The organism is Enterobacter sp. RHBSTW-00593, from assembly GCF_013784105.1.
In the GTDB taxonomy this organism is placed as follows: Bacteria; Pseudomonadota; Gammaproteobacteria; order Enterobacterales; family Enterobacteriaceae; genus Enterobacter; species Enterobacter ludwigii.
Genome location: NZ_CP056393.1, coordinates 4,131,221 through 4,187,880, shown reverse-complemented (window position 1 = coordinate 4,187,880; position 56,660 = coordinate 4,131,221). Strand labels below are relative to the sequence as shown.

Below are 56,660 nucleotides of genomic sequence, written 5' to 3'. Positions count from 1 at the left end.
ACTCAGATAGCAGCTTTTATCTTGAAGACACTATTCAGGTTTACGAAGCTCAAGGTATTGCTGTTCCTCCAGATTTGAAGGAGATCTCAGAACAGGAATACGAATCTTTCATGGTATCACCTGACAGGATGACTCCTCATTACAATGTTAATAAAAGTTGCATGGAATGGGTTGAAATTGCCCCGCCATCACATGAAGAGTATATTTATAATGCCCAGTCAATGAAGTCGAGGTTATTGTCTCTGGCGACACAAGCTATCTCACCTCTTCAGGATGCCGTTGATTTATCTATGGCGACTGAAGCGGAAATTCTCTCTTTACAGCAGTGGAAGAAATACCGGGTATTGCTTAATCGTGTTGATACCAACAACGCACCGGATATTATCTGGCCTGACGCTCCGTCTAACAATTAACACAAAGCCCGCGTATGTCGCGGGCTTCATTTTTTATTTCTTCTAAACACTAACCCATCATTACACTCTATCCTTCCCCGACAGCAACCGGCATTGTCATACCTACATTTTTCGCGAGATAAGATAAAAAACCTTCATGATTGCTTTGAGTAAGCATTTCGCCTTTTTTTAATCGCTACCGTCAATATTTTTTTCTGGCAAACCTACGTCCTGCCATTATGCGTTGTGCTGTAACTTCACCAACGGCATTTCATTTCTAATATTTCGAACTCACCACAAAATGATGACTCCACTACACCACGGAGTTAAACGGATGGGCGACTATCATCACGGCGTGGAAGTCATCGAAATCAACGATGGCACCCGCACCATTTCCACCGTCTCGACGGCAATCATCGGCATGGTCTGTACGGCCAGCGATGCGGACGACAAGACATTTCCTTTAAACGAGCCTGTGCTCATTACCAACGTGCAAACTGCGATTGCGAAAGCCGGGAAAATGGGGACGTTGTCCGCTTCCCTGCAGGCGATTGCCGATCAGTGTAAACCGGTTGTTGTTGTCGTGCGTGTCGCTGAAGGCACCGCTGATACCGCTGAGGAAGCACAGAAAGAGACTATCTCTAATATCATCGGTACAACCGATGAAAACGGTAAATATACCGGTCTGAAAGCGCTCCTTACCGCGAAAACGGTCACTGGCGTTAAGCCACGTATTCTCGGTGTTCCGGGGCTGGATTCTCAGGAAGTGGCGACCGCGCTGGCCGCCATGTGCCAGAGCCTGCGCGCGTTTGGCTATGTCAGTGCATGGGGTTGTAAAACCATTTCAGCCGCTATCGATTACCGCAAAAACTTCAGTCAGCGCGAGTTGATGGTGATTCACCCTGATTTTCTGGCGTGGGATACCACCACCAACACGACGACCCACGCCTGGGCCACTGCACGTGCTCTCGGCCTGCGCGCCAAAATCGACCAGACGATTGGCTGGCACAAAACCCTGTCCAACATCGGCGTTAACGGTGTCACAGGTGTAAGCGCCTCCGTGTCCTGGGATCTGCAGGAACAAGCGACCGATGCGAACCTGCTTAACCAGGCCGGCGTCACCACGCTTATTCGTAACGACGGCTTCAAATTCTGGGGCAACCGTACCTGTTCAGACGATCCGCTCTTCGTCTTTGAAAACTACACCCGTACCGCGCAGGTGTTGGCCGATACCATGGCCGAAGCACACGCATGGGCAATGGATAAACCCATTACGCCAACGCTCATCCGCGACATCGTTTCCGGTATCAATGCCAAATTCCGTGAGCTGAAAACCAACGGCTATATCGTTGATGGCACTTGCTGGTATGACCCGGAATCAAATGATGCATCGACCCTGAAAGCGGGGAAATTGTACATCGATTACGACTACACCCCTGTCCCGCCGCTGGAGAACCTGACCCTGCGCCAGCGCATCACCGATACCTATCTGGCAGACCTGTCCGATTCGGTTAACAGCTAAGGAGCTGAAGTATGGCGTTACCACGCAAACTTAAATATCTGAACATGTTCAACGATGGCCTGAGCTATATGGGCGTTGTTGAGTCTGTCACCTTACCGAAGCTCACCCGCAAACTGGAGAAGTATCGCGGCGGCGGTATGCCGGGCTCGGTCTCCGTCGACCTCGGCCTGGACGATGATGCCCTGGCGCTTGAGTGGACCATTGGCGGTCTGCCGGACGTCGCGCTGTGGGCACAGTATGCCTCTCCGGGCGCGGACAGCGTGCCTCTGCGATTTACCGGCTCCTTCCAGCGTGACGACACGGGCGAAATCTCCGCCGTCGAAATCGTCATGCGAGGCCGTCATAAAGAGTTTGATGGTGGTGAAAACAAGCAGGGCGAGAGCGGCACCACCAAGATGTCCACCGAGTGCGCTTACTACCAGCTGACCATCGATGGCAAAGAGATCATCGAAATTGACATCATCAACATGGTGCTGAAAGTCGACGGCGTCGATCGTCTGGCGGAACACCGTAAGGCGATTGGCCTGTAAACCTTTAACCGGCCGGGACTGCCGGCCGGTAAGTTAACTTTCTGAAGAGTAACGAAATGGAAAATATCAACGAGACCGTCATTAACGAAAGCGAAAACCCGAACACCATTACGCTCGACACCCCCGTTCTGCGCGGCGAGCAAAAAATCGAAAAGGTGACCGTCGCAAAACCTAACGCGGGGACCCTGCGTGGGGTATCGCTGGCGTCGCTGGCACAATCTGACGTCGATGCGCTGATTAAAGTGCTGCCGCGAATGACCTCGCCGGCCCTGACCGAGCATGAGATTGCGCGTCTGGATGCTTCCGATCTGCTCTCTTTTGCGGGCAAGGTGATCGGTTTTTTGTCACCGGCTTCGGCTCGCTAAAATTTCCCGAAAACCTGTCGGTCGATGATCTGATGGCGGATATCGCGGTGATCTTTCACTGGCCGCCGTCAGAGCTGTACTCGCTGAGCATGACCGAACTCCTTATATGGCGCGAAAAGGCGCTGCAGCGAAGCGGAAACTACCATGAGTAATAATGTCAGACTTCAGGAGTTGCTTAAGGCAGTCGACCGGGCAAGCCGACCGCTTAACGCTATCCAGAACGCCAGTCTCTCTCTCGCGGCCAGTATCCGCGATTCTGAGGCGGCGTTGCGCGCGCTTGATGAACAGGCGGGCCGCATTAACGGCTTCAGAAAAGCCAACGAACAACTCGCCGTGACGGGGCAGTCTCTTGCCCGGGCGAAACAGCAGACCGCGGAGCTGGCGCTCCAGCTCAAAAACACCCAGAACCCAACCCGTGACCAGGCGGATGCGCTGGCGGCAGCCCGCCAATCTGCCGCCGCGCTTAAGCTTGAGTACAACAATTTACGCCAGTCGGTGCAGCGCCAGCGCGGTGAGCTGGCGCAGGCAGGGATTAATACGCGCACGCTGTCGTCAGATGAGCGTCGTTTAAGACAGGGTATCAGCGAAAAAACGCTACAACTAAATCGACATAAAGAGGCGCTTGCCAGGGTCAATCAGCAACAGGAGCGGCTTAATACCGTTCAGAACCGCTATGAGTCTGGCAAACGTGTTGCCGCGGGTGTGCAGCAGTTTGCTAATGTGAGCGCAGGAATGGCAAAGGCGGGCTTTAATCAGACGTCCCGCTTTATTGCCCCAGGCATCCGTTTTGAAAAGCAGATGTCTGCCATACAGGCAAGCCTGGGTCTGCAGAAGGGGGATACCAGGCTGGAGGCCATTCGCCAGCAGGCACGGGATGTCAGCGTCAGTACAGGAACCTCTACAGATGTGGTCACCCGGGCGCAGGGCGAGCTGGCCCGATCAGGCTATGACGCCGACGGGGTGGTGGCCGCCACTGTGCCGACGGTTAACCTCAGCCTCGCAGGGAATATTGATGCCGCAAAAGCGGTCGACATCATCCGCAGCACGCAGGCCTCGTTTAACCTGGCGAATACGGATGTTGAACGCGTTGCAGATGTCCTTACCCGCGGTTTCACTGCGTCCAATACCAGTCTCACCGAACTGAGTACCGCCGTTGCATCCGCCGCACCTGCCGCCGGAGAAGCCGGCGCCAGCCTTGAGGAGACCACCGCGCTGCTTGGTATTCTGATGGAAAAGGGGATGAAAGGTGCCGATGCCGGCGCAGAGGTTAGCGCCATGTTGAGCCGCCTGCAGACGCCGGATGGGCAGCGTTCTGCAGCGCTGAATGAACTGAAGGTGCAAACCCGGGATGGCGAGGGTAATCCACTGCCGACAGAGAATATCCTCAAGGCGATCTCTGCCTCATTCGAAAACAGCAAAATCGGTGCGGCTCAACAAACGGAATACCTGAAGGCCATTTTCGGTGCGGATGCGATGCAAGGCGCAGGCGTACTGGTTTCAGCGGCTGGGAATGGAACGCTGGATAACAAGCGCCAGACACTCCAGGGCGCGAGGGGGAGCACCGCGCTGACAGCCTCGGTTCAGGGCGATAACCTCGAGGGTGATATCAGCAAGTTCCAGGCTGCATTAAACGGCCTGAGGATTGATGTCTTTGATAAGGCCGATGGTGCCCTGCGCACGCTGATCTCAACCGCGACCGGATGGCTTAGTACGCTCTCTCTCTGGGTCAATGCTAACCCTGCACTGACGCAAGCCCTGGTCAGCGTGGTTATGGGCGCACAAGCCTTTGCCGGTGTCCTGGGCACGCTAGGTATGGTGGTCGCCCCCATTGTGTCAGGCCTGAATCTGGTGATAACCGCTGCCGGGATGCTGGGCACGGTATTCAGCGTAGTGGGGGGGAGCATCATGACGGTGCTGGGCGCCCTGAGCTGGCCCGTTATTGCTCTCGGAGCGGCAATTGCCGCCGGCGCTTTACTGATTCTTAAATACTGGGAGCCCATTAGCGCCTTCTTTGGCGGGGTGATTGAGGGGCTTTCTGCGGCCTTCGCGCCGCTGGGCGAGCTGTTCTCTCCGCTGTTACAGGCCTTTGGTTTCATTTCAGAAAAACTGGGCGGGATCTGGCAGTGGTTCATCGATCTGATTGCGCCGATTAAGGCGACGCAGGAAACGCTCGACAGCTGCAAAAATGTCGGCGTGGCGTTCGGTCAGGCGCTGGGAGATGCGCTAATGGCGCCGCTAAATCTCTTTAACAGCCTGCGCGGCAAGGCCAGCTGGCTGCTGGAGAAACTCGGCGTCATAAAAAAAGAGTCGGGCAATATCGACTCGGCTGTACCGAAAGAAGGCACCTCCTCTGCTGACGCCGGCAGTGCCTGGGACCCGGCGTCACCTGTTTACAGCGGCTTCATGGGATACCAGCCGATGGCAGCAGCGGGAGGGCGTTCTTACATCGATCAGAGTAAAAGTGAATACAACTTCACGCTGCAGGGAAGCGCAGCCTCCGGAACGGATCTGACTCGTCAAATCCGGGAGGCTATAGAGAGCAGTGAGCAGGAAAAAGCGAGACGGCAGCAATCCAGCTTTATGTATGGTTAAGGAGAGAGAAAATGTTAATGGTGCTGGGTCTGTTTGTCTTTGAACGACGAACCTTACCGTATCAGTCAATGGTATTTACAAAAGACTACCGCTGGGCATCCAACGAACGCATCGGGAAACCCAAAGCCTGGCAGTACCTTGGCGAAGGTGAGACATCCTTTAACCTTTCCGGATTACTTTACCCGGAACTCACGGGAGGGCGGCTTTCTCTCAAGGCGGTTGAGCTGATGGCGAATGAAGGGCGGGCATGGCCGTTGATAGACGGTACCGGCATCATTCACGGCATGTTTATCATTGAGAAAGTCACGCATACGCATTCGGATTTTTACAGCGATGGCACTGCCCGGAAAATTGATTTTACCCTGGTACTGAAACGCGTGGACGAATCGCTGATGACGACGTTTGGCGACCTGAGAACGCAAGCCTCAGAGCTGGTGGAAAGCGCACGTAATAGCATTGGAGGGCTGGTGGGATGATCACCGAAATGAATATCCGGGCGGGTGGGAAAATCGCCCCTGATTTTATGCTTAAGCTTGACGAGCGCGATATCACGCAAAATTTCAGCCATCGTCTTATCAGTTTGACCATGACCGACAAACGTGGGCTGGAAGCCGATCAGCTGGATATTCTACTGGATGATTCCGACGGGTTGTTAGACCTGCCTGCCCGGGGGGCAAGACTGTCCTTATGGCTGGGATGGGAAGGAACACCGCTCCAGCCGAAAGGGGACTTTACGATAGATGCGATTGAATTCCGGGGCACGCCGGACACGCTGACCATCCGAGGATGCAGCGCCGATTTTCGTGGGAAGCTCAACGTGCGGCGCGAACAGTCGTGGCATGACACGACGATCGGCGCGATAGTCAACACCATTGCTCAGCGTAACCGGTTTACCGCCAGCGTCGGGGCGGGACTTGCATCCATCGCCATTTCTCATATCGATCAGTCTCAGGAGACTGACGCGGCGTTTCTCTCCCGCCTGGCCGAACGTAATGGTGCATTTGTTTCAATCAAAGCCGGGAAGGTTATTTTTATGAAAGCGGGCCATGCCGTGACGGCCAGTGGCACACCGCTTCCCTTAATGATGATTGAACGTGGAGATGGCGATCGGCACCTTTTTTCCGTCGCTGACCGTGAAAATTATTCCGGCGTGACGGCCAAATGGCTGCAAACGCGTGACCCAAAACAACAAAATACTCAATTGAGTATTAATCGTCAGCCCGGGGGGCAGCCGACAGAAGGACTACAGCACCCGGATGCCGCTACACCGGTAGCGGGAGCAGGAGGCAAGGCAGAGAAGCCGCAAGAGAGGCTGGTGGGATCGGCGGAAAACGTTTTTGAGCTCACCACGGTTTATGCCTCTGAAGAGCAGGCGCTCAGGGCTGCGGAGGCGAAGTGGCGCGCGCTTCAGCGGGGTACCGTGAATTTTTCCATCCAGCTGGCGCTGGGACGCGCCGATCTGTATCCCGAAACGCCGGTGCTGGTCAACGGCTTTAAACGGGTCATTGACGAGCAGGCGTGGATTATCAACGAGGTGGTTCATACTCTCAGCGAGAGTGGATTTACCACGCAACTTAAGCTTGAGCTGAACGTCGTCGATGAAAAATTTTCTATCGGAAATGAGTAATGTATTTGGCTATTGATTTCTTTTTGGGTATTATTAATTCACAAATTGTGAATTATGTGGAGGGGTACATGTTTCATTGTCCTAAGTGCAAGCATTCCGCGCATGCGCGTACCAGTCGCTATTTAAGTGAAAATACCAAAGAGCGCTATCACCAGTGCACCAATGTGGACTGCAGCTGTACGTTCGTGACGATGGAGTCCGTGGAGCGTCTGATTGCGACACCTGGCGCCGCTGAGCGTGTCCGAACGGCTTCGCAGACCCACGGTTAGAGACTGCGCCACCGGCTCAAAAAAACCAATAAAAAAGCCACTCAATCGAGTGGCTTAATCATTTGATTCTACAGCTAAATTTGGTGGCCCCTGCTGGACTTGAACCAGCGACCAAGCGATTATGAGTCGCCTGCTCTAACCACTGAGCTAAGGGGCCGTGGCGGTGAATTATAGAGGAACTCCCTTCAGCAATCCAGCCATTCACACCTGCCTGCTGTTTTTATAAACAATGCATAATCAATCCTTTATACTTCCATAAGGATGTATCAATGGGAGTAGAGATGATCAACGATATTCTGGCCCCGGGCTTGCGGGTGGTGTTTTGCGGGATTAACCCTGGGAAGTCCTCGGCGCACACCGGTTTTCACTTTGCCCATCCGGGGAATCGCTTCTGGAAGGTTATCTACCAGGCCGGGTTTACCGACAGGCTACTGAAGCCTGAAGAGGAGCAACACCTGCTGGATACGCGCTGCGGGATTACCATGCTGGTCGAGCGGCCCACGGTACAGGCGAGTGAGGTGAACCTGCATGAACTGCGCAGCGGTGGGCGGGAGCTGATTAAGAAGATTGAAGATTATCAGCCGGCAGCGCTGGCCATCCTGGGCAAGCAGGCTTACGAACAGGCGTTCAGTCAGCGCGGTGCGCAGTGGGGCAAACAGGCCATCACCATTGGCGTCACGCAGGTGTGGGTGCTGCCAAACCCGAGCGGGCTTAACAGGGCAACGCTGGATAAGCTGGTGGAGGCGTATCGGGAGCTGGATGAGGCCCTGGTTGTGCGTGGGCTGTAGGGCGGTGTTTCCTTGTTCCTGAGGGGCGGAGAAAATGCAAAAAAAAGCTCCCCAAAGGGAGCTTTTTCACTGACAGGATCGATTAATCGTCCAGGAAGCTACGCAGTACTTCAGAGCGGCTTGGATGGCGCAGTTTACGCAGCGCCTTCGCTTCGATCTGACGGATACGTTCGCGGGTAACGTCGAACTGTTTACCCACTTCTTCCAGCGTGTGGTCGGTGTTCATATCGATACCGAAACGCATACGCAGCACTTTTGCTTCACGGGCGGTCAGGCCAGCCAGAACGTCGTGCGTTGCAGCACGCAGGCTCTCGGTCGTCGCAGAGTCCAGCGGCAGCTCGAGGGTGGTATCCTCGATGAAATCACCCAGATGCGAATCTTCATCATCACCGATTGGTGTTTCCATGGAGATTGGCTCTTTGGCGATCTTCAGCACTTTACGGATCTTGTCTTCCGGCATCAGCATGCGCTCAGCCAGCTCTTCCGGCGTTGGCTCGCGGCCCATCTCCTGCAGCATCTGGCGGGAGATACGGTTGAGCTTGTTGATGGTCTCAATCATATGCACCGGAATACGGATGGTGCGCGCCTGATCCGCGATAGAGCGGGTGATAGCCTGACGGATCCACCAGGTAGCATAGGTGGAGAACTTATAACCACGACGGTATTCAAACTTATCAACCGCTTTCATCAGACCGATGTTGCCTTCCTGAATCAGATCCAGGAACTGCAGGCCACGGTTGGTGTACTTCTTGGCGATAGAGATAACCAGACGCAGGTTCGCTTCAACCATCTCTTTCTTCGCACGGCGGGCTTTCGCTTCACCGATGGACATACGACGGTTGATGTCTTTAACCTGCTCAATGGTCAGGCCGGTCTCTTCTTCAATCTGATGCAGTTTCTGCAGGCCGCGGAACACGTCTTCTTTCACGTCATGCAGTTTTTCAGACCACGGCTTGTTCATCGCGATAGCCGCGTTGAACCAGGTTTCGCTGGTTTCGTTGCCGGTGAAGAGGGTGATGAAGTTCTTCTTCGGCATTTTGCACTGCTCAACGCACAGTTTCATGATGATGCGTTCCTGGGTACGTACGCGATCCATCATCACGCGCATGCTGTTAACCAGGTAGTCGAACTGTTTAGGCACCAGACGGAACTGTTTGAAGACTTCAGACAGTTTCAGGATCTCTTCCTGTGCGGCTGCGTGGCTGCGACCTTTTGCTTTGATGGTGTCACGCGTGACTTCGTACTGGGTACGCAGCTCGGCAAACTTCTCGCGCGCCAGCTCCGGGTCGATGCTGTTGTCATCATCGGCGGTGTCGTCGTCGGCATCTTCCTCATCTTCGTCTTCGTCATCATCCATCTCTTCCTGAGACAGTTCAGAACCCACGTGAGTGGCGGTCGGTGCCATATCTTCTTCAGCGTTCGGGTCGACAAAACCGGTGATCAGGTCAGACAGGCGCGCTTCTTCCGCTTCAACACGATCGTACTGCTCCAGCAGATAGGTGATCGCTTCAGGGTATTCGGCAACAGAGCACTGAACCTGGTTGATCCCGTCTTCGATGCGTTTCGCGATGTCAATTTCGCCTTCGCGGGTCAACAGTTCAACGGTACCCATTTCGCGCATGTACATGCGGACCGGGTCAGTGGTACGCCCGATTTCAGATTCCACGCTGGACAGGACCTGTGCAGCAGCTTCTTCCGCATCTTCGTCAGTGTTGTTGGAGGTTTCAGCCAGCAACAGATCATCGGCATCAGGTGCTTCTTCCATCACCTGAATACCCATGTCATTGATCATTTGGATGATGTCTTCGATTTGATCTGAATCGACGATATCTTCCGGCAGATGGTCATTGACCTCGGCATAGGTCAGATAGCCTTGCTCCTTACCGCGTTGGACAAGAAGTTTCAGCTGTGACTGCGGGTTTTGCTCCATAAGACGGTATCCACACTTAATTCGTTTGATTGGTGTCGGCGATGGGGCTGCCAACCTTTAAAGCGAGGGCGTACTTATATTTGTGCCGCTGCCTCTCAGTGCGGCTGCCGGGGGCTTCCCGATCGATATTCGGCACTTAAGCCGTTGAATTCATTTTTTTGCCAGCTCCTGGTTCAGCATCCAGAGTTCCCGGCGTTCTTCGCTGCTTAAGCCGTGTGTGCGCTCGCGAGCTATCAACTCTTCCTGGCGCAGCTCAAGCATCGAGTCAAACATATGGTTGAGTGAGTCGGTGAACGTTTTTTCTGCAATGTCCTTATCTGCTATATCGTCCCACATCGACAGTTTTTCAAGGGTAGCAGCCTCTTTTGTGCCGCGATAATGTTCTAAAAGTTGTCCGGTGGTCAGACCTGGCTGAGACAAACAAGTGTTGACCAATTCTGAAAATAAGCCAAGCCCGGGCAATTTTTCGTGGTTCAAACCCGCCAGTGATGGCACTTGCGGAGCAAGTTCGGGGTTTTGAACCAGTAACCCTATCAGTATACGCATGGTTGTGCGTTTTAGCTGAGGCGCGGGACGAACCGCACCGTTTTCAGACTGTTTAGGCATTAAACGTTCAAGCTGGCTGTCATCCAGAATGCCGAGCTTGTTGCCTAGCTCCTGACGCAGATAGATGCGCAGCGTTTCGCCGGGCACCTGACTGATTAACGGCAGCGCCAGCGTGCTGAGCTGCGCGCGCCCGTCAGGGGTACTCAAATCGACCTGCGGCATCAGGCTGTTAAACAAAAACGTGGAGAGCGGCTGAGCCTGCTCCATCCGCGCTTCAAACGCCGCTTTGCCCTCTTTACGCACCAGCGTATCCGGGTCTTCACCGTCGGGCAGGAACATAAAGCGTAACTGACGCCCGTCGGTCATATAAGGCAGTGCGGTTTCCAGCGCACGCCAGGCGGCGTCGCGCCCTGCACGGTCACCGTCGTAACAGCAGATGACATTGTTAGTCACCCTGTACAGCAGCTGAATGTGATCGGCTGTGGTCGAGGTGCCCAGAGATGCAACCGCATAGTTAATGTCGTACTGCGCCAGCGCGACGACATCCATATAGCCTTCGACGACCAGAAGGCGCGGAGGTTCCGCGTTATCCTTCAGCGCCTCATAAAGACCGTAAAGCTGGCGGCCTTTATGAAAAATATCGGTCTCCGGGGAGTTGAGGTACTTCGGCAGGGCATCACCCAGCACGCGACCACCAAAACCAATCACCCGGCCACGCTTGTCGCGGATCGGGAACATCACCCGTTCGCGGAAGCGGTCATAGCTTCGTCCCTGGTCATTGGTGACCAGCATGCCGGCATCGATAAGAGACTTACGATCTTCGCTATTGCCGCCAAAACGCTTTAACACGTTGTCCCAGCCGGGCGGGGCGTAACCAATAGCGAAACGCGCAATCACATCGTCACTCAGTCCGCGCGCTGTCAGGTACTGACGCGCAGGCTCAGCAGCAGCGTGCTTAAGAGACTGTTGATAAAACGAGTTCAGACCATCCATCAGTTGGTACAGCGTCTGCCGTTGATGGCGCTCGATCTGGCTTGGCCCACTGCCTGCTTCATACGGCACTTCAAGGTTGTGCATCGCCGCCAGCTCTTCGACGGTTTCAACGAACTCGAGCTTGTCGTAGTTCATTAAAAAATCGACAGCATTACCGTGAGCACCACAGCCGAAGCAATGGTAAAACTGCTTTTCACCGTTAACGGTGAAGGAGGGGGTTTTTTCGTTATGGAAAGGACAGCACGCATGGTAGTTCTTGCCCTGCTTTTTCAGCTTTACCCGCGCGTCGATGAGATCGACGATGTCGGTTCTGGCTAGCAGGTCATTGATGAATACGCGTGGGATTCGTCCGGCCATATGCCCCAAAAATTTTAGTAACTCATAAACGAAAACAAGCCGCGCATTCCTTCCGGAAGCACGGCCTTACGACTACAACTCTGTCTGTCATTGAGGGCTGAGGCCCTCAACTGATTAGTACAGACGAGTACGGCGTGCGTTTTCGCGAGCCAGTTTCTTCGCGTGACGTTTCACAGCAGAAGCTTTAGCGCGCTTACGTTCGGTCGTTGGTTTTTCATAGAACTCACGACGACGAACTTCAGCCAGAACACCTGCTTTCTCGCATGAACGTTTGAAGCGACGCAGTGCAACGTCGAACGGCTCGTTTTCACGTACTTTAATTACCGGCATGTAACTCTCACCTTTGATAAATTCGGTTTGCCGCTGGCATCAACGCCAGCTTATTTCAAAATGGTGCGGAATTTTACTGCAAATGCTGCTGCTTTGTAAAGCACCGACGCGTTTTTGAAAGGGACTTTAATAAGGGTGAGGAGTATACACGAGGCTTCTTCCTGGGGCGAACAAAGTTTTACATCAATCCGCATTGGCCCTACACTGCGCGGTATTGAAACGAGGTAAAACAAGTCATGCGTGTACTGGGTATTGAAACATCCTGCGATGAGACCGGCATCGCCATTTACGACGACGAAAAAGGGCTTCTTGCCAACCAACTGTATAGTCAGGTGAAATTACACGCTGACTACGGCGGCGTCGTGCCTGAACTGGCTTCTCGTGACCACGTGCGTAAAACGGTTCCCCTGATTCAGGCGGCGCTGAAAGAAGCCGGGTTGAGCTCTACTGATATTGATGCTGTAGCGTATACCGCAGGCCCGGGCCTGGTGGGTGCGCTGCTGGTCGGCGCAACGGTGGGCCGTTCGCTGGCATTCGCGTGGGATGTGCCGGCCATTCCGGTTCACCATATGGAAGGGCATCTTCTGGCGCCGATGCTGGAAGATAATCCGCCTGCGTTTCCTTTTGTGGCGTTGCTGGTTTCAGGTGGCCATACCCAGCTGATTAGCGTAACGGGGATTGGCAAGTATGAGCTGCTCGGCGAGTCCATTGACGACGCAGCCGGTGAGGCCTTCGACAAAACGGCCAAACTGCTGGGTCTGGATTATCCTGGCGGTCCGATGCTCTCGAAAATGGCATCGCAGGGCACGGAAGGGCGTTTCGTCTTCCCGCGTCCGATGACTGACCGTCCAGGGCTGGATTTCAGCTTTTCCGGTCTGAAAACCTTCGCGGCCAATACCATTCGCAATAATGACGATAGCGAGCAGACCCGTGCTGATATCGCCCGTGCGTTCGAAGACGCGGTGGTCGATACCCTGATGATCAAATGCAAACGCGCACTGGAAAAGACCGGCTTTAAGCGTCTGGTGATGGCCGGGGGCGTCAGCGCCAACCGCACGCTGCGTGCAAAACTCGCGCAGATGATGCAAAAGCGTGGTGGGGAAGTATTTTATGCCCGTCCGGAATTCTGTACCGATAACGGGGCGATGATCGCCTACGCGGGTATGGTACGTCTGAACGCTGGCGCGACCGCCGATCTGAGCGTCTCTGTACGTCCACGCTGGCCGCTGGCGGAGTTGCCGGAGGCGTAATGTCTGACCCTCTCCCGCCAGGGAGAGGGGAGTTATACGGTTACACCCGCAACATCCCTTTCTCTTCCAGAAATGTCACGATCGTCGCCAGTCCGTCGCCCGCCTTCAGATTGGTGAAGGTCCACGGGCGCTCGCCGCGCATGCGGTTGGTGTCACGCTCCATCACCTCCAGTGAGGCCCCCACATAGGGTGCCAGGTCGGTTTTGTTGATCACCAGAAAATCGGATTTGGTTATCCCTGGGCCGCCCTTACGCGGGATCTTCTCCCCTTCAGCGACGTCAATCACATAGATTGTCAGGTCAGCCAGCTCCGGGCTGAAGGTGGCGCTCAGGTTGTCACCGCCGCTTTCAACGAAGATCAGGTCCAGATTGCCGAACTTTTCGCTTAACGCTTCCACTGCCGCCAGGTTCATTGAGGCATCTTCGCGGATTGCGGTATGCGGGCAACCGCCCGTCTCCACGCCCACGATGCGCTCTGGCTCAAGGGCCCCCGCTTCGGTGAGAATGCGCTGATCCTCTTTGGTGTAGATATCGTTGGTCACCACTGCCAGGTGATAGGTGTCGCGCATTGCTTTGCAGAGTGCTTCCAGTAACGCGGTTTTGCCCGACCCCACCGGGCCGCCCACGCCCACGCGCAGGGGATGTTTGTAATCAGCCATGTTGTCTCCTCAGGAACGGAATAATCGTGAATATTGTGTTTCGTGGCGCGCAGAGGCGATGGCCGACAGCGGCGTTGCCGCACCCAGCGCGTCGTCGCCACGCAAAAAAGCCGGTTCAAGCCCGGCGGCAAAGTGGTCGCTCAGGTCGATAATCAGCTGCTGCGCCGTCTGTTGCCCGAACGGCACCAGCTTGACGCCCGCCATGACCGCGCTCTCAATCCAGCTGTAGCCCAGGCTCAGGGCCAGCTCATGGGCGCTAATGCCCCAGCGTACTCCCAGCCACGCCATCCCGCTGAGCTGGCTTTGCATAAACAGCGTCCGCCACTCTGCCGGACAGTCCGGCTCCCAGCTTTTGAGCAGGCGCGTAAAGGCCGCCCCGCGGTTGCGTTCCTCATCACGCAGTTCACGCGTTTCCCGGCAGGCGAGAAGGTAGGCCGTCCAGCGTGTTGCCGTCGCCAAATCGTTTTGCTCGCACGCCTGATAAAGTCGGGAAAACAGCGGCAGATCGACACAGAACAAGCTCTGCTCCATCTGCAGGATCTGCCAGTTTTTGAACGCCTCAGCATCGGGGACCCAGCCTGCTTCTACGGCCCACTCCAGCCCCTGCGACCAGGTGAATGACCCGACCGGAAGGCTGCTGCTGGAGAGCTGCATCAGGCGCAGCCGCTGGCGGACGTGCTCCATCAGCTCATCAGCGCCAGCAGCGCAGAGACAATCAGCCCGCCACCAAAGGTTTTACGCAACCCGTCGTGACGGCGCAGCAGTAACCCGGCGGCGAAGCTGGCGCACAGCACCGTGGCACTGGCAAACATAAAGCCGCTGGTGAAGAGCCAGAAGTTGTGGCCAGACATCTCTACCCCGTGCGCCCAGCCGTGGAACATTGCCAGCGCCGGCACGGCCAACAGCAGGCGATTTTCGGTTTTAAACATCATCGCGCCGCAGACCGCCAGCGAGGCGATAATCAGCATTTCCATGCCGCTAAAGCCGCCAAGCAGGCTGCCTGCAACGGCCCCGGCCAGCATCATGCCGAGAGTGGCGAGAGGCAGCAGTAGCTTGCGCCCGCTCAGGGCCGAAAGTACGCCCGCACCGGTTAGCATCAGCAGATGATCAAGACCCGTCAGCGGATGGAAAAAACCGGCCTGAAAGCTGTCTGTGCCGTGTCCGGGATGCGCCAGGGCAGGAAGAGAAAAGGCCAGCAGTAGCAGAGGTAAAAACGTACGCATGATGAATCCTTAATGTGAATGAGCGTGAGAGTGACTATGACTATGGCTGTGGGCATCGCTGGTATACGCCCCCGCTTCCGGTTCAAACGGGAGGGTGGCAAATGTCACCTCGAGCCCGAACTGGCGCAGCATGTCATCGAGCACATGATCGTGGTGGTAGCGCAGCTCGCCGGGCATGATCTGCAGCGGCACGTGGCGGTTGCCGAGGTGGTAGCAGGCGCGGGCGAGCAGGAACGGATCGTCGCAGCGCACCACGGAGACCGATTCCGGCGCGGCGATCACCTCGATCACCTCGCTGCCGTCGTCAGTGGTCAGCAGATCTCCCCCGCGCAGCAGCAGGCCGCGCGGCAGCATCAGCCCGGCTTCGCGGCCGTCATTCAGCGCCACGCGGGCACGGCTTTTTACCCGGACATCAATCGGCAGCGTGACGCTGGCGGTTATCGGATGGGCATGGTCAAGGCGTTGGGTCAGGTAGATCATCGTCACTCCTTAAAACAGGAAATAGCGTTGGGCCATCGGCAGAACGTCTGCCGGCTCGCTGGTAATGAGCTCGCCATCAACGCGAACCTCGTAAGTTTGTGCGTCAACGGTGATGTTGGGCTGCAGACTGTTGTGGATCATGTCGGCCTTTTTTACCGTGCGGCAGCCTTTTACGACGGCTATGCCGCTCTGCAGACTGAGCTGGTGCGAAATGCCCTTCGCATCGGCAGCCTGGGAGACAAACGTCAGCCGTGTTGCATGGCGTGCGGCACCCAGCGAGCCAAACATCGGACGGTAATGGACCGGTTGCGGCGTTGGGATAGAGGCGTTGATATCCCCCATCGGGGCGCAGGCGATCATCCCGCCTTTCACAATGGTGGCGGGTTTGACGCCAAAGAACGCGGGGGACCAGACCACTAAATCCGCCAGTTTCCCGGTCTCAATCGAGCCCACTTCATGAGCAATCCCGTGGGTTAGCGCCGGGTTAATGGTGTATTTGGCGATATAGCGTTTCACGCGGTAGTTATCGTTGTTCCCGGTCTCTTCCGGCAGTGCGCCGCGCTGAACCTTCATACGGTGCGCCACCTGCCAGGTACGAATAATCACTTCGCCGACGCGACCCATTGCCTGGGAGTCGGACGAGGTCAGCGAGAAGGCACCGATATCGTGAAGGACATCTTCCGCGGCGATGGTCTCCCGGCGAATGCGTGATTCAGCAAAGGCGACGTCCTCGGCGATATCCGGGTCGAGGTGGTGACATACCATCAGCATGTCGAGATGCTCGTCGATGGTATTCACCGTGTAGGGCAGCGTCGGGTTAGTGGAGGAGGGCAGAATATTCGGGTGCGCGCAGGCAGTAATAATATCCGGTGCATGTCCGCCGCCCGCCCCTTCCGTATGGAAGGTGTGAATGGTCCGTCCGCCGATAGCCGCCAGCGTGTCCTCAACAAACCCGGATTCGTTCAGCGTGTCGCTGTGCAGCGCCACCTGAATATCCATCTCCTCCGCCACCGCCAGTGAGCAGTTGATGGCTGCAGGCGTCGCGCCCCAGTCTTCGTGGATCTTCAGCCCGATGGCACCCGCTGCGATCTGCTCGCGCAGGGCATCAGGGTTGGAACCATTACCTTTGCCAAGCAGGCCGATATTCACCGGGAGTGTATCGGCCGCCTGCAACATTCGCGCGATATACCAGGGCCCCGGCGTACAGGTCGTGGCGTTGGTGCCTGCCGCAGGGCCCGTGCCCCCGCCAATCATGGTGGTGACGCCAGAGACCAGCGCCTCTTCCGCCTGCTGCGGGCAGATCCAGTGGATGTGCGTGTCGATCCCGCCGGCGGTGACAATTTTCCCTTCGGCGGCTATCACTTCTGTCGCTGCGCCAATTGGGATCGTGACCCCGGGCTGTATATCCGGGTTGCCGGCTTTACCCACGGCAAAGATCCGCCCGTTTTTTACGCCAATATCGGCTTTAACGATCCCCCAGTGATCGATAATCAGCGCGTTGGTCAGCACCAGATCCACGCAGCCGTCGGATGTCATCTGCCCCTGGCCCATACCGTCGCGGATCACCTTCCCGCCACCGAATTTGACCTCTTCGCCGTAGACCGTGAGATCGTTTTCCACTTCTATCCACAGCTCGCTGTCGGCCAGACGCACTTTATCGCCAGTGGTGGGGCCGAACATATCGGCGTAGGCCTGACGTGAAATTTCAGCCATTTTTCACCTCTCCCATCACCTCGCCGCGAAAGCCGAAAATACGCTGCGCGCCGCTGACCTGAACCAGCGTCACCTCGCGCTTCTGTCCGGGTTCGAAACGCACGGCGGTGCCTGCCGGAATATTCAGCCGATAGCCTTTGGTGGCTTCCCGGTCGAATTTCAGCGCCGGGTTAATCTCATAAAAGTGGTAGTGCGATCCCACCTGGATCGGTCTGTCGCCATGGTTTTCGACGATCACGTTTTGCGTGTCTCGCCCAACGTTGATCGTAATGTTTCCGGATTGGATCTGGTATTCGCCTGGGATCATCACGCGCTCCTTATACGATCGGGTTATGGACGGTGACGAGCTTTGATCCGTCCGGGAACGTCGCTTCCACCTGAATGTCGGGGATCATCTCCGGTACGCCTTCCATCACCTGGTCGCGCGTCAGGACGTGACGGCCCGCTTCCATCAGTGAGGCGACGGTTTCGCCATCGCGGGCGCCTTCCATAATAAACGCGCTGATCAGCGCGACTGATTCCGGGTAATTCAGTTTTACCCCGCGCGCAAGGCGGCGTTCGGCAACCAGCGCAGCGGTAAACAGCAACAGCTTGTCTTTTTCTCTGGGGGTCAGTTCCATAACGTTTCTCTTATGTCTGCCAGATACGCGGCGAACAGGCGGTTTTGGGGGTTAAAAGCGGGCGAAGCGACTGCCAGATATCGCGCATCACCCGCTGGCAAATCAGGTTGTCGTGGGAGAGAAAACGCACCGACAGCAGATCGTCTGTGAGCGTTGCCCCGGCAAAGTGGCTCAGCGGCGTCAGCAGCTCGCGCACCGTTTCGAGGTGCGCTTCCCTGGCCGGAAAGAACAGCAGCGTGCCGACCCACGGGAGACCTGCAACGGGCGTGAGATCGCCATTGCTGAGGTGCTGACGTTCAATCAGCCGTGGCTCATCGTCGACCCAGATCTCAAGGCGGCTTTCCAGCGTGCCGTGGCTGAAGGTTTCGCCGATCACCGGGCGACCCAGACAGTACAATTCCCACGCCAGCAGCGTACTGGAAGCCTTCAGATGAAAAACGGAACGCAGGGCGGCATTCGCACCGGGAAAGATAATGGTGTCCTGCGGCAGCCACTCCAGCGTAGCCTCATCGTCGAGCCAGAAGTGCTGATTGAGACAGGCCTGCGGGCCGCTGCTGCGATAGAACTTGCTCGCGCCGGGCATGGTGATCAGCGCATGGCTTTTCGCGTCCAGATGCACCGAAATATCCAGCGTATCGCCGCCGACTATCCCGCCTGGCGGGTGCAGTAAATACAGGTGACAGGTGTCGCCTTCGGGATAAAAAGGTCGCTGTACGGTGAGGGGCCCGATGTGATGAGCAGCGTGCAGGAGGGTTTTCTCAGGGGTGTAACAAAACTGCAGGGCAAGCGATGCCTGCCAGCCTTTGTAAGAATTATCAGTGACCTGAGCTGCTAACATGCTGCATCCATCTGCTCATCATCGGGAGACGTTTCAGTATGCCCTGGCAGAAATGAAGGCTGTCATATGAGTCGCTTATGGATAAAAAAACCGGCTCAAGGAGCCGGTTGAGAAGGTTATCGATAATCCTCTGCATCCACATCATAGCCGGACGGTTCCCAGCGGATCGCCAGCAGCGCAGCCAGCCCGATAAACGGTGCCAGGGCGATCACCCAGAACACGGCGGTATCAAGAGAGGCCACCAGCAGAGGGAACAGAAACAGCGAGAGCGTAGAACTGCTGCGCATCAGCGTCTGGTTAAGGCCCACGCCCACGCCGCGCAGAGAGGTGGGATAGCTCAGGGACGCAAACGTCATGGTATGGGCACCGGGCCCAAATCCCTGACCGAACAGGAACAGCGCCAGCATCGCGACGGCGATAACGCCTTCCGATACGCCTTCCGGACGACCAATCAGCGCCAGCCCCAGCAGAGCAACAAGCTGACAGGCGTAGCCCGCCAGTGACATCCGCCACGCGCCGAAACGCGGAACATAGCGCACTGCCAGCAATCCGCCGACGAAGGCAAACAGCAGGTTTAGCACCAGTGAGATCAGAATAGTGGTCAGCATCGACTGCACAAAGAAGCTGGAGATAATGACCGGCAGACCAAATGCGACGGCGTTATAGGCGAAAGACGACACCACCGAGAGCAGGGTAGCGAGCGTGGTACGTCGCAAATAGACGCCACGGAACAGGTTCAGATAGTTTGCCCACTTCGCCTTGTTGACCACCGGTGCCGGTTGGTTAAGCGCATCCTGCGGCACGTGGGCGTTGATGTTATACGATTGCCGCAAGATAGCGGCCGCCTCTTTCAGGTTGCCCTGATTCGCCGCCCAGACCGGGGACTCGCTCATGTAGCGGCTACGAATGGCGATAATCACCAGCGCAGGCACCGCGCCAAACCCCAGGATTAAGCGCCACAGCCAGTCGCTGTGACTTTCTGGCAGTACGGCGTAGAAGAATAACACCAACAGGTAAGAGATGCTGATTGCGGCATACCAGGTTGGGCACCACATTGCCACGCTGGAGGCCTTGTTTCCGGGGCCTTTGAGCCTGGCGAACTCGCTAAGAAACGCCATCGCCACCGGCAGATCGATCCCCACGCCGAGGCCCATCACAAAGCGTGCGCCCGCCAGCGCATATTCGTTGGGTGCCAGTGCACAGGCGATGGCCGCTACCACGAAGAACAGCATGTCGGCCATAAAGACGCGGTAGCGTCCGATCTTGTCCGTGAGATAGCCACCCAGTAGCGCCCCGACAATCGCACCAAAGGTAATGGCCGAGGCCACCATGCCGGTACCGGCAGGGGTGAGATTAAATTCGCGGGTGATGTCTTTGATGCCGAACGCCAGCGCACCAAGGTCGTACGCATCGAGGAAAATACCGCCCAGCGCGATACCGACTACGATGCGGGCGTTGGCCCGACCCTGAGAACCGTCGTTGACCAGACGTGAAACGTCAGAGGCGTTACGTACCCACTTGATGTCGCCATCAGGCGAATGTCCTGCCGTTGAAAGGGGAGTTGTGTCTGTAATGTCTGCCATTTTCTTTTTGTGTGGTTGTGTTGTGTCATTAACAGTTACCACAGGCAGAGGGTGACCAAAATCACATTTGGTTATAAGGCATAACTAACCCCTTACGGGGCGTCTTTTTTCTTTCTCCTGAGCTTCGACCAGATTTTGGTCTCCTGGCGACGCCACAGGCGCTGAATATTATCGTGATGACGCAGCAGGATGAGGCAGGAGAGCATCGACACCGGGAAGGTGAACTGCGGTTTGAACCACCAGACATAGAATGGCGCGATCAGCGCGCTGACGATGGCGCCCAGTGATGAGTAACCGCTCAGAAGAATGGTCAGTAGCCAGGTGCCAGCCATCACGCCGGTTAAGTCCCAGCCGATTGGGGCAATAGCACCAAAGGCGGTGGCGACGCCTTTACCGCCTTTAAAACCAAAGAATACAGGCCAGATATGGCCGACACAGGCGGCGATAGCAATGAGCCCCAGCCAGAACGGCGTTACGCCCAGCGCATACGCTCCCCAGACGGGTAACATTCCTTTCAGAACATCAAAAATCAATACCGCTACGGCTGCTCCCTTGCCGCCAATTCGTAGTACATTGGTCGCCCCCGGATTCCCGGAACCACTTTCGCGCGGGTCAGGTAACCCGGCAATGCGGCAGACCAGAATGGCGCTGGAGATTGAGCCGCAAAGGTAGGCGAGGAGGATCATTCCAGGCGCGATTGCACTCATAACGCTGTTCCGTTTTGAAAATGTATCTGTATTCTCAGCATCTGTGGATAATACGCATAATTCGCCGGAAGTGGTATCCGGTTTAGCCAAAAAGCAGGCAGGTCGTGATGGATATTGTATTTATAGAGCAACTTTCGGTAATCACCACTATTGGTGTTTACGACTGGGAACAGACCATTGAGCAGAAACTCGTGTTCGATATCGAAATGGGCTGGGATAACCGCAAGTCAGCAAAAAGCGACGACGTGAATGACTGTCTGAGCTACGCCGATATCAGTGAAACGGTCGTGGGCCACGTCGAAGGGCAACGTTTTGCGCTGGTGGAGCGTGTGGCAGAAGAGGTGGCCGAGCTGCTGCTGAGCAAGTTCAACGCACCGTGGGTACGCATCAAGTTGAGCAAACCGGGCGCCGTGGCGCGGGCCGCTAACGTCGGCGTGATCATTGAGCGTGGCACAAATCTGAAAGGGAAGATTTAACGTCATAATAGCTAAACCATTTTAGGTTATACCGGTCTTAAAGCTGTATCTTTCACGGTTGTCCGCGTGGGACACCGTTTTTTTTATATCTTTTTAGGGGTTTATAGATGAGCGATATGCACTCGCTGCTGGTGGCGGCAATACTGGGTGTGGTCGAAGGATTGACGGAGTTTTTGCCGGTTTCCAGTACGGGCCATATGATTATCGTTGGCCATCTGCTGGGCTTTGAAGGCGATACCGCAAAGACGTTTGAAGTTGTCATTCAGTTGGGGTCTATTCTGGCGGTCGTTGTGATGTTCTGGCGTCGTCTGTTCGGGCTTATCGGTATCCACTTTGGCCGTCTTCCTCAGCGCGAGGGTGAAAGCAAAGGTCGCCTGACGCTTATCCATATTCTGCTTGGCATGGTTCCGGCAGTGGTTCTGGGCCTGGTTTTCCACGACACCATTAAATCGCTGTTTAACCCGATTAACGTCATGTATGCGCTGGTCGTCGGCGGTTTCCTGCTGATCGCGGCAGAACTGCTGAAGCCGAAAACGCCACGCGCGGAAGGTCTGGATGACATGACCTACCGTCAGGCGTTTATCATTGGTTGTTTCCAGTGTCTGGCGCTGTGGCCGGGCTTTTCACGCTCAGGCGCGACCATCTCTGGCGGGATGCTGATGGGCGTTAGCCGCTATGCTGCGTCGGAGTTCTCGTTCCTGCTGGCGGTGCCGATGATGATGGGCGCGACCGCACTCGACGTCTATAAAAGCATTGGCTTCCTCACCACGGGTGACATTCCGATGTTCGCCGTGGGCTTTGTCACCGCCTTTATCGTGGCGCTGATCGCCATCAAAACCTTCCTGCAGTTGATTAAGCGTATCTCGTTTATTCCGTTCGCGATCTATCGCTTTATCGTGGCGGCTGCGGTTTACGTGGTCTTCTTCTGACTGACGGCCCTCAGTCTTTAGGCTGAGGGCAATGCTTTTCCTTCCAGTCCGTCACCGCCTGAATTCGACGTTTCGTCAGCTCTTCCCGGATTTCCGGTCCCTTGAAGCCCGCCTCGACAACCGCTTTAGTCGGTACCGCTTTTGCCACTTCCCACGCTGCGCGTAACAGCCGCCCCTGCGGATAATCGCAGGCTTCAAAACCGGTGCGGCCACGTACGTCGGCTTCGCTGGTCAACGCGATCTGCTCGACGCGCTGGGGTTTGCGCCATGCGTCAATGTTATCAAACAGCTTAACGATGGTGGCCGGTTTGAGGATCGGGAAGGTGTGGATCAGGTCGTGAAATTCCGCCACCAGTCTGGCGAGATCGCGAATCTCATTGGGTACTCGCAGGCGCTGGCAAAGCCCTTCGACCAGCTTCACCCCGGCAGGACCGTGGCCATGGTGGCGCGGCCACATGGCTTTTGGCGTTAATCCTTTGCCGAGATCGTGGCACAGCGTTGAAAAACGCACATCCACCTCGGGGCTGAGCATGGCAGCCATACTCAGGGTCATCAGGGTATGCACGCCGGTATCGATTTCCGGATGCCATTTCGCCGGGGCGGGCACGCCGAACAGCGCGTCAATTTCCGGGAACAGCACTTTCAGTGCGCCACAGTCACGCAGCACCTGGAAAAAGACCTGCGGGTTGCGGGTGGTAAGGGCGTTTTCCGTCTCTTTCCAGACGCGCTCTGGCGTGAGGTGGGCCAGTTCGCCCGCCTCGGTCATGGCGGTCATCAGTGCCAGGGTCTCATCGGCAATGCGGAAGCTCAGATGCGCGTAACGCGCCGCAAAGCGCGCCACGCGCAGCACGCGGAGCGGATCTTCAGAAAACGCCGGGGAGACGTGACGCAGCAGTCGATTACGCAGATCGTCCTGACCGCCATACGCGTCAATGATCTGGCCGTCTTCGTCCTGCGCCAGCGCGTTGATGGTGAGATCGCGACGCAGGAGATCTTGCTCCAGCGTGACGTCCGGTGCGGCATAGCAGGTGAAGCCGGTATAACCCGAACCGGATTTCCGTTCGGTACGCGCCAGGGCGTACTCCTCACGGCTTTGCGGGTGCAAAAACACGGGAAAATCGCGGCCTACCTGCTGGTAGCCCGCGTTAAGCATCTCTTCAGGTGTGGCTCCCACCACCACCCAGTCTTTATCTTTGACCGGCAGACCTAACAACGCATCACGTACCGCACCACCGACCAGATAACTCTTCACGCCCTGTACTCCCGTTTTCTCTTTTCGCAAGATAATACGTAAGTCTGGCAGAGAAGACGAATTAGTTCATCCAGCGGTCTTTACGCTTACGGCTTGGGATCAGGTGAGGAAGCACCAGACCCAGCACCAGGCCAACGCCCAGCACACCGCCACCGTACATAAACCACTGCATGATGATGGTACGTTGTTTGTCATCAAGTTGCAGATTGGCGGCGTTCACCTTCTTCTGCGCGACAATCAGCTCGTTTTTCAGTTTCTGATTCTCGTCTTTCAGACCGTTAATCACGCTGTCGCTCTGGGCCACTTTCTGCTGCATTTCCGCGGTACGCTGGTTCCAGGTACCGTCGATATTGTTCAGCTTGTCGGTCAGCGTTTTCACCTGATTTTCCAGATCCGGCACGCGGGTGCGCAGGCTTGGCACCGCGCTCAGCTCTTTCAGTGGGATCCAGGACGTGCGGCCGGTACTGTCGCGAACCTGACCATAATTGGTCTCCGCGTTGGTCTGTAACAGCGTCACTTCCTCGCCGGCATTGACCGTACCCACGAGGCGATAATTATCTCCAGGGCCACTGCGTACCCAGGTGTTCAGTTCGTCAGAAACGTAACGCTTCTCTTCAGCGTGCACGGCGGTTGCGGCGCTAAAAGCGAGGAAAGTAAGTCCAATCAGGCGTAATTTAAGCATCATTAGTCGTTATTTTCATAAATAGTGGAACGATAGTAGTGGCAACAGTGTCTCTACGCAAAGCATTCGTCAGCAATCAGAATCATCTGTGTCACGACCCTAAACATTTACGCCCGTCAAATTGCTCATTGCGTGGCAATTTGGCGCAAAATACTATGTACTGACAAACAAATGGCGAGGAAGTTCGCCCTCATTGACGCGTCTGTGACGCCTGCAAAAGTACAAGGCTATGGCTCAAGAAATCGAATTAAAATTTATCGTCGAAAAAGACAGCGTTGACGCACTCCGTCAGCATCTGCAGACCCTTTCCGGCGAACACCATGAACCGGTACAACTGCTTAATATCTATTACGAAACGCCAGACAACTGGCTGCGCCGCCATGATATGGGACTGCGCATCCGTGGCGCGAACGGGCGCTACGAGATGACGATGAAAATCGCTGGCCGCGTGGTCGGCGGTTTGCATCAGCGCCCGGAATACAATATCGACATCAATCAGCCAGAACTTGAGCTGGATCGTTTCCCGGCAGAAGTCTGGCCGAACGGCGTGCTGCCAGAAACCTTATCCGCCGAGGTGAAACCGCTGTTTAGTACCGATTTCTGGCGTGAAAAATGGCTGGTAACGGAAGGGAAAAGCCGCATTGAAATCGCCCTCGATCAGGGTGAGGTAAAAGCGGGTGAGCTTCAGGAGCCGATTTGCGAGCTGGAGCTCGAACTGCTGGAGGGTGAAGTCCAGGACGTACTGAAGCTGGCGCGTAAGCTGGTAAGCCAGCCGGGCCTGCGTCAGGGCAGCCTGAGCAAAGCGGCGCGGGGGTATCATCTGGCCGCCGGGAATGCGCCGCGCCTGCTGAAAGAGACGACTATTTTGCACGTGCCACCGAAAGCCAGCGTTGAGCAGGGCATGGAGGCGGCGCTGGAGCTGGCGCTCTCACAGTGGCTTTATCATGAAGAGCTGTGGGTGCGTAATGTGAAAAACGCAAAAGCGCACGTGTTAGCGGCGATGAGCCTTGTGCGTCATACCCTGGCGCTGTTCGGCGGCATCGTACCTCGCAAAGCGAGCGCTCACTTACGTGACCTGCTGACCCAGACCGAAGCGCTGCTGCTCTCTGACGTATCCGCACAAACGGCACTCTACAGCCCGCAAAACGCCGCCGCCAGGCTGGCGCTGACCGAGTTTCTGGTGACGCGCAGCTGGCGTGCCTTCCTGGATGCAAAAGCGCAGGCCAAAATTGAAGATAACTTCAAACGTTTCGCGGATATCCATCTTTCACGCCACGCGGCGGAGCTTAAAACCACCTTTGCGTATCCGCTGGGAGACCAGTATGGCGATCAGCTGATCCGCCTGTCGCGCAATATCGACAGCATGCTGCTGTTGTCGGGTGCCTATGACGGCCCTAAAGCGCAGGCCTGGCTGGAGAACTGGCAGGGGCTGAAGCATGCTATCGAAACCCGTCAGCACATTGAGATTGAGCATTTCCGTAATGAAGCCATTTCGCAGGAGCCGTTCTGGCTGCACAGCGGAAAACGTTAACTCTGGCAAGGAACCCTATAATGCCGCTTTCTTCGCAGTTACAGCAGCAGTGGCAGACCGTTTGCGAACGTCTGCCTGAGTCATTACCGGCGTCATCGTTAAGCGAGCAGGCCAGGAGCGTGCTCACCTTCAGTGATTTTGTGCAGGAAAGTATCACCGCTTACCCGGACTGGCTGGAGGCGCTTGAGAGCACCCCGCCGCAGGCAGACGAGTGGCGGCATTATGCGGGCTGGTTGCAAACCGCACTTGAAGAGGTCGCGGATGAAGCGACACTGATGCGCGTCCTGCGCCAGTTCCGCCGCCGGGTCATGGTGCGTATTGCCTGGGCTCAGGCGCTGGAACTGGTCAGCGAAGAAAGTACCCTGCAGCAGCTGAGCGAGCTGGCACAGACGCTGATTGTTGCCGCACGGGACTGGCTCTATGCCGCCTGCTGTAAAGAGTGGGGCACGCCGTGCAATGAGGATGGGGTTCCTCAGCCACTCTTGATTCTGGGCATGGGCAAGCTCGGGGGCTGCGAACTGAATTTCTCCTCGGATATCGACCTGATTTTTGCCTGGCCGGAGAACGGCTCCACACGCGGGGGCCGCCGTGAACTGGACAATGCGCAGTTCTTTACCCGTCTCGGGCAACGTCTGATTAAAGCGCTGGATCAACCTACCCAGGATGGTTTTGTCTATCGCGTGGATATGCGTCTGCGCCCGTTTGGCGACAGCGGTCCGCTGGTGCTGAGCTTTGCGGCACTGGAAGATTATTACCAGGAGCAGGGGCGCGACTGGGAGCGTTACGCGATGGTCAAAGCGCGGATCATGGGAGACAGCGACGATGCCTACGCCAACGAGCTGCGCGCCATGCTGCGCCCGTTCGTGTTCCGTCGCTATATCGACTTTAGCGTTATTCAGTCGCTGCGCAACATGAAAGGAATGATCGCCCGTGAAGTGCGTCGCCGGGGTCTGAAGGACAACATCAAGCTCGGCGCGGGCGGCATTCGTGAAATCGAATTTATCGTTCAGGTCTTCCAGCTGATCCGCGGCGGACGTGAGCCTTCACTGCAATCCCGTTCGCTGCTGCCGACGCTGTCAGCCATAGAGCAACTGCATCTGCTGCCGGAAGGCGACGCGCAGATCCTGCGTGAGGCCTATCTGTTCCTGCGCCGCCTGGAAAACCTGCTGCAAAGCATCAATGACGAGCAGACCCAGACTTTGCCAGGCGATGACCTGAACCGGGCGCGGCTGGCCTGGGGAATGCACGTCGACGACTGGTCAACGTTGACCGGGCAACTGGATGCGCATATGGCCGGCGTGCGCCGTGTCTTTAACGCGCTGATTGGTGACGATGAAAGTGAATCGCAGGACGATACGCTCTCTGAACACTGGCGCGAATTGTGGCAGGACGCGCTGCAGGAAGATGATACCACGCCGGTGCTGGCGCACCTGAGCGACGACGATCGCCATCGTGTGGTGGCGTTAATTGCTGATTTCCGTCTCGAACTGAATAAACGGGCCATTGGTCCGCGCGGTCGTCAGGTGCTGGATCATCTGATGCCGCACCTGCTGAGCAACGTCTGCTCGCGTGCGGATGCGCCGGTCCCGCTGTCGCGCATGATGCCGCTGCTGAGCGGGATCATCACCCGTACGACCTATCTTGAGTTGCTGAGCGAGTTCCCGGGCGCGCTCAAGCATCTGATTACGCTTTGCGCCGCCTCGCCGATGGTGGCCAACAAGCTGGCGCGGTATCCGCTGCTGCTGGATGAGCTGCTCGATCCCAATACGCTCTACCAGCCGACGGCAACGGACGCCTACCGTGACGAGCTGCGTCAGTATCTGCTGCGCGTACCGGAAGAGGACGAAGAGCAACAGCTGGAGGCGCTGCGTCAGTTCAAGCAGGCGCAAATGCTGCGCGTGGCGGCGGCAGATATCGCCGGAACGCTGCCAGTGATGAAAGTGAGCGATCACTTAACCTGGCTTGCAGAAGCGATCATTGATGCGGTGGTGCATCAGGCATGGATTCAGATGGTGGCGCGCTACGGCCAGCCGAAACACCTTGCTGACCGCGAAGGCCGCGGTTTTGCCGTTGTGGGTTACGGTAAGCTCGGCGGATGGGAACTGGGGTACAGCTCGGATCTCGATTTAATCTTCCTGCATGACTGCCCGGCAGACGTCATGACCGATGGCGAGCGTGAAATCGACGGGCGTCAGTTCTACCTGCGTCTGGCCCAGCGCATTATGCATCTGTTCAGCACCCGCACGTCATCTGGCATTTTATATGAAGTGGATGCGCGTCTGCGTCCTTCCGGCGCGGCCGGCATGCTGGTGACCTCGACGGAGTCCTTCGCTGAGTACCAGAAGAATGAAGCCTGGACGTGGGAACATCAGGCACTGGTGCGTGCCCGCGTGGTGTACGGCGATCCGTCGCTGAAAACGCAGTTTGATGCCATTCGTCGGGAGATTATGACAACCCCGCGTGACGGCAGCACGCTGCAGACCGACGTGCGTGAGATGCGCGAGAAAATGCGCGCGCACCTGGGCAATAAGCATCGCGATCGCTTTGATATTAAAGCGGATGAGGGCGGCATTACCGATATTGAATTTATTACGCAATATCTGGTGCTACGCCATGCGCACGCTAAACCGAAGCTGACCCGCTGGTCTGATAATGTGCGTATTCTGGAACTGCTGGCGCAAAACGACATTATGGATGAGCAGGAGGCGCAGGCCTTAACGCGCGCCTACACCACGCTGCGCGACGAGCTGCACCACCTGGCCTTACAGGAGCAGCCTGGTCACGTCGCGCTGGACTGTTTCGCCACTGAACGCGCGCAGGTCACCGCCAGCTGGCAGAAGTGGCTGGTGGAACCGTGCGTAACAAAACAAGTGTGATATTATCGCGCGCAAATTGTGAATCTTTCTGGAGTCAGGAATGAAAGTAACACTGCCAGAGTTTGAACGTGCTGGAGTTATGGTTGTCGGGGATGTCATGCTGGATCGCTACTGGTACGGGCCGACCAGCCGCATCTCTCCGGAAGCACCGGTACCGGTAGTTAAGGTCGACACCATTGAAGAGCGTCCTGGCGGCGCGGCAAACGTGGCGATGAACATTGCCTCTTTGGGCGCGCAGTCGCGTCTGGTTGGCTTAACCGGCATTGATGATGCGGCGCGTGCGCTGAGCAAGTCGCTGGCGGACGTGAACGTGAAGTGCGACTTCGTTTCGGTTCCGACACACCCGACGATCACCAAACTGCGCGTTCTGTCGCGTAACCAGCAGCTGATCCGCCTCGACTTCGAGGAAGGCTTTGAGGGCGTTGATCCTGAGCCGCTGCACGAGCGCATTAACCAGGCGCTGAGCACTATCGGCGCGCTGGTGCTGTCCGACTACGCCAAAGGTGCGCTGGCAAGCGTACAGCAGATGATTCAGCTCGCGCGTAAAGCCAATGTGCCCGTGCTGATCGACCCGAAAGGTACTGACTTTGAGCGCTATCGCGGCGCAACGCTGCTGACGCCAAACCTCTCTGAGTTTGAAGCGGTGGCGGGCAAATGTAAGACGGAAGAAGAGCTCGTTGAGCGCGGCATGAAGATCATTGCTGACTTCGAACTCTCCGCACTGCTGGTGACCCGCTCCGAGCAGGGGATGACGCTGCTGCAGCCTGGCAAAGCGCCGCTGCATATGCCGACCCAGGCGCAGGAAGTGTATGACGTGACCGGTGCCGGCGACACGGTCATTGGCGTTCTGGCGGCGACGCTGGCGGCAGGGAACTCTCTGGAAGAAGCGTGCTACTTCGCTAATGCTGCGGCAGGTGTGGTCGTCGGCAAGCTGGGGACTTCCACCGTTTCGCCGATCGAACTGGAAAACGCGGTGCGTGGTCGTGCCGATACCGGTTTTGGCGTGATGAGCGAAGATGAGCTGAAAGTGGCCGTTGCCGCCGCCCGTAAACGCGGTGAAAAAGTGGTGATGACCAACGGCGTGTTCGACATCCTGCATGCCGGTCATGTCTCTTATCTGGCCAATGCGCGTAAGCTGGGCGACCGTCTGATTGTGGCGGTGAACAGCGATGCGTCGACGAAACGTCTTAAAGGTGAAACGCGTCCGGTGAACCCGCTGGAGCAGCGCATGATCGTGCTGGGTGCGCTGGAAGCGGTGGACTGGGTGGTGTCGTTTGAAGAAGATACCCCGCAGCGCCTGATTGCCGGTATTTTGCCGGATCTGCTGGTGAAAGGCGGCGATTACAAACCGGATCAAATCGCGGGCAGCGAAGAGGTCTGGGCCAATGGCGGTGAAGTGATGGTGCTCAACTTTGAGGACGGGTGCTCAACCACCAACATCATCAAGAAGATCCAGAAAGACAGCAAATAAAGTCAGCCAATAAAAAACGGGCCATCTGGCCCGTTTTTTTCACCCTCTCTTTACAGGAGGGGCTATCTTCGCAAACAGCCCGTTATACGCGGCTGTTATTCTGCTTCATCAACCGGTGGAATGGCCGGTGCCGGTTTTACTTCCGCTGGCGTATTGCGGTTTTCCAGCTCGTTCAGACGCTGCTCCAGCAGGGCCAGCTTCTCGCGGGTACGCAGCAGAACCTGCGTCTGCACGTCAAACTCTTCGCGGCTGACTAAATCAAGGCGAACCAACTGCGCCTGCAGCGTCTGGCGGATTTTCTTCTCTACGTCATCCCCAAACTCACGAATGCCTTTTGGCATAGACTCATGAACCTGACGCGCAATTTGCTCAATTTTCTTCGGGTCAATCATTGTGGCTTCCCTTGATAAGACGGTGTTAATGAACATTGTAGCGCGTCATGCCCCAGGATAAAGGAGATTTTATGTCTGCGCATTGCCCAGGGTAATCAATCGCGTTATAGTTATCTCGCTTATTCTCAGGGCGGGGCGAAATTCCCCACCGGCGGTAAATCAGCGTAACGCTGAAAGCCCGCGAGCGCTTTGGGTCACCACTCAAAGGACAGCAGATCCGGTGTAATTCCGGGGCCGACGGTTAGAGTCCGGATGGGAGAGAGTAACGATCAAGTCGGGCCTGGCCCGCTCACGTTATCTTTTTGCCGCTAATACGGCGCTCCTAAGACTGCCCTGATTCTGGTAACCATAATGTTAATGAGGTTTTTTTACCATGAATCAGACGCTACTTTCCTCTTTTGGCACTTCTATTGAACGTGTTGAACATGCACTGGATGCACTGCGCGAAGGCCGCGGCGTGATGGTGCTTGACGATGAAAACCGTGAAAATGAAGGCGACATGATTTTCGCCGCCGAAAACATGACCGTTGAGCAGATGGCGCTGACCATCCGTCACGGTAGCGGCATCGTGTGCCTGTGTATCAACGAAGACCGTCGTAAGCAGCTCGACCTGCCCATGATGGTTGAAAACAACACCAGCGCCTTTGGAACCGGTTTTACCGTGACCATCGAAGCGGCACATGGCGTGACCACCGGCGTGTCGGCGGCTGACCGTCTGACCACCGTACGTGCCGCGATTGCCGATGATGCGAAGCCATCAGACCTGCATCGTCCAGGCCACGTCTTCCCGTTGCGTGCGCAGGCCGGCGGTGTATTGACCCGTGGCGGTCACACCGAAGCGACCATTGACCTCGTGACCCTGGCAGGCTTTAAACCTGCGGGCGTACTGTGTGAACTCACCAACGACGATGGCACCATGGCGCGTGCGCCGGAGTGCATCACCTTTGCCCGTCTGCATAATATGCCCGTGGTGACGATTGAAGATCTGGTGGAGTATCGCCAGGCGCACGCGCGCAAAGCCAGCTGAAAGGGCTGATGTGAAAAAGCCGGGGAAACCCGGCTTTTTTGTTGTGAGACGTTAATGCGCGATTGTCTTAGCCGATCCCTGCTGTTTGCAGCAGCACCAGGCTCAAGCCCATCACCGACATGCCGCACAGCACGCCATAGCTCGGGTTATTATTCGGATCGATCTCTTTCGCCAGCGGCATCAGCTCATCCACGGAGAGCGCCACCATTATCCCGGCCACGGCGGCCATGATAGCGGCCATCACCACAGGCGAGACCAGGCTGCCCAGAATCAACCACGCCAGCACGCCGCCGAGAATTTCGGCCATCCCCGAGATCCCCGCCCAGAAGACCGCGGTCCGTTTCGAGCCCGTGGCGGCATAAACCGGCCCGGCCACCGCCAGTCCTTCAGGAATATTGTGCAAAGCGACCGCCAGGGCGATACCAAAGCCCATCTCCAGATTGCTGCTGGCGGTGACATAGGTTGCCACGCCTTCCGGGAAGTTGTGCAGGCTTATGCCGAGCGTTAACAGAATGGCCGTGCGCTTAATATTGCGCGGTATCGGGGTCACGCTTTTTTGCATTAAATCCTGCGGATGCGCGTGCGGCAGCATGCGGTCGAGGGCAAAGTAGCCAAGCAGGCCGAATACAAACATGCCATACCCCAGCACCGGAGACATGCCTTCGGTGCCCAGTGCGGCAGGGAGCATCTCCATCAGAGAGATGAGCAGCATGATCCCGGCAGCAAAGCCCAATGAGAAGGCCAGCACGCGGTTAGACGGCTTTTGACCAAGCACACCGAGAATGGCACCGATGAACGTTGCGGCGCCCGCCAGTATAGTCAGGATCAAGGGGACTGACATGCATTGCTCCTTATGATAATGATTATCATTAATATTAATGGTTCATTTCGGTCAAAGCGAGAGGCGAAACCCTGCTTTACACATTCCTTACATTCAAATTTCCTGATGATGATCTTCACGCTTATCAGCGTTCATCCGGGCGAGATTGCGCGTAATGTAGAACCATTAAATTGACACCTTCTGTAAGGATATCATCATGACTTCTTCCCGTATGCCAGCACTGTTTTTAGGCCACGGTAGCCCAATGAACGTTCTGGAAGACAACGTCTATACCCGAGTATGGCGTCATCTGGGCGAGACGCTACCGCGTCCGAAAGCGATTGTGGTGGTGTCTGCGCACTGGTTTACCCGGGGCACGGGCGTCACCGCAATGGAAACGCCAAAAACCATTCATGATTTCGGCGGCTTCCCGCAGGCGTTGTACGACACGCACTATCCGGCACCCGGCTCGCCAGCGCTGGCCCGACAGCTGGTGGAATTACTCGCGCCTGTGCCTGTGGCGCTGGATAACGAAGCCTGGGGCTTTGACCATGGCTCGTGGGGCGTACTGATAAAGATGTATCCCGAGGCGGACATCCCAATGGTGCAGTTGAGTATCGACAGCACTAAACCTGCGGCCTGGCACCTGGAGATGGGGCGAAAACTGGCGACCTTACGCGACGAGGGCATCATGCTGATCGCAAGCGGCAACGTGGTACATAACCTGCGTACAGCGCGCTGGCACGGTGAGAACACACCATATCCGTGGGCGACGTCTTTTAACGATTACGTGAAAGCGAATCTGACCTGGCAAGGGCCGGTTGAGGAGCATCCGCTGGTGAACTATCTGGATCACGAAGGCGGTTCACTCTCTAACCCGACGCCGGAACACTTCCTGCCGTTGCTGTATGTACTGGGCGCGTGGGATGGTCAGGAGCCGATCAGCATACCGGTCGATGGCATTGAGATGGGAAGCTTAAGTATGTTGTCGGTGCAGATTGGATAACGTATGCATGCCTTTCCCAAAGAGAAAGGGCCGGGATGAGGGCTTCCGCTCGCACCCCGGCACACCCGATCACTCGACAAAAATGTGCGGATAGAACCGTGACAGATCCTGCGTGATCAGCGCGCGATCTTCGCGGATGCCAATCCCGGCTGGCTGATCGTTGATGAGCCAGCTGCCAATCAGGGTATAGCTGTCACCAAACTTCGGCAGTTGATAAAACGCCTGGACGATCATTCCTTCCTCGCCATAAGGCCCTTCAACGGCTTCCAGCGTTTTGCCATTTTCAATAATCGACACGTTCGCCCCTTCACGGGAGAAGATCGGTTTAACGACGTATTTCTCCATCGGCGGGTGATCGTCTTCCGCAAAGTAAGCCGGCAGCAGGTTCGGATGGTTCGGGAACATCTCCCACAGCATCGGCAGCAGGGCTTTGTTGGAGATAATGCTCTTCCATGCCGGCTCCAGCCAGCGCACGCCGGCGTCTTCCAGCTTGGTGGAGAACATTTCACGCAGCATGTATTCCCACGGGTAGAGCTTGAACAGGTTGCTTATCACCTGATCCTGCAGGTCAGTAAACTGACCTTTCTCACCCAGGCCGATATCTTCAATATAGAGGAACTCGGTCGCCACTTCAGCTTCGGCCGCGCAGTCCTGCAGATATTGCACCGTGCCACGGTCTTCTTCCGTGTCGCGGCAGCAGGCAAGGTGCAGCAGATTAAAACCATGCTGTTCGCGCAGTTCGGCGAAACGCTCAATCAGCTTTTCCTGCAGGCTGTTGAACTGGTCGCTGCCTTGCGGCAGGTTGCCGGCATTGGCCTGGTCTTCCAGCCAGATCCACTGGAAGAACGCCGCTTCGTACAGCGAGGTTGGCGTATCAGCATTGTTTTCCAGAAGCTTAGGATCGCCCACGCCGTCCCACGCCAGATCGAGACGTGAGTAAAGCGAAGGCTGGTGGGTTTTCCACGACTGGCGGACGAAACTCCAGGTGTGCTTCGGAATGCGGAACTTCGCCATCAGCGCGTCGCTGTCGATGACTTTATCCACCACTTTCAGGCACATCTGATGCAGCTCGGCGGTCACCTCTTCCAGTTTCTCAACCTGGGCAAGCGTGAGCTTGTAGTAAGCGTCTTCACACCAGTATGGCTCGCCGTACATGGTGTGGAAGTTAAAACCGTATTCGGTCGCTTTTTCGCGCCAGTCCGGGCGCTCGGTGATACTGACTCGTTCCATGATCAGCCGCCCATTGAGCGAGTGGACGTGCCTGACGCGCTACGCTGCATGCTGGTCTGTTTCGCCACAGACTCACCGAACCCGCCACGGGTAATGGTGCTGGTGGTCGCAGGTTTCGGAGCCATCGCCGTTTTCGGTACGGTTACGGAGCGGCCAGGGGTGGCTGCGCCATAGCCTTTGCCGCTGGCATCGGTATATTGACCATAAGCCGGGCTGGCCGGGTTTTTCGAGCTAAACAGCGGCTGCTGCTGGTAACCCGCACCACCACTCATCAGGCGGCCCATCATGTAACCTGCCATCAGCGGCATCCAGAAACTGCCGCTGGACTGGGCCTGTGCCTGGTTTTCAGGGGCTGTGCCTGCCTGAGCCGGTGCCTGCTGACACTGACCTTCACCGAACTCTGCCACGCAGTCTTCACGTGAAGCATATTTCGGCGCAGTACGTTCCGCCTCTTTCAGGGCGTTGGTATACGCCGTTTTACACTCTGCGGCGTTGCCGGTTGCAGCAGAGCAGTCGTCCGCGTTTTGATAAAGCGAAACTGTTTCATCGCTTTTCTCACAGCCTGCCAGCATAAAGACAGCCGTGACGGCCAGCGCAACAGGGGTGAGATGACGCGCGTTCCAGCTTTTGCGGAACGAAGCGTGATTGATAGATTTTGTCCGTTTCATCGTTGTCTTCCTGGACCCAGTGGTAATAACGCTCAGGATAGAGGATGAGTGGTTGAAAATGAAGCGATGATGGCCGGAATGAGGGGGATCTTTACGTTGGCTTACGTTCAGGTGTGATTTGCATACGCCCTCTCCCAAAAGGAGAGGGGTATAGCGAAGGCATCAGGCCGCAGTGGGCCCGATGACATGCTTAATTGCGGAACGGATTGTTACCGCTGCTGGCGGGTGCAGTCGTACGTGCGGCAGCTGGCTGCGCGGCAGGTGCAGCACCGTTACCGTTGAAGTTATCAACGGCGGCAACCTGCTCAGGGTTCTCTGGCGCAACATTTTCCGGAGAAGTAGAGACAGGTTTACCCAGGGTGCTGTTCAGCATCTGCAGATCCTGCTCGTTCAACGTACCCAGCGCCTGTTTGATGTTCAGCTGGTTAATCAGGTACTGATAACGTGCGCTGGAGAGCTGCTGTTTCGCGTTGTACAGCGTGGTCGTTGCGTCCAGGACGTCAACGATGGTACGCGTACCCACGGAGTAACCCGCTTCCATGGCATCAAGAGAGCTCTGCGCAGACACAACGGCCTGTTTATAGGCGTTGATGCTGCTGATAGAGGCATTCACGTTGTTGAAGGACGAACGAACGGTCTGTACCACGTTGCGGTGGGCACTTTCCAGCTGTTCGCTCGCGCCAACAAAGTTGTATTGCGCCTGTTTCACCTGAGAGGTCACCTGGCCGCCCTGGTACAGTGGCAGCGAGAAGTTCAGACCCACTTTGTTCTGACCCATGTTGCTGTCGTCGTACTGGGAGGTGTTCGTTTTAGAACCACTGTAAGTGGTATCAGACACGCCGGTAGACGCGCTCAGGCTCAGGGTCGGCAGGTGGCCGTCCTGTGCCTGACGGATTTGCTCGCGGGCCAGATCCTGGCTCAGACGCGCCTGCAGTAACGTCAGGTTGCGGTTTTCCGCTTCTTTCAGCAGGGCGTTAACGGCCTGCGGTTTATCCGTTTTGAAGCTGTCGACGTTCAGCGACGCCAGCTCAGGGTAGTAATTCCCGGTAACCTGACGCAGGGATTCCAGCGCGTTATCGAGGTTGTTACGTGCGGTCACTTCGTTGGCCAGGACGCTATCGTATTGTGAACGGGCGTTCTGAACGTCAGTGATTGCCACCAGACCCACGTTGAAACGCTGGGTGGTTTGATCTAACTGGCGGTAAATCGCCTGTTTCTGCGCTTCGGTGTAGGAGAGCGAGTCAATTGCGCTCAGCACGTTGAAGTATGCGGTGGCGGTGTTCAGGATCAGCGTCTGCTGATCGGTCTGATACGTCACATCCTGGATGCCCGCGCTCTTTTCCTGCAGGGTCAAGGCACGCCATTTGGACATATCAAACAGCGTCTGTGTTAATTGCAGTGAGGCGCTGGTAGCATTGGAGTTAACGCCATTGGCGTCGCGGAAACCGTTGCTGTAGGTATAATCTGCACCTAAACCTAACTGTGGCAGCAATGGGCTACGCGCTTCGTTAATCTTTTCAAACGCAGCATCACGATCGGCCGCTGATTTACGTAAATCAGGGTTGCCCAGACGTGCCTGCTGGTAGACCTGTAACAGGTTTTCCGCCTGGCTCATTGCACTGAAGCCCGTCAGGCTCAGGCCGATAAGGATGGGGAGCAATTTCTTCATTTGCATTCCTTGTTGTGAAGCAGTATTAGCGCTGATCTAATTAAAAAATAATTGCCGATTCTAACAGAATCTTCCATACCAAAAGGTTGGCGTTACGTGCCATCTGGCGGTAATTTGCACCAATCTACCATATAGCCTTACAAACGGCAGCCAAACAGCCTTGAAATTCATAATTTCATCACCATTGCTACCAGGACTCGACTCATGCAAAAACCAGAAAACTTGCCCGTGACATTCGCGAAAAACGATGTAGAAATTATTGCACGAGAAACGCTTTATAGCGGTTTTTTTTCAATGGAACTTTACCGTTTCAGGCATCGCCTGTTTAACGGCGAAATGAGCGGTGAAATCAGACGCGAAATTTTTGAGCGCGGGCATGCGGCAGTCTTGCTACCCTTTGACCCAGTGCGTGATGAAGTCGTGCTGGTGGAGCAGATCCGCATTGCCGCGTATGACGTCAGCGCCAGCCCCTGGCTGCTGGAGATGGTGGCCGGCATGATTGAAGAGGGCGAATCGGTCGAAGACGTTGCCCGCCGCGAGGCGCTGGAAGAGGCGGGGCTGGTGGTTGGCCGGACAAAACCGGTGCTGAGTTATCTGGCAAGCCCAGGCGGCACCAGCGAGCGCTTGTCCATTATGGTGGGCGAAGTGGACGCCACGACGGCGGAAGGGATCCACGGTCTGGCAGATGAAAACGAAGATATTCGGGTTCATGTGGTGAGTCGGGAGCAGGCTTATCAGTGGGTAGAAGAGGGGAAAATCGACAACGCAGCGTCTGTCATCGCTCTGCAATGGCTGCAACTGCATTATCAGACTTTACGAAACGAGTGGAAAAAATGAAGCGTTATACACCTGACTTCCCAGAAATGATGCGCCTGTGCGAAACCAATTTCGCACAATTGCGCCGCCTGCTGCCGAAAAACGACGCACCCGGCGAAACGGTGAGCTATCAGGTGAGCAACGCGCAGTATCGATTAACGATAACAGAATCAACGCGCTACACTACGCTTGTCGAAATTGAACAAACGGCGCCCAGCATTAGCTACTGGAGCCTGCCGTCGATGACGGTGCGCCTTTACCATGACGCGATGGTCGCTGAAGTGTGTTCAAGCCAGCAGATCTTTCGCTTCAAAGCGCGGTATGATTATCCGAATAAAAAGTTGCATCAACGCGACGAAAAGCATCAAATTAACCAGTTTTTAGCCGACTGGCTAAGATATTGTTTAGCACATGGAGCAATGGCGATTCCGGTTTGTTAGCGTCATAAACCTACCTAAGGACACCATTTGGAAAGCCTGTTGAACCTGACTGTTGCTGGTGGGGCACCAGTCAGGATATTACAAATCACCGATACCCACCTTTTTGCCGAAAAGCATGAAACTCTGCTTGGGGTGAATACCTGGGAGAGCTATCAGGCGGTACTTAGCGCCATTCACGCTGAAAATCGCCCATGCGATCTGATTGTCGCGACGGGCGATCTGGCGCAGGACCAATCCTCCGCGGCCTACCAGCATTTCGCTGAAGGCATCGCGAGTTTTAGCGTGCCTTGCGTCTGGCTACCGGGAAACCACGATTTCCAGCCTGCCATGTACAGCTCGCTGCAGGATGCGGGGATCTCTCCGGCAAAATGTGTTTTTGTGGGTGAGCACTGGCAGATCCTGCTGCTGGACAGCCAGGTCTTTGGCGTCCCACACGGTGAGTTAAGCGACTTTCAACTCGACTGGCTTGAGACCAAACTGTCTGCCGAACCTGAACGTCATACGCTGCTGTTGCTGCATCATCATCCTTTGCCGGCGGGCTGTAGCTGGCTTGATCAACACAGCCTGCGTAACTCTGCTGCGCTGGACAGAGTGCTGGCGAAATTCCCGCGGGTGCAGAATCTCCTGTGCGGACACATTCATCAGGAACAGGATCTCGACTGGAATGGCCGCCGACTGCTGGCCACGCCCTCGACCTGCGTTCAGTTCAAGCCGCATTGCGCAAACTTTACCCTGGACACCATCGCACCGGGCTGGCGCTGGCTCGAACTGCATCCCGATGGCCTGCTCACCACGGAAGTCTGCCGTTTAACCGGCGCAAAATTCCGCCCGGACACCGCTTCAGAAGGCTATTGATGTCTACGCTCCTCTATCTGCACGGATTCAACAGTTCGCCACGTTCTGCGAAAGCGACGCAGTTTCGCCAGTGGCTGAGCGAACATCACCCGCACGTTGAGATGATTATCCCTCAACTGCCGCCTTACCCGGCGGAAGCCGCAGAAATGCTGGAATCGGTAGTGATGGAACACGGCGGCGAATCGTTCGGCGTGGTCGGTTCTTCGCTGGGCGGATATTACGCCACCTGGCTCTCGCAATGTTTTATGCTGCCTGCGGTGGTGGTTAACCCGGCGGTTCGGCCATTTGAGCTGCTGCGGGACTTTCTCGGGCAAAACGAGAACCCCTACACCGGCCAACAATATGTGCTAGAGTCACGCCATATTTACGATCTCAAAGTTATGCAGGTAGACCCGCTTGAAGCGCCCGATCTTATCTGGTTGCTGCAACAGACGGGTGATGAAGTGCTGGATTACCGCCAGGCAGTGGCGTATTACGCATCCTGCCGCCAGACTATAGAAGAAGGCGGAAACCATGCTTTCACGGGCTTTGAGAATCATTTCACCCAGATTGTCGATTTTCTTGGACTGCACAGCCACTGACAATCAATGCGAACTGCTAGTTTAAATCATGACGCAAACCTATAACGCTGATGCCATTGAGGTACTCACCGGGCTTGAGCCGGTTCGCCGCCGCCCTGGGATGTACACCGATACGACACGCCCAAACCATCTGGGCCAGGAAGTTATTGATAACAGTGTGGATGAAGCGCTGGCTGGCCATGCCAAACGCGTCGACGTCATCCTCCATGCCGATCAGTCGCTGGAAGTCATCGACGACGGACGCGGCATGCCGGTGGATATCCACCCGGAAGAGGGTGTGCCAGCCGTTGAGTTGATCCTCTGTCGTCTTCATGCGGGCGGTAAGTTCTCCAACAAAAACTACCAGTTCTCGGGTGGTTTGCACGGCGTGGGGATCTCCGTGGTTAACGCCCTGTCGAGACGCGTGGAAGTCAACGTCCGCCGCGACGGTCAGGTGTATAACATCGCCTTTGAAAACGGCGAGAAGGTGCAGGATCTGCAGGTCGTCGGCACGTGCGGCAAGCGCAATACCGGAACCAGCGTCCACTTCTGGCCTGACGAAAGCTTCTTCGACAGTCCTCGTTTCTCTGTTTCACGCCTGACGCACCTGCTGAAAGCCAAAGCGGTACTGTGCCCTGGCGTAGAAATTACCTTTAAAGATAACGTCAACAACACCGAACAGACCTGGCGCTATGAAGACGGTCTGAACGACTATCTGTGCGAAGCCGTTAACGGCCTGCCAACCCTGCCGGAAAAACCGTTTGTCGGTAATTTCACCGGTGATACGGAAGCAGTGGACTGGGCGCTGTTGTGGCTGCCGGAAGGCGGCGAGCTGCTGACCGAAAGCTACGTCAACCTGATCCCGACCATGCTTGGCGGTACGCACGTCAACGGTCTGCGTCAGGGGCTGCTGGATGCAATGCGCGAGTTCTGCGAATACCGCAACATTCTGCCCCGCGGCGTGAAGCTGTCGGCGGAAGATATCTGGGATCGCTGCGCCTACGTCCTGTCGGTGAAGATGCAGGATCCGCAGTTTGCCGGTCAGACCAAAGAACGTTTGTCCTCACGTCAGTGTGCAGCGTTCGTCTCCGGCGTGGTCAAAGATGCTTTCACCCTGTGGCTGAACCAGAACGTGCAGGCCGCCGAGATGCTGGCAGAAATGGCCATTTCCAGCGCCCAGCGACGTCTGCGTGCTGCCAAGAAGGTGGTGCGTAAAAAACTGACCAGTGGCCCGGCGCTTCCGGGCAAGCTGGCGGACTGTACCGCGCAGGATCTGAACCGCACCGAGCTGTTCCTCGTGGAAGGGGACTCGGCAGGGGGCTCTGCCAAGCAGGCGCGCGATCGTGAATATCAGGCGATCATGCCGCTCAAGGGTAAGATCCTGAACACCTGGGAAGTGTCGTCGGATGAAGTGCTGGCCTCGCAGGAAGTGCATGATATCTCCGTTGCGATCGGCATCGATCCGGACAGCGACGATCTGAGCCAGCTGCGCTACGGTAAGATCTGTATCCTCGCGGATGCGGACTCCGATGGTCTGCACATCGCCACGCTGCTGTGCGCGCTGTTTGTGAAGCACTTCAGGACGCTGGTGAAAAACGGTCACGTCCACGTGGCGCTGCCGCCGCTCTACCGTATCGACCTCGGCAAAGAAGTTTACTACGCGCTGACGGAAGAGGAAAAAGCGGGCGTACTGGAACAGCTCAAGCGTAAGAAGGGCAAACCGAACGTGCAGCGCTTTAAAGGGCTGGGCGAGATGAACCCGATGCAGTTGCGCGAAACCACGCTGGATCCAAACACCCGCCGCCTGGTGCAATTGACCATCAGCGACGAAGACGAACAGCAAACCAACGCCATGATGGATATGCTGCTTGCCAAGAAGCGTTCGGAAGACCGACGCAACTGGCTGCAGGAAAAAGGCGATATGGCGGATATTGAGGCCTGATGCCCTCTCTTTACCCCTCTCCCACCGGGAGAGGGGATGGAACGAAGGCCCGGTAGGCGCTAGCGCCACCGGGCTTTTTTACATCAAAATTCCATCTTCACCGTAAACTGCACTTCACGCGGATCGCCTGGCTGGTTGCCGAGGTTATTGGTCGCAATCGACGAGGTGTAGTAGGTCTTATCAAACAGGTTCTTCACGTTGACCTGCAGCGTCACCGGATACTGTAGCTTCATTTTATAGGCCGCAAAGGCATCAGCAACAACGTACCCTGGCAAATAATAATCCGCACCGTTGGTCGCGGAGCGACGGCTCACGCCGTGTCCACCGCCGCCAATTGTCAGGGTATTCCCGCCGATGACATTGTGAATATCGTACGTCAGGAACAGCGAACCGGTATGGCGCGGCACGTTTGGTAGCGGTTTGCCGGCGTAATCCGGGTCTTCCAGCACTTTCGCATCGGTGTAGCCATAGCTGGCAATAATATTGGTGTTCTCGGTCAGAGAGCCTGCCAGATCCACTTCCACACCCTGCGAGCGCACGCGGCCAGCGGTTTTAGCAATGTTTTCACCCGCCACGCTTTCGGTGTACAGCACGTTGCGCTTGTGGATATCAAACAGCGCGATGTTGGCGGTAATACCGTTGAACAGGTCAAATTTAGCGCCGACTTCGTAGGCATTGGACGTTTCTGGCGGCAGGTCGCCAATGTAGCTCGCGATGGACGATTGCGGCATAAACGTCTGGGCGTAGTTCGCAAACAGCGAGACGGATGGCGTGAGCTTGTAGACCAGCCCTAGCTTTGGCGTCCACTGCTCGTCGCGGCTGTCGGTATTGACGTTGAACGGCCGGCCCTTGCCCGCGTACTGGGTGTAATACTGATAACGCAGCCCGGCGACGGCAATCCATTTATCCGTCAGGTACAGGGCGTCCTGAGCATAAGCGGAGTAACTCTCCTGTTTGAGCGTCTGATCGCTGTCCGCGGCGGAAACGGTCGTACACTTGCTCAGATTGCCGTAAGACGGATGGTAAATATTGAAATCTTTTACATTCTTACAGCGAATCATATCCGTGCGCAGCAGGTCGTAATTCTCATACGACACGCCGGTCAGGATCTCATTGTAAAAGCCCGCGATATCCACGTTCCCCTGCAGGTCTGCACGGGTGGAATGCATGCGCTGCGTCGAGCCTTGCGTCGCATCCACACGACGGGTCAGGTTGCCGGTTTTCGCGTCATAGGCCATCACCCGCGCCTGGTTATCGCTGTATTTATCCTGGCTGTAACTGTAATCGAACTTCGCCGTCCACTGGCTGTTAAGGCGGTATTCCGCGTTGAGCTGCGCCAGATCGGACTGGCCATCGGTAATGTTGAACGGCTCGTCAAACCGGGTTTTACGGTCAACATTCACCGGCTGTTTGGTCGTGAGATCGAAGATCGTACCGCGATCGAACGGCGTCTTATAATCACGATGTGAATAGAGCACGGTCACGGTGGCGTCATCGCCAAACCAGGTCAGCGAGGGCGCGATAAAGGTGCTGCGCGCCTTGCCGAAACTTCGCCAGTAATCTTCGTCCTGGTACTCGCCCGTCAGGCGGTAAGCCAGGCGCGTTCCTTCAATGGGACCTGTGACATCGAGCTGGCCGGTACCGCCGCCAAAACTTGAGGAGGTGCCCGAGATCGAACCGCCAAACTGTTTTTCCGGACGTCGGGTGACCACATTGATAAGCCCTCCCGGATCGAGGATGCCGTACAGCGTTGAGGCCGGTCCCTTGAGGACTTCCACACGCTCGGTGGCCGCGTTAAAGCTGCGCGGCAGCACGGTGCGCAGGCCGTTGGTCATGATTGAGCCGTCGCGGTTCGCGCCAAATCCACGGCGTACAAACGCATCCTGCGTGCCGCCCAGCGTGTTGGTCTGCACCACGTTACTGACGTTATAGAGGGCTTCATCCAGCGTGGTAGCGTGCTGATCTTCCAGCACTTTATCGCTGACAGTATTTACCACCTGCGGGATATCCAGCATCGGCATATTGGTCAGTGTGGCGGTGGAGGTGTTCAGCGGCTGATAGCCGTTGGTGGCATCGGCCACGGCATTAGGATCGGCGGTGACGGTAAGCGTTTCGCCGTCCTGAGCCGCAGTGTTGTCTGCTGCCTGTACCAGCGGCGCCATAAACAGCAGTGAAAAGAGCGCGCGCCCTTTTACCCCAGAGAGTGAAGGAGTGAACGTAGCCATTACATCTGTTTTCCCGAAATATCCCGCGAATGAAGCGTCACGGAAGAATGTGTGAGTCATTGCCCTTTACGGTCTGCTCGTTAGCCATCGCTGGCATCGAACATGTAATTGAGAATCATTCAATCATGCGCTGATGTAGTAGTAAATGGAAAAAAGCAAAAATCGACTACAGCAGTACGTCCCCTCTGATACTTAGCCGGGTAAGTAATTAACTTATTGAAAATAAATTAATTAATGCATTTAGCGGTTTTCCCGATCCTGCCCGATAACCCTGGGGTTTTAAGGGTGTTTCTTCTCTTGACTACTACATGGCGCAGCGGCAAACTCTCAAAAGAGAATGAGTTTTATTTTTATTTGTTAGTTTTTTATTAAGTTGGCGTTCACGTGGCTCACAACACGAATAAGTCAGGACTGGTTCTTGAGAACCTCTCTGCTGGCTATCAGAAAAAAATCATCGTCGATGAGATCTCGCTTGCGATCCCCCCACAGAAAATAACCGTTCTGGTGGGCGCGAACGGCTGTGGAAAATCCACGCTACTGAGCACGATCGCACGTTTGCTGCAACCTCTCGGGGGAGCTGCGCTGCTGGATGGCAAAGCCATTCATCAACAGCCAACCAAAGCGGTCGCCCGTCAGCTGGGCATTCTGCCGCAGTCACCGCTGTTGCCGGAAGGGTTAACCGTGTTTGAGCTGGTTTCGCGCGGGCGTTTCCCCTGGCAAAATTTTATGCGCCAGTGGAGTGACGAAGACGAGCAGGCCGTGGAAGAGGCACTGCGCCTGACCGGTACGGCGGAGTTTGCCCATTTGCCGGTGGAAAGCCTTTCCGGCGGCCAGCGTCAGCGCTGCTGGATTGCGATGGCGCTTGCGCAGCAAACGCCCTATATCCTGCTCGACGAGCCGACAACGTTTCTTGACCTCCGCTATCAGGTGGAAATCCTTGAACTGCTGCATACGCTGACCCGCCAGCACGGGCGTACCGTCGTGGTGGTGCTGCACGATCTTAACTTCGCGGTGAACTACGGTGATTCCCTGGTCTTTTTACGCCAGGGGAAAGTAGAGGGCGTGCTTCACGAGGGCGATACCTGTACGCCGGAACTGATCAAAGCGGTGTTTGATGTTGACGTACATATGTCAGTTAATCCGCTCACCGGCAAACCGTTCTTCATGCCGTTTCGCCAGGTCGCAGAAAAATCATGATACGAACGTCACTGGCTTTTCTGCTTTTTGCGCTGCTGCTGGTGATGGGCGCAATTGCACATCTGGGCACGGGCGCACGCGTTATTTCTCCCCTGACGGTCGTGCAGGCTTTTGTCGATTTCGACCCGCGCAATTTCGACCATAACATCATTATCAGGCTGCGCCTGTTACGCCTCCTTGCGGCCATGCTGACCGGCGCTGCACTTGGCGTGGCAGGCGTCTTGCTGCAGTCCGTTATCCGTAACCCGCTGGGTGAGCCACATATTCTGGGGCTGAATGCCGGCGCCGCGCTGGCCGTCGTGCTGACAAGCGCACTCGGGTTCACTCTGCCGTTTGGCCGCCCGCTGATTGCCGCCGCCGGCGCCGCCGCACTGTTTCTGCTGGTACTGATGCTCTCCTCTTCGGGACGCACCGGGTTGACGCCGATGAAAGTCACCTTGTGCGGGGTGGCGATGTCGGCGTTCGCCTCCTCGATTACCGCCACGGTCCTGATCCTCGATGAGCAGACGCTTCTCGCCTTACGCACCTGGCTGGCGGGGGATTTGGCCGGGATAACAGAAGGGACGCTTCGCAGCGCTTCGTGGGCCGCTGGCGCGGGTTTCGCCCTTGCGCTCTGGCTGTCGCCATCACTCAATATGCTGGCACTGGGAGACCGGATGGCCCAGGGGCTTGGCGTATCGCTTCTCAGGACGCGCCTGTTCGCGCTGCTGGCAATCGCGCTGCTGTGCGGCGCGGCAGTCTCCGTTGCCGGGCCGATTGGTTTTATTGGCCTCGTGGTGCCGCAGCTGATACGGCGTCTGGTGACGGTGGATCTGCGCGTGATGGTGCCGCTTTCAGCCCTGTGTGGAGGGTTGGTTTTGCTGCTGGCGGATCTCGCCGCCCGCACGCTGTTTACCCCTAATGAACTGGCGACCGGCATTATGACCGCGCTGGTCGGTGCTCCCGTCTTTATCTTTATGGCCTCGAGGGCGTTCAAATGAGCCGGGCCGGACTGCGCGCGTTGCGTATTGGCACCTTTTCAACGCTGGTACGCCCGAGGGCGCTGGCCTGCCTTGCGCTGATTTCACTCACGGCCTTTATCCTGCTCGGGTTTGGCCTGACGCACGGCTCGCTGCCGATCCCGACGTCGGCCATCGGACGGGCGCTGCTGTATCCGCAAAGTCTGGAGGCGGATACGCGCTACATCGTGATGGATATCCGTCTGCCGCGTCTGCTGATGGCGGTGTTATGCGGTGCCATGCTCGGCATGGCGGGGGCAGCGATGCAGTCTGTCACCCGTAATGGCCTTGCCGACCCGGGGCTTATCGGCGTGAAAGAGGGATGTAGCGCGGCGGTGCTGGTGCTGATTTTTCAGTTCCCGGCGCTCAGCCTGGCCTGGCGACCGCTGGCGGGAATGGCGGGGGGCATACTCACCGCGCTGCTGGTGGTGGCGCTGGCGCGCGATATTTCGCGGCCGCGATTTATCCTGACGGGGATCGGTGTTTCATGGGCGTTTGCCGCGGCAATGGGGGTCTTTATGACCACCGCCGACGTGCGTGACGTGCAAACGGCGATGCTGTGGCTGGCGGGAAGCCTGCATGCCGCAAACTGGACGCTGGTGGGCATTGCGGCAGCCTGGACGCTGCCGGCATTTGCGCTATTGCTGTTGACCGCGCGCGCCGCAGACGTGGCCCTGATGGGCAACCCCACCGCAACGGGGCTTGGCGTACACACCTCACGGCTGGCGCTGCTGCGCGTGCTTGCCCCGGTGGTGCTAACCGCGGCCTGCGTCTCCTGCGTGGGCAGTATCGGTTTTGTGGGACTGATTGCGCCACATATGGCACGCCTGCTGCTGCGCGGCGGACAAACCGCGCTGCTGGCGGGAAGTGCCGTGCTGGGTGCGCTGCTGGTTCTGCTGGCAGATAACGTCGGACGTCTGGCTTTCCTGCCGCTGCAGCTGCCGGCAGGCGTAGTCATTTCATTGATTGGCGGACCGTTTTTCCTGCTGCTGCTCTGGCAGCGACGGGACAGATTTTAGGGGATGGTGATGCGTATACTTTTTTCGATGTTGTTGCTGGTGGGATTTACCGTGAGTGCGGCGGAGCCGACGCAGACGTTTACCGACGATCTGAACCGCAAAGTGACTGTGCCCCTTCATCCGAAGCGGATTGTCTCGCTGCACGATCTGGATATCACCATTCCGCTGATTGAGCTCGGCGTGCCGCCAGTGGCAAGCCACGGGCGCACGCGGCCGGACGGTAGCCATTTTCTGCGCGCCAGCGGCATGCTGACGGGCGTTGATTTTGATAACGCCGACATCAAATTTATCGGCTCCGCGGATATCGACATCGAGGCCATCGCCGCTGCAAAGCCGGATCTGATCATCACCGAACCAACCCGTAACACGCCGGTTGAACAGCTGGAGAAAATTGCCCCGACGGTGAGTATCGATCATCTCGATGGCGGCGCGCCGGAGATCTACCGCAAGCTGGCACAGCTCACGGGCACCGAAGCCCGGCTGAAGATCCTTGAACGTCGCTATCAGGAGCAGATTAACGCCCTGAAAGCGACCATCGACACCCGCAACATCACCGTGTCGGTGATACAGGCCAACCAGGGCAAAATCAACGCCATGCACAGCTACCACTCGCTGGGGCGCGTGCTGCGTGACGCAGGATTCACATTCCCGCCGCTGATTGAGTCCATCCCTGACGGCGGTCGAATTGACGTCAGCGCCGAGCGTCTGCCCGAGCTGGATGCAGATTTTGTCTTTGCCACCTGGCGCGGGGATACCGGCGGCAAACCGCAGGATGAGCTGGCAGCGATGGATGCCGTGATGCCTGGCTGGTGTCAGTTCCTCAATGCCTGTCGCACCGGCCACTACATACTGATCTCCCGTGAAGAGGCCATCTCGAACTCCTTTGCCTCCTTAGGCCTGATGGCCGCCCAGGTGCAGTCGCAGATTGCCGGTCGACCGCTGCCGGAGGCGTCACAGTGATCAGAAAAGACAAAGCCCGGGTTGATGTCTATGGCGACCGCTTTCGCTCGCGGGGGCACCAGCTCACGCCGCGCCTGCTGCAGGTTGCGCGTTACATCAATGAAAACCGCGAAGCGGTGATGGAGCAGACGGCGATGGAAATTGCCGCGTTGCTGAAAACCTCGGACGCTACGGTGGTACGCGCCATTCAGGCTCTTGGCTTTGCCGGGCTGCGTGACCTGAAGCAGACTCTGGAGCAGTGGTTTGGGCCGGTGGTCTCCTCCAGCGAAAAAATGTCCACCACGGTGAATACGCTCACCAGCGACGTGAACGCGAGCATCGATTTTGTGCTGGAAGGGCATCAGCATACCTGTGACGTGCTATCCGAGCCGCACAACCGCTACGCAATGGCGCAGGCGGTGTCGTTGCTGGCGCAGGCACGCCAGGTCGCGATCTTTGGGATTGGTGCTTCCGGCATTCTGGCCGAGTACACTTCCCGGCTGTTCAGCCGTATCGGCCTGCCCGCTATTGCGCTCAACCGCACCGGCATTGGTCTGGCAGAGCAGTTGATAGCCTTACAGCGCGGCGACGTGCTGGTGATGATGGCGCAAAAATCGGCCCACCGGGAAGGACAAACTACGCTGCGTGAAGCGAAACGGCTGGGTATTCCCACGATATTGCTGACCAATGCTACGGACTCGCGCTTCAGCAAAGAGGCCAGCGTGGTGATCCACGTTCCGCGCGGCGGTGAAAAGGGCAAAATTCCGCTCCACGGCACGGTGCTGCTGTGTCTGGAGATGATCATTTTGTCTGTAGCGTCAACGGAGCCCCAGCGCACCATCAGGTCGATGAAGCGCATTAACGAATTTCATCGCGGGTTAAAACCGGGCAAGAAGAGCGGGTGAGGGGATCACGCCGCGCCATGATTTTTCCGGTACTGCAGCGGCGTCTCACCAATCCCTTTTTTAAAGGCGCTGATAAACCACGTCACGTCGGAAAATCCCACCTGCGCGGCAATCTCACGCACGCTGGCATCACTGTGCAGCAAGTACTCGCAGGCTTTTCGCAGCCGTAGCGTATTCAGATAGTCGTGGATCTTCTCGCCTGTTTCCGCATGGAATTTTCGCGATACATAGCTGCGTGATTTTCCCAGCTCAGCCGCCAGCGCATCCAGGCGAAATTTCTCCCGATAGTGCTCATCCAGCCAGAACATCACCTGACTTGCCACTCCCTGACTGCTCCCCGGGGCACCGTCGTTATCATCCGGCAGCATGGCAAACAGGCTAATCAACAGCCCGGCAATGTTTTCGCTATTCAGCGGCGGCTGATAACAGCCAAGAAGATAATCGATATGCTTCTGGCAATGCGCCAGGTCAGCGACCCAGGCCTCGCCGCCACGACGAGACAGCTTCTGCAGACGCTGCTGAGCCTGCGGAAAATCACGCAGGGTTTTCAGTACGGCATGCTGGTCGAGATGAATAATGGTGCGCCTGTAAAGGGCTTCTGCCTTCTCGTCCACCATCACCTTATGCAGGGTAAACGGTGGGAAGAAAAACAGCCGCCCGGGGCGCATGGTGTAATGACGGTTATCGACAATCGCCACGCCAAAGCCTTCTTCCACATAGAGAATTTCCAAACACTGATGCCAGTGGTGATAGCGCACCGTATTGGCGAACAGGCGGCTAAACGACACCACGGTGTCATTTAAGGTAATCAGCTCCAGATGATCGGATGTTGGCGTGTCGCGCATAGTGCAATAAAACTCAACTTTTTCCCGTCAGAATCTCTTTATAAACCACCTTTTTAAATTTTCTTAACTGCGGGTTTATTCATCGCTCTTACCTGTGACATGGCTAACATTTCTGCCCCGTGTGGATTCACTATGCTTTGCCGCAGTTGATTACGAGGGTGAGCGTATGTGGGCGGCAAATAAAGAAAAATCAAATCCGTTGTCTTCACGCCAGGATATCGTGGCGTCACTGAATACTCTGTTGAGTGCGCTGGATAAAGCGTTTGCGCCGGGCAGTTCACGATTTTCGCTGGGTGAAACCTGTGCGCATTACAGCACGGATATCGCGCAGATGGAGGGACTCTCACGTGCGCTATGGGGGCTGTTTCCGCTGCTGGCATCCGGCGATGCCAGCCCCTTTTGCGAAAAATACCTTACCGCGATCAAACTCGGCACCGATCCGCACAGTGACGGTTACTGGGGCGAAACCGGCCCCTACGATCAGCGTCTGGTCGAGATGGCGGCCTACGGTCTGGGGCTTGCCCTGCTGGGGGATAAACTCACCGCGCACTTCACCGGGCGCGAGGTCATAAACCTGCAGGCATGGCTCAACCAGATCACCCATGCGCAAATGCCGGACAGCAACTGGAACTACTTTGCCATTATGGTGCAGCTCGGTTTTAAGCGCGCCGGGCTGCCGTATGACCAGACGGCGATTGACCGACGGTTTGCGATGATGGAGGCCTATTACCTTGGCGATGGCTGGTATTCCGACGGGCCGGGGCGGCCGAAAGACTATTACATCTCGATGGCATTCCATTTCTACGGCCTGATTTACGCCACCCTGAGCGGTGACGAGGAGAGGGCGCAGGTGCTGCGAGCGCGTTCGCGTCTGTTCGCCGAAGACTTTATCTACTGGTCAGCCGCCGACGGTGCCTCGGTACCGTTTGGTCGCAGCCTGACCTATCGCTTTGCAATGGTCGCCTTCTGGAGTGCCGTCGCCTTTTCCGGTCTGGAGGTGTTCACGCCGGGGATTGTGAAGGGCATCGTGCTGCGCCATCTGCGCTGGTGGCAACAACAGCCCATCACCGATCGGGACGGCATTCTGACCCTCGGTTTTGCTTATCCGAACCTGGCGATGTGTGAGGACTATAACGCCCCCGGCTCGCCATACTGGGCGCTGAAAACCTACCTGATTCTGGCGATGCCGGAGGACCATCCGTTCTGGCAGGCTGAAGAGCAGCCGCTGCCCGCGCTTGCGGAAAAACGCGTCATCCCGCATGCACAGCAGATCCTGATGCATGCCGGTCAGTCGCAGCACGTCACTATGCTTACCGCCGGGCAGCTTGAGCTGAATAACTACGTGAATACGGAAGCCAAATACACCAAATTTGCCTACTCCAGCCGCTTTGGTTTCACGATTGAGCGCGGACGGTTTGGCCTGAAACATGCCGCCTGCGACTCCATGCTGCTGCTGGCAGACGGGGATAACTATTTCCGCGGTCGCCGCGAATGTGAAGCGGTGCGGGTCACTGAAGATTATCTCTACTCACGCTGGTCTCCGTGGCATGACGTCCATATCGAAACCTGGCAAGTGCCGTTTGGTGAGTGGCACCTGCGCCTGCACCGCATCAATAGCGCCCGTCGACTGAATACGGCGGAGGGCGGATTTGCGGTGATGAACACCGAACCGCAGATCCGTGAGAACGGATGCTGGCTTGTCGCCGGTAACGGTACCAGCGTGCTGGTCGATCTCTCTCCGGTGGTTAACCGTGAACCGGACAGCATCGTCACACCGCCGAACAGCAGCATTATGTTCCCGGAATGCGCTGCCATTCCGCTGTTGAAAACCACGCTTGCGCAGGGGGAGAGCTGGCTCTGTTGTGCAGCCGTCGCCGGCGAAAGCCAGCCGGTTATGGCAGTCCCACAACTGAATATTAGCGAGAACCGGGTTGTTATCCGCGAGCCCGGCAGTGAGCGACAGCTGTCGTTCTCATTATAAAAACTCTGACCCTACACGTCGGCGAGGATGATATGAAAAAGACCGCTACAACAAACAGAACTGAATATTACAAAATCAGCAGTTTTATATTTCTCTATTTCTTTACCTGGTCTGCCAGTATTGGCCTGCTGGCTATCTGGTTAGGCCAGAAAGCGAACCTCAGTGGTTCGGTGATTGGTACCGTATTTGCGGTGAACGGGATTTTCTCCGTCATTCTGAAGCCCATCTATGGCTATATTCTCGATAAGATCGGCATGAGCAAATACCTGCTCTATTTTGTGGTGGCAATGTCTGCCCTGATGGCGCCGTTCTTTATTTATGTCTATCAGCCGCTGTTAATGTCCAACACGCTGCTGGGGATTATTATTGGCGCACTCTATTTAAGCTTTGCCTGGTATGCGGGCGTGGCGGCGTGCGAATCCTATTCTGACCGTTTTAGCCGTTTAAACGGTATGGAGTTTGGTCAGATCCGGATGTGGGGCTCCCTTGGCTGGGCAGTGGCGTCCTCCTTCTCCGGCCTGCTGTTTAATCTCTCGCCAGCGTATAACTTTATTATGGGCAGCGTGGCATCGGTAGTGATGCTGATTGTCCTGTTGAGCCTGAAAGTGAACACTAACTCCGCACATGCCGGCGAAGTGCTGACAAAAGAGAAAATTGCCCCGTCAGACGTTTACGCGCTGCTGCGTAACCGTAAATTCTGGGCCTTCTGTCTGTACGTGGCCGGTGTGGCGTGGATGATGTTTATCGCCGAGCAGCAGTTTTCGCGCTATTTCGTGACCTTCTTTGATGATATTCACCAGGGCAATGCGGTGTTTGGTTATCTGGGGACCGTGCAGTCGGGAATGGAGTTTGTCATGTATATGGTGATCCCGCTGCTGGTGAACGCTATTGGCGCCAAACGTGGGCTGTTAATTGTCGGGCTGGTGGTCGGTGCGCGTCTGATTATTTCCGGTCTGTGTGATTCACATCTGTTAATTTCCATTCTTAAGCCGCTGTACGGTCTGGAAATTTGTCTGCTGCTGGTCTCCGTCTTTAAATATATTGCCGAACATTTCGATAAGCGCGTTAACGCCACCATGTATTTGCTGGGATATCAGGCGATGCTGTACGTCGGCAATGTCGTGGTCTCGTCGCCTGCTGGCTATATGTATGACCGCATCGGTTTCGAGAACACTTATATCATCATGGGCGCCACGGCGCTGATCTTCACGTTTATTTCTGCCTTTACGTTATCTGCCTGCCAGAGTAAATGGCGCGGCCCCCGCGCGCTGAACGTAGCAGAACCCTCATCACGATAATTAAGCCGTCAAAGAAGGAACCGAAATATGTTAAGTCGTATCGCAGAGGAACGCCTGCCCGCTATCCCCGTGCCCGTTGATTCGCGCGTATTCCGCGATGAACTGAGTTCAGCGCGCGACCATGTCCTCGCGCTGATTAGCCGCCATTTAACGGCGTTTGGTGAGCAGTTCCCGGCGGAAACCTGCCAGCAGGGTTTTTATCCGCTGACCGACAACGTGGAGTGGACCACCAGCTTCTGGACCGGGCAGCTGTGGCTGGCGTGGGAGATGAGCGGCGAAGCGAAATTCCGCGCGATGGCGGAAAAACATGTGCGCTCGTTTGGCCTGCGTATCGCCGGGCGCCACGACACTAACACCCACGATCTGGGCTTTTTGTATACGCTCTCCTGCGTGGCGGCCTGGCGACTGACCGGTAACCGTGAGGCGCGTGGCTTCTCGCTGCTGGCGGCGGAGGCGCTGCTGGAGCGCTTCCACGAGAAGGCAAAGATTATTCAGGCGTGGGGCGATCTGGCTGACCCGGAACAGGCCGGGCGGATGATTATCGACTGCAATATGAACCTGCCGCTGCTCTACTGGGCGAGCGAACAGACGGGCGATCCGCGCTTTGCCGATGCCGCCAAAGCACACGTGATGCAGGCAGCGAGGTACCTTATCCGTGAAGATGCCTCAACGTTCCACACCTACTATATGGATGTGCACACCGGCGCGCCGCGCTACGGCAATACTCAGCAAGGCTATGCCGATGACTCCTGCTGGTCGCGCGGGCAGGCGTGGGGAATTTACGGCTTCCTGTTGAGCTACATCTATACCGGTGATGCGACGATGATTGCCCTGTCGAAACGGCTGGCGAACTACTTCCTCAACCGTCTGCCGGAAGATTACGTCTGCCACTGGGACCTGGCGCTGGTCGGCACGGATGCGCTACGCGACGCGTCCTCGGCGGCGATTGCGGTATGTGGCCTGCTGGAGCTGGTGAAGCATCTGCCGGTGACCGACCCGGATCGCGAGCGGTATTCTGAATGGGCAAAAGGAATGATGTCGTCACTGACGAAACACTACCTGATGGGCAAAGATGAGAAGGGAACTGGGCTGCTGAAGCACTCCGTTTATCATCTGGCAAGCAATAAAGGCGTGGACGAGTGCGCGAGCTGGGGGGACTACTTCTACGTGGAGGCGTTGGTCAGGTTTACCCAAAGCTGGAAGTTGTACTGGTAATATGCCTCCCTGACCCTCTCCCGGAAGGGGGAGGGCAGGAATCAGGAACTGGGTAAACTTACACCCCTTGCTCCAGAATGCGGATATGCGTTTCCAGCACATCGCCCTTCACCGCGTCGCTCCACGCTTTCATGTGCGCGGTCTGCAGGTGGGCTTCAAGATGGGCCACGGTTTCCCACTGCTCAATCATAATGATCGAGTCTGGGGCAGTAGCCTGGAAGCTGGCGGTGGTGGTGGCGTCGACCATCGGCGCGTAGCCGTGGCAGCCTTCTTCCTTCAGTACGGTGGGGATAATTTTCACGAACTCATCCAGCACCGCCTGGCGGTGATGTTGGCCTGGACGAGTACGGATTTCAGCAATAACAGTAAGCATGGTTAACTCCTTCTAATTCCAGGTTACCAGTTAAGCAAAAATTTCCGCGAGATGCTTGCGATATTCTGCGATATAGCGCGGGACGTCAGGCATTTTGATGACGTCGTTAACGATAAAGGTTGGCAGCGGCGTCATTCCTAGGAACTGGTTAGCTTTGTGGAACGGCAAATACGCGCCGTCAACGCCCACCCCTTCGAAGAACTGATCTTTCTCGGTGAACGCTTCCAGCGGTGCGTTCCAGGTCAGGGACAGCATATATTTTTTGCCCTGAATCAGGCCGCCAGAACCGTATTTTTTGGATGCGTCGGAGCGGGTGCGACCGTCGCTGGCGTACAGTGCGCCATGGCCTTCGGTGAAGACATCATCCATGTATTTTTTCACGGTCCAGGGGGCGCCCATCCACCAGCCAGGCATCTGCCAGATAATCACGTCAGCCCACAGGAAGTTCTGCACTTCCGCGTTGACATCGTAATCGCTGTCCGCGCGCACGACCTTAACATCATGCCCGGCGTCGCGCAGAAAACCGTCCGCGACCTCGGTCAGGGTGTCATTCAGCTGGCCTTTAGAGTGCGCAAATTCTTTTGCACCGTTGATAATCAGAATGTTGCTCATGAGGTGTCCTCGAAGATGAAAGTATGGCGAGGATTTTACGCGCGCGAGCGATGCGGTTAAATGAGCAAAATGTGCAAAGTCTTTTGCATTAAACGCAATAATCCCTTACCAGCTGACCTTCACTTCGAAGCCGCCTTCTGCCGCATTGCCCAGCGCGACGCGCATACCATGCAGGGCGGCAATGCGCCTGACGATAGATAACCCCAGGCCGCTACCCGTTGCATCCTGTCCCGGTGGGCGATAAAAACGCTCACCAATACGCGCCAGCGCATCGGTGGAAACGCCGGGGCCGGTGTCACGCACGGTAAAACGCCGGGTGTCCAGCGTGACGTCCACCACGCTGCCATGCGGGCTATAACGCACGGCGTTGTCCAGCAGGTTACGCACCAGCAGGCTCAGCAGCAGCGGCTGGCCCTGACGTGTGACCTGCGGGGCATGAATGTTCAGGCGAATATCAATCCCGGCCTGCTGTGCCGGATGCCAGATATCCAGCACCGCCGACTGCAGGAGATCGGCCATCACGATCGGTTCGATATCGTCGAGGTTATCCAGCGAGTCCAGACGCGACAGCGTAAGGAGCTGATCCACCAGCCGGGATGCGCGATCGATACCCGCATGCAGCTGCGCCAGCGCTTTTTGCTGCGCCTGCGGATCGTCCTGATACAGTTGCGCCACGTCGGTTTGCACCTTCAGGGCCGCGAGAGGGCTGCGTAGCTCGTGCGCGGCATCTGAGGTAAAACGACGCTCGCGGGTCATCATCTCCTGGGTTCGCGTGAACAGATGGTTCAGCGAGTCGAGCAGCGGGCGCACCTCAGTGGGAACCCCCTGAGTCGGGAGCGCGTCGGTGGCATCCGGTGAGCGGGAGCGCAGGGTCTGCGCCAGTTTTTTTAACGGTTTCAGTTCCCGGCTCAGCAGAACGATCAGCAACAGCAGCATCAGAGGCAGCGCCACCAGCCACGGGGTCAACTGGGAGCTGACCACATCTACCGCCATCTCCTGGCGATACTCCCACTCCTGGCCGACCACCACGCGGTACTTCCCGTCGGGTGAGGTGAGCCATAAAAAACGCCACTCGTCGTTGTCGCCCTGTAGCCGTCC

General features: G+C 56.5%; 56 protein-coding genes, 1 tRNA gene and 1 riboswitch (2 of these 58 running past the window's edge). Of the genes, 31 read left to right on the top strand and 26 right to left on the bottom strand.

Annotated elements, in window-relative coordinates; all coding sequences use genetic code 11:
- From HV242_RS20045 to HV242_RS20005, 9 genes are all read left to right on the top strand, one after another.
- Positions 1–413, top strand: the 3' portion of a protein-coding gene (locus tag HV242_RS20045) for a tail fiber assembly protein (protein ID WP_025202977.1). It extends 19 nt beyond the left edge of the window; 413 of the gene's 432 nt are visible here — the last part of the coding sequence; its start codon lies off the left edge, out of view; it ends in the stop codon at positions 411–413.
- A 313-nt stretch (positions 414–726) separates the two neighbouring features.
- Positions 727–1,914, top strand: a complete 1,188-nt coding sequence (locus HV242_RS20040) for a phage tail sheath protein (RefSeq protein ID WP_025202978.1) — start codon at positions 727–729, stop codon at positions 1,912–1,914.
- 11 nt (positions 1,915–1,925) lie between these two features.
- On the top strand, positions 1,926–2,444 hold the full coding sequence (locus HV242_RS20035) for a phage major tail tube protein (RefSeq protein ID WP_014171681.1): 519 nt from the start codon (positions 1,926–1,928) through the stop codon (positions 2,442–2,444).
- Positions 2,445–2,500: 56 nt separating this feature from the next.
- Positions 2,501–2,809 carry a phage tail assembly protein gene (locus HV242_RS20030; RefSeq protein ID WP_014171680.1) on the top strand — a complete coding sequence of 103 codons (309 nt, stop codon included), beginning with the start codon at positions 2,501–2,503 and terminating at the stop codon, positions 2,807–2,809.
- Positions 2,810–2,841: 32 nt separating this feature from the next.
- Complete coding sequence (locus HV242_RS20025; RefSeq protein WP_014171679.1) at positions 2,842–2,961, top strand: GpE family phage tail protein; 120 nt, start codon at positions 2,842–2,844, stop codon at positions 2,959–2,961.
- The gene (locus HV242_RS20020; RefSeq protein WP_044866168.1) at positions 2,954–5,401 is read left to right on the top strand and encodes a phage tail tape measure protein; all 2,448 of its coding nucleotides are present in this window, start codon (positions 2,954–2,956) and stop codon (positions 5,399–5,401) included. Before HV242_RS20025 ends, HV242_RS20020 begins: the two co-directional genes overlap by 8 nt.
- 11 nt (positions 5,402–5,412) lie before the next feature.
- Positions 5,413–5,877, top strand: coding sequence for a phage tail protein (locus HV242_RS20015; protein WP_014171677.1), 465 nt, complete (start codon positions 5,413–5,415; stop codon positions 5,875–5,877).
- Positions 5,874–7,028, top strand: coding sequence for a phage late control D family protein (locus HV242_RS20010; RefSeq protein ID WP_044866169.1), 1,155 nt, complete (start codon positions 5,874–5,876; stop codon positions 7,026–7,028). Before HV242_RS20015 ends, HV242_RS20010 begins: the two co-directional genes overlap by 4 nt.
- 68 nt (positions 7,029–7,096) lie before the next feature.
- Positions 7,097–7,297, top strand: coding sequence for an ogr/Delta-like zinc finger family protein (locus tag HV242_RS20005; RefSeq protein ID WP_025202983.1), 201 nt, complete (start codon positions 7,097–7,099; stop codon positions 7,295–7,297).
- An 81-nt stretch (positions 7,298–7,378) separates the two neighbouring features.
- Here the strand turns inward: HV242_RS20005 and HV242_RS20000 are convergent.
- Positions 7,379–7,454, bottom strand: a tRNA-Ile gene (locus HV242_RS20000).
- Between the two features lie 124 nt (positions 7,455–7,578).
- Between HV242_RS20000 and mug the strand changes: the two genes are divergently transcribed.
- Positions 7,579–8,085, top strand: coding sequence for a G/U mismatch-specific DNA glycosylase (gene mug / locus HV242_RS19995; RefSeq protein WP_025202984.1), 507 nt, complete (start codon positions 7,579–7,581; stop codon positions 8,083–8,085).
- Positions 8,086–8,167: 82 nt separating this feature from the next.
- Here the strand turns inward: mug and rpoD are convergent, their stop codons facing one another.
- The 3 genes from rpoD to rpsU form a co-directional block, all read right to left on the bottom strand.
- Entirely contained in the window at positions 8,168–10,015 is a 1,848-nt protein-coding gene (gene rpoD / locus HV242_RS19990; RefSeq protein ID WP_020883616.1) for an RNA polymerase sigma factor RpoD, read from the bottom strand.
- A 150-nt stretch (positions 10,016–10,165) separates the two neighbouring features.
- Positions 10,166–11,911, bottom strand: a complete 1,746-nt coding sequence (gene dnaG / locus HV242_RS19985; RefSeq protein ID WP_025202985.1) for a DNA primase — start codon at positions 11,909–11,911, stop codon at positions 10,166–10,168.
- 114 nt (positions 11,912–12,025) lie between these two features.
- Positions 12,026–12,241 (bottom strand): 30S ribosomal protein S21, encoded by a 216-nt coding sequence (rpsU, locus tag HV242_RS19980; RefSeq protein ID WP_001144069.1) that lies wholly within the window; start codon positions 12,239–12,241, stop codon positions 12,026–12,028.
- 236 nt (positions 12,242–12,477) lie between these two features.
- Here rpsU and tsaD point away from each other — a divergent pair, with 236 nt between their 5' ends.
- Positions 12,478–13,491: a tRNA (adenosine(37)-N6)-threonylcarbamoyltransferase complex transferase subunit TsaD gene (gene tsaD / locus HV242_RS19975; protein ID WP_020883618.1), complete on the top strand. Its 1,014-nt coding sequence runs from the start codon at positions 12,478–12,480 to the stop codon at positions 13,489–13,491.
- A 40-nt stretch (positions 13,492–13,531) separates the two neighbouring features.
- Here tsaD and ureG read toward each other — a convergent pair whose 3' ends face one another.
- The 10 genes from ureG to plsY all read right to left on the bottom strand — a co-directional run bounded on the left by ureG (position 13,532) and on the right by plsY (position 21,313).
- Positions 13,532–14,149: an urease accessory protein UreG gene (ureG, locus tag HV242_RS19970; RefSeq protein ID WP_014171666.1), complete on the bottom strand. Its 618-nt coding sequence runs from the start codon at positions 14,147–14,149 to the stop codon at positions 13,532–13,534.
- A gap of 9 nt (positions 14,150–14,158) precedes the next feature.
- The gene (locus HV242_RS19965) at positions 14,159–14,833 is read right to left on the bottom strand and encodes an urease accessory protein UreF (protein WP_014171665.1); all 675 of its coding nucleotides are present in this window, start codon (positions 14,831–14,833) and stop codon (positions 14,159–14,161) included.
- On the bottom strand, positions 14,833–15,372 hold the full coding sequence (locus tag HV242_RS19960) for a HupE/UreJ family protein (protein WP_020883621.1): 540 nt from the start codon (positions 15,370–15,372) through the stop codon (positions 14,833–14,835). Before HV242_RS19960 ends, HV242_RS19965 begins: the two co-directional genes overlap by 1 nt.
- Before the next feature lie 9 nt (positions 15,373–15,381).
- Positions 15,382–15,852, bottom strand: a complete 471-nt coding sequence (gene ureE, locus HV242_RS19955) for an urease accessory protein UreE (protein ID WP_050737305.1) — start codon at positions 15,850–15,852, stop codon at positions 15,382–15,384.
- A gap of 9 nt (positions 15,853–15,861) precedes the next feature.
- Complete coding sequence (gene ureC / locus HV242_RS19950) at positions 15,862–17,565, bottom strand: urease subunit alpha (RefSeq protein WP_050737304.1); 1,704 nt, start codon at positions 17,563–17,565, stop codon at positions 15,862–15,864.
- Positions 17,558–17,872 (bottom strand): urease subunit beta, encoded by a 315-nt coding sequence (locus HV242_RS19945; RefSeq protein ID WP_040018813.1) that lies wholly within the window; start codon positions 17,870–17,872, stop codon positions 17,558–17,560. The genes ureC and HV242_RS19945 overlap by 8 nt, the downstream gene beginning before the upstream one ends.
- Before the next feature lie 10 nt (positions 17,873–17,882).
- Positions 17,883–18,185 carry an urease subunit gamma gene (locus tag HV242_RS19940; protein WP_003862556.1) on the bottom strand — a complete coding sequence of 101 codons (303 nt, stop codon included), beginning with the start codon at positions 18,183–18,185 and terminating at the stop codon, positions 17,883–17,885.
- Positions 18,186–18,195: 10 nt separating this feature from the next.
- The gene (locus tag HV242_RS19935; RefSeq protein WP_014171660.1) at positions 18,196–19,023 is read right to left on the bottom strand and encodes an urease accessory protein UreD; all 828 of its coding nucleotides are present in this window, start codon (positions 19,021–19,023) and stop codon (positions 18,196–18,198) included.
- 116 nt (positions 19,024–19,139) lie between these two features.
- Complete coding sequence (locus HV242_RS19930) at positions 19,140–20,606, bottom strand: MFS transporter (RefSeq protein ID WP_041162858.1); 1,467 nt, start codon at positions 20,604–20,606, stop codon at positions 19,140–19,142.
- A 92-nt stretch (positions 20,607–20,698) separates the two neighbouring features.
- On the bottom strand, positions 20,699–21,313 hold the full coding sequence (gene plsY, locus HV242_RS19925) for a glycerol-3-phosphate 1-O-acyltransferase PlsY (RefSeq protein WP_049023326.1): 615 nt from the start codon (positions 21,311–21,313) through the stop codon (positions 20,699–20,701).
- Between the two features lie 107 nt (positions 21,314–21,420).
- Here plsY and folB point away from each other — a divergent pair, with 107 nt between their 5' ends.
- Positions 21,421–21,789, top strand: a complete 369-nt coding sequence (gene folB, locus HV242_RS19920; RefSeq protein ID WP_020883629.1) for a bifunctional dihydroneopterin aldolase/7,8-dihydroneopterin epimerase — start codon at positions 21,421–21,423, stop codon at positions 21,787–21,789.
- Positions 21,790–21,896: 107 nt separating this feature from the next.
- Positions 21,897–22,718 carry an undecaprenyl-diphosphate phosphatase gene (gene bacA, locus HV242_RS19915; protein WP_014171656.1) on the top strand — a complete coding sequence of 274 codons (822 nt, stop codon included), beginning with the start codon at positions 21,897–21,899 and terminating at the stop codon, positions 22,716–22,718.
- 10 nt (positions 22,719–22,728) lie between these two features.
- Here bacA and HV242_RS19910 read toward each other — a convergent pair whose 3' ends face one another.
- Both HV242_RS19910 and HV242_RS19905 read right to left on the bottom strand, forming a co-directional pair.
- Positions 22,729–23,970, bottom strand: a complete 1,242-nt coding sequence (locus tag HV242_RS19910; protein ID WP_020883630.1) for a multifunctional CCA addition/repair protein — start codon at positions 23,968–23,970, stop codon at positions 22,729–22,731.
- 61 nt (positions 23,971–24,031) lie between these two features.
- Positions 24,032–24,652 carry a TIGR04211 family SH3 domain-containing protein gene (locus HV242_RS19905; protein ID WP_025203004.1) on the bottom strand — a complete coding sequence of 207 codons (621 nt, stop codon included), beginning with the start codon at positions 24,650–24,652 and terminating at the stop codon, positions 24,032–24,034.
- Between the two features lie 229 nt (positions 24,653–24,881).
- On the opposite strand from HV242_RS19905, the gene HV242_RS19900 reads away from it, so the two are divergent.
- From HV242_RS19900 to hldE, 3 genes are read left to right on the top strand one after another with little or no spacing between them, the layout of a single operon-like run.
- Positions 24,882–26,183 (top strand): CYTH domain-containing protein, encoded by a 1,302-nt coding sequence (locus HV242_RS19900; protein WP_040018816.1) that lies wholly within the window; start codon positions 24,882–24,884, stop codon positions 26,181–26,183.
- Positions 26,184–26,200: 17 nt separating this feature from the next.
- Positions 26,201–29,059 (top strand): bifunctional [glutamate--ammonia ligase]-adenylyl-L-tyrosine phosphorylase/[glutamate--ammonia-ligase] adenylyltransferase, encoded by a 2,859-nt coding sequence (gene glnE / locus HV242_RS19895; RefSeq protein ID WP_131494708.1) that lies wholly within the window; start codon positions 26,201–26,203, stop codon positions 29,057–29,059.
- A gap of 40 nt (positions 29,060–29,099) precedes the next feature.
- Complete coding sequence (gene hldE, locus HV242_RS19890) at positions 29,100–30,530, top strand: bifunctional D-glycero-beta-D-manno-heptose-7-phosphate kinase/D-glycero-beta-D-manno-heptose 1-phosphate adenylyltransferase HldE (protein WP_020883633.1); 1,431 nt, start codon at positions 29,100–29,102, stop codon at positions 30,528–30,530.
- Between the two features lie 95 nt (positions 30,531–30,625).
- Here hldE and ubiK read toward each other — a convergent pair whose 3' ends face one another.
- Positions 30,626–30,922, bottom strand: a complete 297-nt coding sequence (ubiK, locus tag HV242_RS19885; protein WP_020883634.1) for a ubiquinone biosynthesis accessory factor UbiK — start codon at positions 30,920–30,922, stop codon at positions 30,626–30,628.
- Between the two features lie 117 nt (positions 30,923–31,039).
- Positions 31,040–31,190: riboswitch (FMN riboswitch) on the top strand.
- 105 nt (positions 31,191–31,295) lie between these two features.
- Between ubiK and ribB the strand changes: the two genes are divergently transcribed.
- Positions 31,296–31,949, top strand: coding sequence for a 3,4-dihydroxy-2-butanone-4-phosphate synthase (gene ribB / locus HV242_RS19880; RefSeq protein WP_014171649.1), 654 nt, complete (start codon positions 31,296–31,298; stop codon positions 31,947–31,949).
- 67 nt (positions 31,950–32,016) lie between these two features.
- Here the strand turns inward: ribB and zupT are convergent, their stop codons facing one another.
- Positions 32,017–32,790 (bottom strand): zinc transporter ZupT, encoded by a 774-nt coding sequence (gene zupT, locus HV242_RS19875; protein WP_020883635.1) that lies wholly within the window; start codon positions 32,788–32,790, stop codon positions 32,017–32,019.
- Positions 32,791–32,986: 196 nt separating this feature from the next.
- Between zupT and ygiD the strand changes: the two genes are divergently transcribed.
- Positions 32,987–33,775 (top strand): 4,5-DOPA-extradiol-dioxygenase, encoded by a 789-nt coding sequence (gene ygiD, locus HV242_RS19870; RefSeq protein WP_020883636.1) that lies wholly within the window; start codon positions 32,987–32,989, stop codon positions 33,773–33,775.
- 69 nt (positions 33,776–33,844) lie between these two features.
- On the opposite strand, the gene HV242_RS19865 is transcribed toward ygiD, so the two are convergent.
- From HV242_RS19865 to tolC, 3 genes are all read right to left on the bottom strand, one after another.
- Positions 33,845–35,005, bottom strand: a complete 1,161-nt coding sequence (locus tag HV242_RS19865) for a glutathionylspermidine synthase family protein (RefSeq protein WP_014171646.1) — start codon at positions 35,003–35,005, stop codon at positions 33,845–33,847.
- A 2-nt stretch (positions 35,006–35,007) separates the two neighbouring features.
- The gene (locus tag HV242_RS19860; protein WP_014171645.1) at positions 35,008–35,673 is read right to left on the bottom strand and encodes a DUF1190 family protein; all 666 of its coding nucleotides are present in this window, start codon (positions 35,671–35,673) and stop codon (positions 35,008–35,010) included.
- Positions 35,674–35,863: 190 nt separating this feature from the next.
- Complete coding sequence (tolC, locus tag HV242_RS19855) at positions 35,864–37,342, bottom strand: outer membrane channel protein TolC (RefSeq protein ID WP_020883637.1); 1,479 nt, start codon at positions 37,340–37,342, stop codon at positions 35,864–35,866.
- A 204-nt stretch (positions 37,343–37,546) separates the two neighbouring features.
- Here tolC and nudF point away from each other — a divergent pair, with 204 nt between their 5' ends.
- The 5 genes from nudF to parE are packed head-to-tail and all read left to right on the top strand — an operon-like array spanning position 37,547 to position 41,955.
- The gene (gene nudF, locus HV242_RS19850; protein WP_014171643.1) at positions 37,547–38,179 is read left to right on the top strand and encodes an ADP-ribose diphosphatase; all 633 of its coding nucleotides are present in this window, start codon (positions 37,547–37,549) and stop codon (positions 38,177–38,179) included.
- Positions 38,176–38,598 carry a DUF1249 family protein gene (locus HV242_RS19845; protein WP_014833293.1) on the top strand — a complete coding sequence of 141 codons (423 nt, stop codon included), beginning with the start codon at positions 38,176–38,178 and terminating at the stop codon, positions 38,596–38,598. Before nudF ends, HV242_RS19845 begins: the two co-directional genes overlap by 4 nt.
- Positions 38,599–38,625: 27 nt before the next feature.
- Positions 38,626–39,453 (top strand): 3',5'-cyclic-AMP phosphodiesterase, encoded by an 828-nt coding sequence (gene cpdA, locus HV242_RS19840; RefSeq protein WP_020883638.1) that lies wholly within the window; start codon positions 38,626–38,628, stop codon positions 39,451–39,453.
- Positions 39,453–40,034 (top strand): esterase YqiA, encoded by a 582-nt coding sequence (gene yqiA / locus HV242_RS19835; protein ID WP_025203008.1) that lies wholly within the window; start codon positions 39,453–39,455, stop codon positions 40,032–40,034. The genes cpdA and yqiA overlap by 1 nt, the downstream gene beginning before the upstream one ends.
- Positions 40,035–40,062: 28 nt before the next feature.
- Positions 40,063–41,955, top strand: a complete 1,893-nt coding sequence (gene parE / locus HV242_RS19830; protein ID WP_020883640.1) for a DNA topoisomerase IV subunit B — start codon at positions 40,063–40,065, stop codon at positions 41,953–41,955.
- Between the two features lie 83 nt (positions 41,956–42,038).
- On the opposite strand, the gene HV242_RS19825 is transcribed toward parE, so the two are convergent.
- Positions 42,039–44,180 carry a TonB-dependent siderophore receptor gene (locus HV242_RS19825; protein WP_047355865.1) on the bottom strand — a complete coding sequence of 714 codons (2,142 nt, stop codon included), beginning with the start codon at positions 44,178–44,180 and terminating at the stop codon, positions 42,039–42,041.
- A 384-nt stretch (positions 44,181–44,564) separates the two neighbouring features.
- Here HV242_RS19825 and HV242_RS19820 point away from each other — a divergent pair, with 384 nt between their 5' ends.
- The 5 genes from HV242_RS19820 to HV242_RS19800 are packed head-to-tail and all read left to right on the top strand — an operon-like array spanning position 44,565 to position 49,238.
- Positions 44,565–45,377 carry an ABC transporter ATP-binding protein gene (locus tag HV242_RS19820; RefSeq protein ID WP_044859191.1) on the top strand — a complete coding sequence of 271 codons (813 nt, stop codon included), beginning with the start codon at positions 44,565–44,567 and terminating at the stop codon, positions 45,375–45,377.
- Positions 45,374–46,357, top strand: coding sequence for a FecCD family ABC transporter permease (locus HV242_RS19815; RefSeq protein WP_050737302.1), 984 nt, complete (start codon positions 45,374–45,376; stop codon positions 46,355–46,357). The genes HV242_RS19820 and HV242_RS19815 overlap by 4 nt, the downstream gene beginning before the upstream one ends.
- Positions 46,354–47,394 (top strand): FecCD family ABC transporter permease, encoded by a 1,041-nt coding sequence (locus HV242_RS19810; protein ID WP_040018823.1) that lies wholly within the window; start codon positions 46,354–46,356, stop codon positions 47,392–47,394. Before HV242_RS19815 ends, HV242_RS19810 begins: the two co-directional genes overlap by 4 nt.
- 9 nt (positions 47,395–47,403) lie before the next feature.
- A complete protein-coding gene (locus HV242_RS19805; protein WP_020883645.1) occupies positions 47,404–48,354 on the top strand; it encodes an iron-siderophore ABC transporter substrate-binding protein in 951 nt (316 codons plus the stop codon).
- Positions 48,351–49,238 (top strand): MurR/RpiR family transcriptional regulator, encoded by an 888-nt coding sequence (locus HV242_RS19800; protein WP_014171632.1) that lies wholly within the window; start codon positions 48,351–48,353, stop codon positions 49,236–49,238. Before HV242_RS19805 ends, HV242_RS19800 begins: the two co-directional genes overlap by 4 nt.
- Before the next feature lie 5 nt (positions 49,239–49,243).
- On the opposite strand, the gene HV242_RS19795 is transcribed toward HV242_RS19800, so the two are convergent.
- The gene (locus HV242_RS19795; RefSeq protein ID WP_032680286.1) at positions 49,244–50,083 is read right to left on the bottom strand and encodes an AraC family transcriptional regulator; all 840 of its coding nucleotides are present in this window, start codon (positions 50,081–50,083) and stop codon (positions 49,244–49,246) included.
- 166 nt (positions 50,084–50,249) lie between these two features.
- On the opposite strand from HV242_RS19795, the gene HV242_RS19790 reads away from it, so the two are divergent.
- From HV242_RS19790 to HV242_RS19780, 3 genes are read left to right on the top strand one after another with little or no spacing between them, the layout of a single operon-like run.
- A complete protein-coding gene (locus HV242_RS19790; RefSeq protein ID WP_050737301.1) occupies positions 50,250–52,064 on the top strand; it encodes a DUF2264 domain-containing protein in 1,815 nt (604 codons plus the stop codon).
- A gap of 32 nt (positions 52,065–52,096) precedes the next feature.
- Positions 52,097–53,362 carry an oligosaccharide MFS transporter gene (locus HV242_RS19785; RefSeq protein WP_025203155.1) on the top strand — a complete coding sequence of 422 codons (1,266 nt, stop codon included), beginning with the start codon at positions 52,097–52,099 and terminating at the stop codon, positions 53,360–53,362.
- A 27-nt stretch (positions 53,363–53,389) separates the two neighbouring features.
- On the top strand, positions 53,390–54,577 hold the full coding sequence (locus tag HV242_RS19780; RefSeq protein WP_020883650.1) for a glycoside hydrolase family 88 protein: 1,188 nt from the start codon (positions 53,390–53,392) through the stop codon (positions 54,575–54,577).
- Between the two features lie 58 nt (positions 54,578–54,635).
- On the opposite strand, the gene HV242_RS19775 is transcribed toward HV242_RS19780, so the two are convergent.
- The 3 genes from HV242_RS19775 to qseC all read right to left on the bottom strand — a co-directional run.
- Positions 54,636–54,950: a putative quinol monooxygenase gene (locus HV242_RS19775; RefSeq protein ID WP_014171627.1), complete on the bottom strand. Its 315-nt coding sequence runs from the start codon at positions 54,948–54,950 to the stop codon at positions 54,636–54,638.
- Between the two features lie 30 nt (positions 54,951–54,980).
- Entirely contained in the window at positions 54,981–55,562 is a 582-nt protein-coding gene (locus HV242_RS19770; RefSeq protein WP_014171626.1) for an NAD(P)H-dependent oxidoreductase, read from the bottom strand.
- Between the two features lie 105 nt (positions 55,563–55,667).
- Positions 55,668–56,660 carry the 3' portion of a quorum sensing histidine kinase QseC gene (qseC, locus tag HV242_RS19765; RefSeq protein ID WP_032680289.1) on the bottom strand. Its footprint extends 357 nt past the window's final position, so only the last 993 of its 1,350 coding nucleotides appear in the window; its start codon lies off the right edge, out of view — the gene reads right to left on this strand; the stop codon is at positions 55,668–55,670.

Coding starts and splice junctions, on each gene's coding strand:
- mug (WP_025202984.1), top strand. CDS start 7,579: ATGATCAACGATATTCTGGCCCCGGGCTTGCGGGTGGTGTTTTGCGGG.
- HV242_RS19905 (WP_025203004.1), bottom strand. CDS start 24,652: ATGCTTAAATTACGCCTGATTGGACTTACTTTCCTCGCTTTTAGCGCC.
- HV242_RS19935 (WP_014171660.1), bottom strand. CDS start 19,023: ATGTTAGCAGCTCAGGTCACTGATAATTCTTACAAAGGCTGGCAGGCA.
- HV242_RS19825 (WP_047355865.1), bottom strand. CDS start 44,180: ATGGCTACGTTCACTCCTTCACTCTCTGGGGTAAAAGGGCGCGCGCTC.
- HV242_RS20030 (WP_014171680.1), top strand. CDS start 2,501: ATGGAAAATATCAACGAGACCGTCATTAACGAAAGCGAAAACCCGAAC.
- HV242_RS19780 (WP_020883650.1), top strand. CDS start 53,390: ATGTTAAGTCGTATCGCAGAGGAACGCCTGCCCGCTATCCCCGTGCCC.
- HV242_RS19845 (WP_014833293.1), top strand. CDS start 38,176: ATGAAGCGTTATACACCTGACTTCCCAGAAATGATGCGCCTGTGCGAA.
- HV242_RS20020 (WP_044866168.1), top strand. CDS start 2,954: ATGAGTAATAATGTCAGACTTCAGGAGTTGCTTAAGGCAGTCGACCGG.
- ureC (WP_050737304.1), bottom strand. CDS start 17,565: ATGGCTGAAATTTCACGTCAGGCCTACGCCGATATGTTCGGCCCCACC.
- HV242_RS19795 (WP_032680286.1), bottom strand. CDS start 50,083: ATGCGCGACACGCCAACATCCGATCATCTGGAGCTGATTACCTTAAAT.
- HV242_RS20035 (WP_014171681.1), top strand. CDS start 1,926: ATGGCGTTACCACGCAAACTTAAATATCTGAACATGTTCAACGATGGC.
- ubiK (WP_020883634.1), bottom strand. CDS start 30,922: ATGATTGACCCGAAGAAAATTGAGCAAATTGCGCGTCAGGTTCATGAG.
- HV242_RS19785 (WP_025203155.1), top strand. CDS start 52,097: ATGAAAAAGACCGCTACAACAAACAGAACTGAATATTACAAAATCAGC.
- rpoD (WP_020883616.1), bottom strand. CDS start 10,015: ATGGAGCAAAACCCGCAGTCACAGCTGAAACTTCTTGTCCAACGCGGT.
- HV242_RS19805 (WP_020883645.1), top strand. CDS start 47,404: ATGCGTATACTTTTTTCGATGTTGTTGCTGGTGGGATTTACCGTGAGT.
- ygiD (WP_020883636.1), top strand. CDS start 32,987: ATGACTTCTTCCCGTATGCCAGCACTGTTTTTAGGCCACGGTAGCCCA.
- hldE (WP_020883633.1), top strand. CDS start 29,100: ATGAAAGTAACACTGCCAGAGTTTGAACGTGCTGGAGTTATGGTTGTC.
- plsY (WP_049023326.1), bottom strand. CDS start 21,313: ATGAGTGCAATCGCGCCTGGAATGATCCTCCTCGCCTACCTTTGCGGC.
- tolC (WP_020883637.1), bottom strand. CDS start 37,342: ATGAAGAAATTGCTCCCCATCCTTATCGGCCTGAGCCTGACGGGCTTC.
- HV242_RS20040 (WP_025202978.1), top strand. CDS start 727: ATGGGCGACTATCATCACGGCGTGGAAGTCATCGAAATCAACGATGGC.
- HV242_RS19775 (WP_014171627.1), bottom strand. CDS start 54,950: ATGCTTACTGTTATTGCTGAAATCCGTACTCGTCCAGGCCAACATCAC.
- bacA (WP_014171656.1), top strand. CDS start 21,897: ATGAGCGATATGCACTCGCTGCTGGTGGCGGCAATACTGGGTGTGGTC.
- nudF (WP_014171643.1), top strand. CDS start 37,547: ATGCAAAAACCAGAAAACTTGCCCGTGACATTCGCGAAAAACGATGTA.
- rpsU (WP_001144069.1), bottom strand. CDS start 12,241: ATGCCGGTAATTAAAGTACGTGAAAACGAGCCGTTCGACGTTGCACTG.
- HV242_RS20005 (WP_025202983.1), top strand. CDS start 7,097: ATGTTTCATTGTCCTAAGTGCAAGCATTCCGCGCATGCGCGTACCAGT.
- HV242_RS19810 (WP_040018823.1), top strand. CDS start 46,354: ATGAGCCGGGCCGGACTGCGCGCGTTGCGTATTGGCACCTTTTCAACG.
- HV242_RS19770 (WP_014171626.1), bottom strand. CDS start 55,562: ATGAGCAACATTCTGATTATCAACGGTGCAAAAGAATTTGCGCACTCT.
- HV242_RS19940 (WP_003862556.1), bottom strand. CDS start 18,185: ATGGAACTGACCCCCAGAGAAAAAGACAAGCTGTTGCTGTTTACCGCT.
- ribB (WP_014171649.1), top strand. CDS start 31,296: ATGAATCAGACGCTACTTTCCTCTTTTGGCACTTCTATTGAACGTGTT.
- HV242_RS19860 (WP_014171645.1), bottom strand. CDS start 35,673: ATGAAACGGACAAAATCTATCAATCACGCTTCGTTCCGCAAAAGCTGG.
- dnaG (WP_025202985.1), bottom strand. CDS start 11,911: ATGGCCGGACGAATCCCACGCGTATTCATCAATGACCTGCTAGCCAGA.
- HV242_RS19965 (WP_014171665.1), bottom strand. CDS start 14,833: ATGGAGCACGTCCGCCAGCGGCTGCGCCTGATGCAGCTCTCCAGCAGC.
- HV242_RS19790 (WP_050737301.1), top strand. CDS start 50,250: ATGTGGGCGGCAAATAAAGAAAAATCAAATCCGTTGTCTTCACGCCAG.
- HV242_RS19900 (WP_040018816.1), top strand. CDS start 24,882: ATGGCTCAAGAAATCGAATTAAAATTTATCGTCGAAAAAGACAGCGTT.
- zupT (WP_020883635.1), bottom strand. CDS start 32,790: ATGTCAGTCCCCTTGATCCTGACTATACTGGCGGGCGCCGCAACGTTC.
- HV242_RS19815 (WP_050737302.1), top strand. CDS start 45,374: ATGATACGAACGTCACTGGCTTTTCTGCTTTTTGCGCTGCTGCTGGTG.
- ureG (WP_014171666.1), bottom strand. CDS start 14,149: ATGGCTGATTACAAACATCCCCTGCGCGTGGGCGTGGGCGGCCCGGTG.
- yqiA (WP_025203008.1), top strand. CDS start 39,453: ATGTCTACGCTCCTCTATCTGCACGGATTCAACAGTTCGCCACGTTCT.
- HV242_RS19865 (WP_014171646.1), bottom strand. CDS start 35,005: ATGGAACGAGTCAGTATCACCGAGCGCCCGGACTGGCGCGAAAAAGCG.
- tsaD (WP_020883618.1), top strand. CDS start 12,478: ATGCGTGTACTGGGTATTGAAACATCCTGCGATGAGACCGGCATCGCC.
- HV242_RS20015 (WP_014171677.1), top strand. CDS start 5,413: ATGTTAATGGTGCTGGGTCTGTTTGTCTTTGAACGACGAACCTTACCG.
- folB (WP_020883629.1), top strand. CDS start 21,421: ATGGATATTGTATTTATAGAGCAACTTTCGGTAATCACCACTATTGGT.
- HV242_RS20025 (WP_014171679.1), top strand. CDS start 2,842: ATGGCGGATATCGCGGTGATCTTTCACTGGCCGCCGTCAGAGCTGTAC.
- parE (WP_020883640.1), top strand. CDS start 40,063: ATGACGCAAACCTATAACGCTGATGCCATTGAGGTACTCACCGGGCTT.
- ureE (WP_050737305.1), bottom strand. CDS start 15,852: ATGATCTACCTGACCCAACGCCTTGACCATGCCCATCCGATAACCGCC.
- HV242_RS19945 (WP_040018813.1), bottom strand. CDS start 17,872: ATGATCCCAGGCGAATACCAGATCCAATCCGGAAACATTACGATCAAC.
- HV242_RS20010 (WP_044866169.1), top strand. CDS start 5,874: ATGATCACCGAAATGAATATCCGGGCGGGTGGGAAAATCGCCCCTGAT.
- HV242_RS19930 (WP_041162858.1), bottom strand. CDS start 20,606: ATGGCAGACATTACAGACACAACTCCCCTTTCAACGGCAGGACATTCG.
- HV242_RS19960 (WP_020883621.1), bottom strand. CDS start 15,372: ATGCGTACGTTTTTACCTCTGCTACTGCTGGCCTTTTCTCTTCCTGCC.